This window comes from Secundilactobacillus folii, from assembly GCF_009720675.1.
GTDB classification, from domain to species: Bacteria; Bacillota; Bacilli; order Lactobacillales; family Lactobacillaceae; genus Secundilactobacillus; species Secundilactobacillus folii.
On sequence record NZ_WNJO01000003.1, the window covers coordinates 57,672 to 115,342 of the forward strand.

Below are 57,671 nucleotides of genomic sequence, written 5' to 3' on the forward strand. Positions count from 1 at the left end.
AGCCGCATCTCCAAGATTTGTAGTGTCAACCGACTTATTCTGAGTGCTTAAAGCTGTTTCATCAGCATTATTGATCGAATCATTCTTTACAGACTTAGTCTCGGCAGTGGCTACTAGTGAAGCACTACTCTTCGCTGTGACTGTACCCTGTGTGGATACGTTTGAAGCGACCTTAACACCCACAGCAGACGAATCCTTTTCGCTAGCTGTGCCTGTACCCATACTACTCGATGAAACTGTAGTTTGGGAGCTAGTTCCACTGGTCGAAGTCGGTTCTGATACACTTGTTTGTTTTGATGTTGAAGACCTTAAAGTGGCGGTTTGGGTCTGTTTTGCAGTCTGCAACGTTGAACTTTCATTTTGTGGTTCATCGGTCGTATCATTATTACCATTGGTAGTAGTTGTGTCTGCGGATGCTGAAATTGAAAAACCGCTGAGACCTAATGTCGCAGTAATAATCCCAGCCACCAGCCACTGTTTGCCCGACTTATAGAGCTTATAATGAATTTCTCTGTTTTGATTTTCCATGACCCTTTGATTTAATCGACTCATTTGAATTCCCCCAATTATTATTGATTTAAACAATCAATATCCTACTGGATTCAACCTTCATGAAAACCTAGCACTATGCGGTATCTAGAATTAAGTGCACCTATGATCTTTCACGCTTATGCTACCGCCTGTTTTAGTGAAATTCAATCAAAACAGTTAAGATCTAAATTATTAGGAGTTCAAAGCTGGCTTTGTCTTAAAACCAATTACTTTTTATATACTATAATATTGGTGGCTTCAGTAAAGTCCACCGTTTCTGCGTTTCGCACGTCTTTTATACCCAAAAAATTATTAAGGGTATTCATCAAGCAAACAAAACCGTCTTACTATCTCATACAATAACAAAACACCGATAAGCTGAAAACCTATCGGCGTTTTATTTATAAATTCTGCCTAAAATTGTCATTCTCCATCCCGCTTAACACTCGCCCGATACTTTGTCGGCGCAACTCCGGTGTACTTCTTAAACGAAGTTGAGAAATAATAAATGTTTTGAAAACCAACGTTCAGCGCGATATCTTCCACTGACGAGTCGGTGTTTAGCAACCATCTAGCTGCTTCTTCCATCCGGTATTGCATCAGGAATTCTGCTGGTGACAAGCCAATCGTTTGCCGCAGGACCCGAACCAGATAGTTCGGTCGTTGGTTGAAGTGTTCACTGAGCGTAGAGGCAGTAATTTTCTTGTTGAAGTTTTTCTTTAAATACTGCTGGATTGCCAATGACAACTGCGTTAATTCATTCTTTGCATTATCCTGAGCCTGTAAGCAAGCCAACAGCTTAATATACGTTTGCTGAGCCTCAAAGAACTGCTTAGAATCACAGTTTAGCTCCTTTGATACCAATTGATCCACCAAGGGATACACTAAACCAGTGTTATTGATTGGTCTGTGCTGCATCAAAAACAACGTCTGAATGGGTACTGGCGGGTGCAGCATGATCGTCTTCATTGCGTTCTTAGCTGGCGTCAACGACGACTGAACGTGCCAGTCTCCTGCCACGTAACCGTAGATCCAGTCTAGTTCAACCGACTCCTTTTTTGCCCACCACATGTATTTGTGATGCCCCGGGGTCATAATGTAAAGATCGTTTTCGTTAACGGTTTGTTCGTCACCGTCCTGAACCATCGTGAGCTGCCCTTTACGGACAAATACAAACACGAAGTATTCTAAATGAACTTGGTTCATCTTACTGCCATCAGGTTCAAGTTCAACCCGGCGACCTTCAATAAAAGTCGGTAGTGGCAGGCAAGATAGCGAAAGATATGCAGTTTGTGCCATGGTCGTTCCTCCTAACAACATTCGCTATCATTTATATAATCCAGCTTAATCATATCACAAAGATGCCGATAGCCTATCATGTCATATTTCTATTCCTAATTCTATTTTAACAATATCACATGCGTTATAACAACAAAAAGTGTTATTAACTCCAATAAATAATGGGATTAATAACACTTTTTCAGTTTAGTCTTGTTTTATAAATTTCCTAATAAAGTCTTGTACAGCCTTGTTATCACTTGGCTTACCGATGGTAATTCGCAACCAATTTTGGCCTAACCCGGTCCGAATTAAGTAGCCTTGATTTAATAAATAATCGCTTAATTCAGACGCATTATTTATATTAATAAACAAAAAGTTAGCCTGCGAGGGATAAAAACGAATCTTCATTTCGGTTAGGAATTCCTGCCACTTGTTGCGTTCCACCGCTACTTTTTTGACAATATCCTTCACAAAGGCCTGATCACTATAGGCCGCCGTCGCCGCAATTTCGGCAAACGTGCTGAGATTATACGGTAGACGAACTGTCTGTAAGATACTTGCCAACTCTGTTGAAACAACGGCGAAACCAACTCGGAAGTTAGCTAGCCCGTAAACCTTTGAAAAGGTTCGCAGCACAACCAAGTTACTGTATTTTGCTACCAAATCAACTACTGATGGTGATGCCTCTTCCGTCACAAAATCAATGTAGGCTTCGTCAACAACCAGGTAGACGCTGGTCGGAATCTTTGCCAACAGCGCTTCAATCGCTTGCGACGTCAGGTAAGCGCCGGTGGGATTATTGGGATTGCACAGCCAGATCATCGCGGTTTTCGGCGTGACTGCTGCAGCCATTTGCTTTAAGTCTGTCGCGCCCTGCTCATCGACTGGGACATCCACCAGTTTAGCCCCTTCAATTTCTGCGTGCAGGGCATATTCAGAAAAGGTCGGCTTGGTCAAAATGACTTCATCACCAGCAGAAAGCAGTGTCCGTGATAAAAGCTCAATAATTTCATCAAGACCATCACCAAAAACTAAGCTTTCTGGTAGGACTCCTAACCCTTTTGCTACGGCTGTTCTTAAGCTGGAAACATCACTGTCCGGATAGCGGTTAGCACCCGATACGCCCCAGTCCATAATTGCTTGCGCCACTTTGGGAGACGTCCCCCAAGCATTCTCATTAGCTGAGAGCCTGACTAGTTTCATCAGTCCGCGTTCCTTTTTCAGAGCACTCAACGTTTTTTCAGGCACGTAAGGCTTTAGGCTTTTAACTGTTTGCTTGACCATTCGCACGCCCCCTACAAATCTTTGATATCGCGACGCTCTTTAGTTTTACTCATCAAGCCTTCACGTTCTGCCAATTCGCGCTTGACTTGATCAACGCTAATACCGCGGTCAACCATCAGCACTAAGACGTGATAAGCCAGGTCAGCGACTTCATAAACGAATTCATCATCGCTGTCGTTTTTGGCAGCAACAACGACTTCCGTGGATTCCTCGCCCACCTTTTTCAGAATTTTATCCAAGCCTTTGGTAAATAAATAATCAGTGTACGACCCCTCTTTAGGGTTATTTTTACGGTCTAAAATTAATTGGTAAAGTTCATCGAGATCTTGCATGTTTTAGCCTCCATAATTCAGTCAAGTTCAATACTGCGATAGAAACAGCTGGTGTGCCCAGTGTGGCAGGCTGGTCCAGCGGGATTCACGCGAAAGAGTAACGTATCTTCGTCACAGTCGATCTGCACAGCGACGATATCTTGCGTGTTGCCGCTAGTGGCACCCTTATGCCACAGCTCCTGTCGACTTCGCGACCAAAACCAGGTCTGTTTACTGGCCAAGCTGCGAGCATAACTCTCTTCATTGACGTACGCCATCATCAACACCTGATTGGTTTGATCATCGACGACAATCGTTGGCACAAGTCCATTTGGGTATTTAGCAAAATCTGGTTTTAACGTCATCGCACGGTCACCCCCGCCTTCTTCAAAGTCTGTTTAACGTCAGGTATGGTAAGCTCGCCAAAGTGAAATACCGAAGCGGCCAGCGCAGCATCAACGTCTGTTTGGTCAAATACGGTGGTGAAATCAGCCACTTTGCCACAACCACCAGAAGCAATGATTGGTACGTTAACCGCTGCTGTCAGTGCTTGATACAGCGGAATATCAAAGCCGCTCTTCGTACCATCCTTATCCATGCTAGTCACCAGCAGTTCGCCGGCACCAGCAGCAACGCCGTCCTTAGCCCACTGAATCACGTCTAGGTCAGTTGCCTGACGGCCGCCATTCACGTAAACCACGTAGCGTTGCGAGGCTGAATCCCATTTGCTATCGATGGCTAAAACGATGCACTGAGCGCCAAACTTTTCCGCCCCTGCCGTGATCAGCTTAGGGTCTTGAACGGCAGCGGAATTGACCGCCACTTTATCCGCACCAGCCTTTAATAACCGTTGCATATCATCTACGCTATGGATGCCGCCACCAACTGTCAGTGGCATGAAGACTTGACTTGCGACCTGCTCGATGGTGTCCACGATTGCACGGCGTTTTTCATTGGTTGCTGTGATGTCTAGGAACACCAGCTCGTCAGCACCTTGCTGTTCGTAGGCAGCAGCGATTTCCACAGGGTCGCCTACGTCAGTTAAATTAACAAAATTAACGCCTTTTTTAACGCGGCCGTGATCCACATCTAGACAGGGAATAATCCGCTTAGCTAACATTTTCGGCCACCTCCGCTAATGTTCTTAATGGTAAATCGCCAGTCGCCATTGCCCGGCCAACGATGGCAGCCTTCAAACCTGCATTTGCCAGGCCTTTCAAATCAGCTACCGTGGTTACACCACCAGAAGCAATCACTTCCGTTTCGGGAAAGGCCGCTTGTAAATCGCTCAGTAACTGGATATTTGGACCGCTTAACGTGCCATCTTTGCTGATGTCAGTGACGATAAAGTTCACCACACCAATGGCCACCATGGAGGCCATCAAAGTCTGCATGTCGACGTTACTCTCCTTTAGCCAGCCAGCAATGGCAACCTTCCCCTCCTTACCATCAATGCCAACGACGATCTGATCATTACCAAACTGCTTGATGGCCGCTTGGACCAGCTTTGGGTCAGTCAACGCCACCGAACCCAGAATCACCCGGTTAACGCCACTGGTGAGATAACTGTTGATCTGTGCTAAGGTTCGAATACCGCCGCCAACTTCCACTTTTAGATTAGTGGCGGCACAAATTTGCTGAATCAGTTTTCGGTTGACTGGGCGGCCACTTTTAGCGCCGTCTAGATCAACTAAGTGCATCCGTTTCAATCCAGCCGCTTCAATGGCTTCTGCCTGTGCCACCGGATCAGCAGAAATCAGCGTTGTTTGCTGAAAATCGCCCTGATATAGCCGGACGCTTTGTTGATCTTTAAGATCGATTGCGGGAATAATTTCCATTTTCTACCAACTCCTTAAATGCCGCTAGACGGCTGAGCCCAACGCGACCGCTCTTTTCCGGGTGGAACTGCATGCCGATCACGTTGCGGTCACGGACAATGCTCGGAATTTTCACTTGGTAATCGGCCTGAGCCAAAATGTATTTTGCCGCCGTTTTCACGTAAAACGAATGAACAAAATAGGTGGACTGCTGATCAAAATCCTTGGTCATCGGGTCAGTCTGCGTAACCTGATTTTGATTCCATCCCATATGCGGTACTTTCACACCCAAGTTATCTGGAATCGCCACCACTTCACCTGGAATCAGGCCAAGACCAGGCGTTTCACCGAACTCAAAGCTGCGGTCAAACAGTAGCTGCATGCCCAAACAAATCCCTAATATCGGCGTTTGCTGCTGAGCAACTTGCTTGAGTACCGGCACCAACTGGCGTTCATTCAAAGCATCAACGGCTTTTTTGAACGCACCGACACCAGGCAGTACAACGCCATCCGCGTGCAAGATCGCACTAGGATCTGCCGATAAGGTGTTTTGAATCTGCAGGTAATCCATCGCCTTTTTCACGTTCCGGGTATTCCCGGTATCATAATCAACAATGACGATCATTAAATCACTCCCTTGGTGGAAGGCACCCCTTTAATTTCTGGATTCAGTGTCACGGCAGCCCGGAGCGCACGACCCAGCGCCTTGAACAGGGTTTCGACCTTGTGGTGGGTATTGCGGCCGTACAAAACTTCCGCGTGTAAGTTCATTTCGGCGTTAAAAGCGAACGCCTGAAAAAAATCTTCAGTTACTTCCGTGTCGTAATCGCCCAGCTTTGGATTAGTGAGTTCAGCGTTAAAAACCAAGTAGCTGCGTCCTGATAAATCAATCACGACCCGGCTCAACGTTTCGTCCAAAGGGATCAATGCTGACCCGAAACGTTCGATCCCAACTTTATCACCCAAAGCCTGCTTTAACGCCATCCCTAAAGCAATTCCCACATCTTCAGTGGTGTGGTGCGGATCAACGTTCAAGTCACCCTTTGCTCTGACGACTAGGCCAAAGCGACCGTGACGGGCAAAGGCATTCAGCATGTGGTCGAAAAAACCGATACCAGTATCAATGTCGATCGTTTCGTAATTATCTAAGTTCAGGCTCAACTTGATCTGGGTTTCATTGGTATTGCGCGTAATCGTTGCTTCTCTCATGCCATTGCCCCCTTAGTTGAACCGTGCTTCAACGGCACGGGCGTGTGCTTCCAAGCCTTCAACACGAGCCAGTGTCGTGATCGCTTTTTCTTCCTTCTTGAGTGCTGACTTAGAATACGAAACAAATTGAATTCGTTTAACGAAGTCGGAAACACCTAGTGGCGAGAAGAACCGAGCGGTACCGCCAGTTGGCAAGATGTGGTTAGGACCAGCAACGTAGTCACCCACTGGTTCAGAAGCGTTGTAGCCGAGAAATACCGAGCCGGCATTTTTAATTTGATTGAGGTACTGAACAGCATCCGCCAGTTCGATCTCCAAGTGTTCTGGAGAAATTGCGTTCATCACGGTAAAGGCGTCATCAAGGTTGTCCACGACAGCGATGAAGCCCTTATTGGCAACTGAAGCACTGGCAATTTCACGCCGCGGCAAAGTTTTTACCTGACGGTCGATCTCATCACTGACGGCCTGCGCAAACTGCTCACTTGGTGTAACCATCATCGGCCGAGCCAGCTTATCGTGTTCCGCCTGTGACAACAGGTCGGCAGCGACATTCTTAGCATCCGCACTATCATCAGCAATCACGCCGATTTCTGAAGGACCAGCAATCATATCAATATCGACCTGACCAAAGACCTGTTTCTTGGCAATCGCCACGAAGATGTTTCCAGGACCGGTGATCTTATCGACCCGTGGGATGCTTTCAGTGCCGTATGCTAGGGCGGCAATGGCTTGTGCCCCACCGACTTGGTAGACTTCATCGATACCAGCAATCTTAGCAGTGGCTAAAACGGCTTGGCCAATGCCGTCCTTTTGCGGTGGTGTCACCATTACGATTTTGCCAACTCCCGCTAGTTTTGCCGGAATCACGTTCATTAAAATGGATGATGGGTAAGCAGCAGTCCCACCCGGAACGTACAGACCAACCGCTGCTAACGGCATAATCTTTTCACCCCTGACAACACCGGGCTGTTCGGCGTCGACAAAGCCGTTTTGAATTTCCTTTTGGTGGTAACTAATGATGTTAGCTTTCGCTAGGTTCAACGCATCGATCAGATCATCATCCGCAGCTTCAAAAGCGGCATCAATATCAGCTTGTGGCACGCGTAGGTTATCCTGCTCCACCTTATCAAATTTACGGCTGTAGGCCTTCAAAGCTTCGTCACCGTTTTTAATGACGTTACTAATAATGTCAGAAACGGTAGCTTCAACATCTGGCTGGTTAGCCTGCTGGTCAGTTTGACGGTCAACTTGTTCAAGTAATTGGTCTAAAGTCTGGTTTTTTAAAATTTTCATTATGCATTCACTCCTAATTTGGTTTGTGCGTTCTTCAAGTTACTGATCAAGGTTCGAATTTCAGTTTGGTACTGTTTTACCGCTAGCCGGTTAACGACCAGCTTGGTACTGACTGGTTGCAGTTCGGCATATACGTGCAGGTTATTTTCACGAAGCGTCGTGCCGGTCTCAGTAATATCCACAATTGCATCAGCCAGGCCAATTAACGGTGCCAGTTCAACGGATCCTTCAATGCGGATAATTTCAACGTCTTCACCGATACTTTGAAAATAACGCTTGGTGATGTTCGGGTACTTAGTCGCAATGATCTTTCGGCGAACTTGCTGCGGATCGAACTGACTGGTGGAAGCTAGGACGAAACGGCATCTGCCAACCCCTAAGTCGAGCATCGCATACTGGGTATTGTTCTGTTCTTCCAGGATGTCACTACCAACGATCCCCAGATGGACTGAACCGTTGTTGAGGTAGGTCAAAACGTCCGGCCCCTTCACGAGAATCGTTTCGTAAACCGGATCCTCATCGAAAATCAACCGGCGTCCCTTGTTACGAATACCGCTGCAGTCGATGCCGCTAGCTTCCAGCAACGGCACCACCTGCTCTTCCACACGTCCCTTTGTCAACGCAATTTTAATGGCCATTTAAGCACCCGCTTTCGTTAAATCTAATAACTGTTTATTAGTACTGACCGCAATCCGTTGGGCCTCTCCCAAACTATCAGCCAGACACAGCGTACTGTTTGGCGTGGCAGCTAGTTTGGCTTCCGCAGCCTGCCACTGACTGGGCTGAAAATAGATCAGCGTCTGCGGCGGCGAACTTGGCGTCGGTGCCCGGTCAGCTAACGCGTCAACATCGAATGCTAAACCAACTGCCGGTTCCTTCACCTGCTGGAAACTCGTCAGCAGATCATCGTAGCGACCGCCACTAAACAAGTAGTCCGAAGCGTTTTGGGTATATCCCCGAAAGGCCATCCCCGTGTAGTACTGCTGGGGTGAAGGAATGCTCAAGTCGAGAACGACTTTTTGGTTGGGAGCTAAACGATTGATAAATGCATTTGTGGCGATCAGATCATCAATCACTGGCTGCAATTTAGGAATCTTTGGCAACCGCTGAACCACTGCCATCACGGTGTCAAAATCACCAAACAGCCATGGCCATTCCTCTAAGAAACTGCCGAAGTCTGTATCAGCCATCAACTGGGCAATGTGGTTATAAGTGGTGAGGTCCTTATCAAACAGCGCTTGTTTCAAAGCACTGTCGGTAGTCTCAGAGACTGGCAACGCTGCTAGCACAGTGTTCACAAACCGAGCGTCACTCAACTCCAACGTCATTTCATCAACGCCGGTCGCTGAACAGCCAGCAAGCGCAATCGTTAAGCACTCCCACTCGCCCTTCAAACTACCGTAGCCCACCAACTCGATGCCCGCTTGCGTCAGTTGATTGTAACTGCCGGAAAGCTGCTTCTTAACTCTAAATACATCGCCGCTGTAATACCATTTCGCCGGTAACTCAACGCCAGTGGTACTCATCATCCGCGCAACGGGCAACGTTAGGTCTGGTCGCAGCACCAGTGCCTCCCCCTGTTCGTCTAATAATTGGTAGGGTCGATAATTATCAAGATTCAGCGGCTTAAACACGTCCGCGTATTCAAGAATTGGCGTTGTTAATTTCGCAAAACCGCGCCGTTTAAAGATCGCCATCAGCTGTGCGGAAATGGTCTCCTTGACGGCGGCACGGGGGCCAAATTCATCCCGGGTGCCACTTGGCAAATTTCGATTTTTGATCATTAGCTGCTCCTTTCTAACAAAAAAAGCCCTCGCAAACTAACTTGATAGTTTGCGAGGGCGATATGATCGCGGTTCCACCTCAAATGCATCGACACCTCACGATGCCGACCTTACGTTGCCAATAACTAGTCGTCAGTCCACACTGAGAACAGTTACGGTAACCCTGATAACGCTAAACATGCGGAGCGGCCTACTTAGTTCAGCCGATCAGTTCATAGAGGTGTTTCACTGGTCCAACCACCCGGTTTCCATCATCCCGAGCTCGCTTCACGTTAGATCCCAGTTACTTATTCTAATCACAACTTTTTGTCATTAAGTTTTAATGTATGCTTATAAGTTACCACCAAATTTTAATTTGTCAATACTTTATTTGGCCTTTTCTTTACTATCAGTTACTAATTGGTCGTGAGACCCAAAGTCCAGCAGGTCTTGAATCGTTTGCCGAAACTTTAAAAAATCATCTGAAGTTCGCTGACGTGGATAAGGCAGCGGATTAGTGACAATTTGCTTAATCTGACCTGGTCGCGGCGTCATCACAATGATCCGTTGCGACAAATAGACGGCTTCATCGATATCATGGGTGACTAAAATCATCGTCGTCTTGGTTTGTTGCCAAACCCGGTAGATCACATTTTGAATGTCTGCACGGGTAAAGGCATCTAAGGCACCCATTGGTTCATCCAGCAACAAGAGTTCTGGGTGCATGATGATCGACCGTGCTAGGGCCGCTCGTTGTGCCATCCCACCGGAAACCTGGTGCGGAAATGCCGATTCAAAGCCTTGCAGACCCATGAGCGCAATGTAGCGATCAACCAATTGTTTGTCAAAATGCCGGCCTTGCGTCACCCGTAGACCAGCCGCAATATTGTCGCGAATCGTCTCCCACGGAAATAGACTGCCGTGTTGAAAAACGTAGCCGCGTGATGCGTCTGGTTTTGTGACGAGCTCATCCTTGACTTTAACGGTGCCGCCTTCCGGACGATCCAAACCAGAAATCAGCCGTAGCAGCGTCGTTTTGCCGCAACCAGAAGGTCCAATCAGTGAAACAAATTCACTCTGTTGAACATCAAAATTAATGTTTTGTAAAACGTTGACCTGGGCACCATTATTATCGGTCAGCACTCGGTTGACGTTATTGACTTCAAGTAAACTCATAATCTACCTCCTAATTGCCATTCTCGCGCCAGCGCAACAGCCGTGCTTGAACCTTGCTGAAAATGGCAAAGATAATTGAGAACAGCAACGCCATGATCACGATGGCAGCGTAAACCTGCGTGTAGTTGCCGACCCCTTTGGCCCAGTTGATATACCAACCAAGCCCGACTTTGGCGCCAATCATTTCCGAAATCACCAGCATTGTAAACGAGAGACCCATCGCAGTGAAGATTCCGATAAAAATACTTGGTAAAGCACCAGGAATCACAATTTTTCGAACAATTTGAGCCTCACTAAACCCAAGGGTCTTCGCTGATTCAAAGTAATCCTTGGAAATGCCTTGAACACCGCCAATTGTCATGAAGGCGACGGGAAACCAAACGGAAAAGGCAATTAGGAAGATCTCCGCCAAGTAACTAGTTGGAAAGATCACCATTGTCAATGGCATCCACGCAGCAGCTGGAATAATACCAATGACCTTCAAATACGGGAAAGCCCAGTAATTAAACTGCCGGTAGCGACCCATCAAGAGACCTAAAACAACACCGATCAACGTCCCAACAACAAAGCTGATCGCCCATAGCCCTAATGAGGACAAGGTCGACTCCCAGAGTAACTTGGCATCTTCGTGGATCTGCTGAAGAATCTGCGCAAAACTGACGAAAAATGGCAGTTCCATAATGGCAAATTTTTCGGTGATCAGATCCTGCACGATCAGCAGAATCCCAATCGAGCTATTCAGTTGCGCAAAGTGACCGCTGTAACTTCGGACGCCACCATGCGTCACCTGACCAACCACGTACACAATGACTAGGTAGGCAATATAGGCGATCAAAAACCAGTGGTAATACGTATTATCCACGGTTTCTCGAGTAGCTAACAGTGCGTTTTCAAGGTAGGCCACAACGAGCGTTACCACACTGAAGACGTTCCAGCCGACCGACCATTTCTTCCAATACTTCCGCTCACGCTCATGTTGCTGGAGCAATTTTCGTTCCTGTTTACCTGACGCTTGCATACGCGTTCCCCTTTTTCTTTTAAATTTAATTCAAGCGTCTTCTAACGCCTTGATCATTCACTCATCCGGCTGTCTCGCAGACTGGACCTTACTGCGTAAAACTGGTTAGACCGTTCTGATTAGTGGCGAGGCTAACTGCCCGATCACTTGGGTCAAATTCCCACCAGCATAGACAGTGAGTACCTAATGCAAAGTGTGGCGCCCATTGCTGGTACAACAGTCTAACCAGTCTAAACGACGACAATTTTACAGATCCCAAATCAACAGCCGTAACCTCCAACCGGGATTTTCAATCATCTAACGCCAGCTCCTAATTCATCTTCGGATTCCAATAAGCCTGCTTCAAAAGTTGCTTGTTGTTGGTATTCTTCTTCAGATAACCAGCTTCTTTAAGCTGTTGAATGTAGTAACTCAAGTCCGACTTACCCTTCTTCAGATTCAAATGGAAGCGTTCAGTGCGTAAAATTTCTGAAACGTTTTTAACATTGATGAACTTCGTCTTAGAAACGTAGCCTTTGCTCAGTTCGATCTTAGCCGTTTGTTCTGGGTGCTTGTTGATCCATTCAGCCGCTTCTTGATAGGACTTAACAATGGCCTTAGCCTTCGGTGTGTCGTTATTGATCAACTTGTTTGAAATGTACAGATAGCAGCATGAGCCCTGTTTCTTCATGCCCATGGCAGCCTGTTTAGCATTTCCTGAAGCATTGTTATTATCAATAATGGTCTTAAAGCCATTTTGCTTTTGAGCCTGGTACGCGTATGGATCAACGGTCCCAATGGCGTCAACCTCACCCTTTTGAGCAGCTTTAGCTAACAGATCAGTACTGTAAACCTTCCAAGTCACGTCCTTTTTGGGGTCGATACCAGCATGCTGCAAAGCAATTGAAGTCACGTACTGCGGGGTTGAGCCTTGAGCTGGAATGCCGATGGTCTTACCCCTTAGATCCTTAACGTTATTGATCTTTGAATTCTTCGGTACGAGTAACTTAATGCAGCCTTGGTGAATACCACCGGCCGCTTTGATTTGAGCACCATTTTGAATTGCTGGCAGATATTGGAAATCACCGTTTTGGGCGTCGTACTTACCACTGGCAAATCCGGCCTCCAGATCACTGATATCACGTGGGTTAGCTACCAACTTAGCCTTGATACCGTTTTGCTTAAAAAAGCCCTTTTCGTACGCGATGTAGTTTGGTGCATTACATACGGAGCCATCTTTGGCAGGTACGGTGATCGAACCGTATTTATAAGTGCTGGTCCCCTTATTTGCCGAATTACTGCCACAGCCCGCTAAAACACCAACTAAGGCGAAGACGCCGACCAAACTAAAAAATAACCTTCTAAACTTCATAACCCAAAACCTCCCTCAATATAAAAGACCGTCCCGTATAAAAATACAAGGACGACCTAGTCGCGTTACCACCTTTAAATCGAGTAAACCTCACGATTTACTCCTCAGAGAGTACTTCAATTATCATTAAAATACCCCTGCGCTATAACGGGCGAACCCGTCGCTGGCTAATCGTTCACCAGTGAATGACTCCAAGACCATCTTCAGCACAGCTTGCAGTCCAGCTTTCACCTAACCTGGCTCTCTTTGCAGCAATTTGTGCCTACTCATCTTGTCTTCGTCAACTAACTGTAAATACACATTAAATTATAATTAGAATAGTTGAGGTGTCAATAGTTTTACTAACTTTTCCTCAATAAATCTGAGCCATTAAAGTGTGGTAGCCATGACCAACTTCCTTGATGCTATGGGCGTCGCTGCCATAAACCAGTGGAATTCCAAGCGCCTTGGCCTGCTGCAAAATATTAAAATCTGGATAGGTTTCGTTACAAAATTCTTTGTAAAGTCCGGCCGCGTTATAGTCCAATTCCTTTCCCTGAGTCTGAATCGTCTTTAGCAACGTTGAAATCACACTTTGGGTAGTGGCGCTATAGTCATGAGGCAGTCCAAAGTAATCCTGAAACTTCTTGATCAGTGTGATATGCCCGATTCGCTTTGGTGTATAATCCCCAAGATCAGCCTTTGCCGCTGTGATTAAGGCCTCAAAATACTGCTGATAGAGTTGCTGTCCGCCTTGAGCGTGTGTCAGCAAGCCCTTCTTAAAGTCCTGTAAAGTATCATCCACGCACCAAAAATGGTTATCTCGTCCCTGCATAAAATGAACGGAGAGGACATTATCAGTCGTTTGCGGCCCGTATTCGTTCATAAATTCTCGTGTCCATGCGACGTGATGGGGCAAAAAATCGAGCTCAAAGCCAACGTTGATTTGAATTTGTGAACTGTATTTCTGCTGCATTTGCCGACATTTCTTGAAGTAGGCTGGTAAGTCTGTCATCGACATGGAAGCGGTGGTAAGTCCCGTTTCCAGTCCCGCGTATTCCCGTTTAAAATCGGGTGGTAAAGGTGCGTGTTCCGTAATGCTGTAGGCTTGAAAGCCCATCCGAATTGCTTTTTGAATCATCAACTCCACGTCCTCACCACTACCATGGGGACAAAACTCCGTATGTGAATGCCCATCTTTTTTTAACATGACTACCTCCTGAGGGACTAAATTGCCCTTTACTGACCAGTGACACCTCTGAACATCATTGCTATAATAAAGCTGATTATCTCATTATCTTATCATTCTTGGAAGGACCGACGGCATGCCAGAAAATACAAGCATGACAGTTGCTAACTCGATTCCAGCCAATGGTGGCATCATTAACCAGACAAAAGTTGCTGACAGGATTATTGTGGATCTAAGATACGCCACAACTGACAGCTTTACTGCCCAAAACATTCATGGACAACAACGCTGACCAGTATAGCTCCGCTCAGTTGATCCAAATAACTATCGTTGAGTAGCTTACAAATACAGAACGTTATTTTTAGGAGGTATTATTTTGGGATTAAAACAGCCTTTCTTAGATCCTATCAGTGACGAAACCACCCGTGGCCCTCGTAACCTGATCACAGATGTTCCTGGTGTCACCGTGGGACAAAAAACGGTCAATAGCGGGTCTCACCACACGGGAATCACTGTGATCCAACCGACTCAAGACAACCTTTTTCGCAGTAAGTTACCAGCAGCCGCTCACGTAATCAATGGTTTCGGTAAAAGTACCGGTCTCGTTCAGATCAATGAGTTAGGTACGCTGGAAACACCGGTCGTCCTGACCAATACCTTTGCGGTAGGAATCGCTGAAACCGCCCTGGTAAAAGAAATGATGGCACAAAATTCTGACATTGGTGATACCACTGGCACGGTTAATCCGGTGGTCATGGAATGTAACGATGGTGATATCAATGACATCCGCGACGTGTTCCTCACTGAAAACGATTTCCGTCAAACTTTAAACGACACTCACACTGACTTTCAAGAGGGGACAGTGGGGGCCGGCGTCGGCATGAGCTGCTATGATTTGAAGGGTGGTATCGGTTCTGCTAGCCGAGTGATCACTATTGATGGCAAACCTTTTACCATGGGCGCTTTAGTCCTCTCAAACTACGGTTTCATGCGCGACCTCAACATTTATAACATCCCAGTCGGCAAAAAACTAGCTGCATTTAACGCCGAAAAAAAGGATCAAGAACACGGTAGCATCATTACGATCTTAGCAACTGATATTCCCTTTAATTCACGACAACTGACCCGGATAGCTAAGCGAGCAAGCGTTGGCATTACTCGAACCGGCGCCTTCATTGGCAATGGCAGTGGCGAAATTGTCCTGGCGTTTTCGACTGGCAATCGCATTTCGCATTACCCAAAGTCGGAGCTGACGATGCAAGCAGCCATCAGCGATGACCAGATCGATCGTTATTTCAGAATGACGGTGGCCGTGGTCGAAGAAGCGGTACTCAGTGTGCTAACCCACGCTACCACTGTCACTGACCGCAAAGGAAAACCGCGTCAAAGCCTCGCTGACGCGCTGACAGCTTACCTGGCAGTTCATGATGATAGCGACCTTAAAAAGCTTAAAGCGCAGCTCGGTCTTTAATTGATCTCAACCGCCCAACGACGGGCATCATAGGCCTGCTTAAACCTTGCCAGACTAAGCCAGTAGCGGCCGTCGATGGGATCTGAAACGTGCAGCAATTGACCAAAATAGCCATCAACAAGCACTGCATGGTTATTACTTAGAGCGGTACCAAATGAATATTGGCCCCATTTGGGGGTCTCAAAGCCCACTGTGACGTATGCCAGCACGGGCTTTTTTTGTTGCAAAGACTGCTGCAGTGCCTCAGCTTTTGTGCCTGATAAGTCCCGTACAACAGCGTATTGACTGGCCCACTTAACTAGGGGAGCTGGAAAGATCGCTTCAAAGTGACCCGGAACGTCTTGATCTGGTTCGCCGCCAAAACCGTGGTAAGGATTGTAGTCGCTGGCCCGTGGCATTTGTTTGAGAAACGTCAAGTAGTCTAGGTCAAGTGCGTGACCTTGTAAATGCAGGCCGGTCAGTAATGCTGCCGGCTCACAGCCATTGGGCATCCCCCACCAAATTTGATTAATATTTTCAGCGTTTAAGCTGAACGGCTCATCGCCATTTTTCATAGCGTCTTGCCAAAGCAGTGGATCCAGCGTGACGCTATTCTTAAGAATAAAGGTGTCATTTCCGACCTGAAAATAGTGTTCTCCGTGCTCATCAACAAATTCGTGCTGAACCGTCACCAACGCCATTTTTGATTTTTGCTGCAGCTGATTCCCATTTGAATCAACCAACTCTGCGTTATTTTGAATGACCATTCCGTTAGCTGATTGGGGTTGATCAAGCGCTACTGTTGTCGTTATCCTTCCTGCCATGAATTGACCTCATCCACCACTGCTTGCGCCATTTTTTTGGACTGGTCATTAAATAACTTAGGCAAATGATCGAGATCGAAATACTGGACGCGAACCGTTTCATCCGTTTGGTGATCCAGCGGTTGTCCTCCCGTCTGCTTAACCAAGTACAAAGCCGTGATCAACTGCGTCTGGTCGCCGTTTGGATAGGTATAAAAATCCTTATCAAACAACTGAAGCAATTTCAGGGGTTCAACTTCAATGCCCGCGTCCTCCAGGTACTCTCGCTTACAAGTTTCTTCAAACGAAGCGCCAAATTCCATGTAACCACCGGGAAAACTCCAGTCACCAGTGTCAGCACGCTCCTGTAACAACAGGCGGTTATCATCATCTAGTAACGCCCCCGCAGCCGTATTTAAAATCATCGGCCGGTGACCGACTAGTGCTCTCATTTCGTGAATATAATCTGCCATTTGAACCATCCTTTCAGCTCTGAAATTTGGTTCTATTATACCCCTTGTTTTTCCCCTTCAATGACCGTTGTAAAAATATATCCAAACCCGCGAACTGTTTGAAGGTACTGCGGTCGTTTGGCATCTGCTTCAATCAGTTTTCGTAACTTGCTGATGTGGGAGTCAATGGCCCGCAAAGTAGAATCCCTTCTATTCCGCCAGACCCCTTCGGCAATTTGCACCCGGGTAAGGACCACGTTTTCGTGTTGCATAAAAAAGACGAGTAACCGAAAATCGACCGGTCCCATCGTGAGTTGGCGCCCAGCCACCGTCACCATGTAATGTTTGAAATCGACTTTAAGTTGACCGAGATTTAAGATTCCCTGACGCTCAGCTTGGGGTTGATAATACCGCCAAATTTTTTGCTGAATCCTGGCAAACAGTTCGCGGTTAGGCATTTCTAATGACAGTAGTTCATCGAAGTGGAAACGGTCGAAGATGTCGTAGACCATTGCCGACGTTAGTTTCTGGTGATGAATCGCTAGCAACGGCCCAGTGAATTGCTGGCGCATTAAGATCAGTGTGTCAGGCCGATTACCAAGGCCATTGAAATGATCTAAATCTAAAATGATCAGTGTCTGGCCGTCGCGGTTTAATAAGAAGTCTGGCAGGTAGGTCGGACTGCTGATGACTTGCCAGTCCACCATGATCTGCTTGAGTCGCTTCAATAGATTAGCATTATCACTGATCAACAAGATGCTTCTTTCCATGGGGCTTCCTCTTTTCATTTTGGTTGTTACAATAGTTATCCCACGTTTGTTTAGCCAGCAAAACCCATTTTACATAAACTTTACACGACCTATACATTAACTTTACTCGAGCGATTTATACTGACCTTGTACTTAGAAATCAGACTTTCTGAGTCATAAAACTTTTAAAGGGGAAATATGCTCATGCACAAAAAAACATTACTTTCCACATTAGTTGCCTTTAGTCTTGCGGGTTTACTTTTAGGGGGCTGCAGCTCCAACTCAAGTAAGAAGTCAAGCAGTTCGAGCGAACCTAAGGCCGCTAAAGTCACCAAGATCACAGCCGTTGGTTCCACCGCTCTGCAACCTTTAGTTGAGCAAGCCGCTCAAGATTACCAAGCTTCAAACAAGAACGTTAACCTGACAGTTCAAGGTGGCGGTTCTGGTACTGGCCTGAGCCAAGTTCAACAGGGCGCCGTTCAAATTGGAAATTCTGATATTTTTGCTGAACAATCATCTGGTATCAAGGCTAGTCAATTAGTCGACCATAAAGTGGCCGTTGTTGGAATGACACCAGTTGTTAATCCTCAAACTGGTGTAACGAACGTTTCGATGGCGCAATTACGAGACATCTTTACGGGAAAGATCACCAACTGGAAGCAAGTTGGTGGTAAAGACCAAAAGATCTCAGTTATCAACCGGGCTCAGGGTTCAGGAACCCGTGCAACTTTCGAAGCCGCTGTACTGGAAGGCAAGAAGGCCGTTACTTCACAGGAACAAGATTCAAACGGGACGGTACAAAAGCTAGTTTCCAGCACACCGGGTGCAATCAGTTACCTTGCCTTTTCATACGTCAACAATAAGGTCAAGGCCTTATCGATCAACAACGTTAAACCAACTGATAGCAACGTTACTGACAACAAATGGACGATCTGGTCATACGAACATATGTATACCAAAGGTCAACCAAACAAGGCAACCCAAGGTTTCTTAAAGTACATGAATTCTAATAAGGTTCAAGGCAGCTTAGTTAACAAGCTTGGCTACATCAGTATTCACGATATGAAGGTAACCAAGAACGCTAAGAACGTCGTTTCCAAATAATGCATTTAACGAACTAAATCAAAGTTACAACTACCCCAGCAGATAAGCGGAAAATCAGGTCATCTTAATGGTCATCTGGTTTTCCGTTTATCTATGCGGCCACCAGCAAGGACTTCAACATTCTTGTTGGCATTGAAATATTTAATTAACCAAATAAGGAGTTGGCTGAACATTAACCTTTGAAGATGAAGCTTTTTAGAAAACTGATCAATTTGAATCGGGCTCAGCCCCGACCATCGCAACCAAAAACTGCACGTCACCAACTTGCCCTGAAAGCTCGTAAACCGAAAGAAGGCCGATCTTCTACTGGTCTAAAACTAGCCAAAACAGAGCTGACAGTGCAACGTTAACATTCACGACAAGTCCTAATCATTAAGCCTAGTATCCATCCATGTCACACTAGACGACAACCGAGAATTTGAATTTCAAATGGATACTGAACTTTTGAATTAGGACCTGGCTAAGATGCCAAAAAGAACCGGTGGCTAGCCGGAAATTAAGGCTTCTGACCAATCCAAATAGCTCGAACCAAGGGCGAATAACATCATCGATAGTCAGAAGCGATACAATCTGCAACTTTTTAAAGTTACCAGTAGCAGAATCTCTCATGGACGATATTCAATCTAAGCTCAAGTCACCATCCAAAGCTTCACGGGAAGATATCTTTGGTCGCGTCATTAGTTACACCTGCATCGCGGCCATTATCCTTCTGGTCGTTAGCATCTTATACTTCATTGCTTCACGTGGCTTAGCCACTTTTACCAGTAACCACGTTAACCTCATCAGCTTTTTAACGGGTCAAGAATGGAATCCTGGTGCTCTTGACGCTCATGGACACCCGCAAGTTGGAGCACTACCAATGATCGTTACTTCATTTAGTGTGACGGTTTTGTCGGCGCTAGTTGCGACGCCGTTTGCAATCGCTGTCGCCCTGTTTATGACTGATATTGCGCCTAAGAACGGTGCTAAGTTTCTCCAGCCCGTTATCGAGTTACTGGTCGGTATTCCTTCTGTGGTCTATGGTTTTATCGGTCTAACCGTTGTTGTACCAATCATCCGTCAAATCTTCGGTGGCACTGGCTCAGGAATCTTGGCGGGAACGATCGTCTTGTTTGTCATGGTGCTACCGACGATTACCTCCCTGTCAGTAGATGCCCTCCGTTCAATCCCATCTTATTTCCGTTCAGCGTCATTAGCACTGGGTGCCACGCGGTTTCAAACCATTTATAAAGTCCTATTAAGGGCGGCGATGCCCCGGTTACTAACGGCCGTCATCTTTGGAATGGCACGGGCGTTCGGCGAAGCTTTAGCCGTTCAAATGGTCATTGGTAACGCCGTTTTAATGCCTCACAACCTCATTACCCCCACCTCAACCTTAACCAGTCAATTAACCACTAATATTGGCAATACGATCATGGGCACGTTACCAAATAATGCACTCTGGTCATTAGCACTGATCTTGCTGTTAATGTCCCTAGTCTTTAACCTCTTGATTCGCTACATCGGAAAGCGAGGTGCAATTAAATCATGACCCCCAATCAAACCGATAAATTGGCAACCCAACTGATCAACTTTTTGGTTGCGGTTGTCGTCTTGATCCTCCTATTTTTACTGGGTGATATCATCCTTAGTGGCTTCCCACACATCAGCTGGCATTTCTTAACCTCACCATCCAGCTCCTTTAGCGCCGGTGGCGGTATTCGCGACCAGCTGTTCAATTCCCTCTACCTGTTGATTCTCACCCTGATTATTTCATTTCCATTAGCCCTTGGTTCGGCAATTTATCTTTCCGAATACGCCGGCGACAATTGGTTCACTGGTTTGATTCGGACCGCCATCGAAGTCTTAAGTTCGCTGCCCTCAGTGGTTGTTGGACTCTTCGGTTACCTATTATTCGTGATTGAATTTCACTTAGGCTTTTCGATTCTATCCGGTGCGATTGCCCTGACTTTTTTTAATCTACCCCTGCTGGTTCGAAGTATTGAAGGTTCACTTCACGCTGTACCGGACAGTCAGCGAGAAGCAGGCATCGCACTTGGACTCTCTAATTGGCGCACAATACGTGGCGTGATCTTACCCGCCGCCCTTCCCGGTATTTTGACCGGGATCATCCTGAGCGCTGGTCGGGTATTTGGTGAAGCAGCGGCTTTAATTTACACCGCGGGCCAAAGCGCTCCAATCTTAGATTATACAAATTGGAATCCAATGGCTACCGACAGTTTCTTAAACCCAATGCGCCCAGCTGAAACGCTTGCCGTTCACATTTGGAAGGTCAATACGGAGGGGGTCACCCCCGATGCCGTCAGCATTTCCGCTGGTGCCTCCGCAGTGCTCATTATCGTGATTCTCATCTTTAACTTTGGCGCCCGTGCGATTGGTAACCACATGTTTAAAAAAATGACGGGAGGAAAGTGATCCGCATGCAAGCTTACGATTTAAGTCAAAACCACATTGTTATGCCACCAGAGGAAATTGCGCTGTCGACCAATCAACTCCAAGTTTTTTACGGCAGTAATCAAACCCAATCGATGACTGACGCAAGCCTTAGTTTCCCCCGCTTTCAAATTACGGCTCTAATTGGTGCTTCTGGATCGGGCAAATCCACTTACCTGCGCTCTTTGAATCGAATGAACGATCGCATCGCCAGGGTCGAAGGCGAAATTATGTACCGCAACACCAACATCAATAGTCGTCAAGTGAACGTCTACGAAGTCCGCAAGCACATCGGCATGGTCTTCCAAAAGCCTAATCCTTTCGCTAAATCAATAACTGATAATATCACGTTTGCTTTAAAGGCAGCAGGCATCACAGATAAAAAGGAACTTCGCGAACGGGTCGAGACGAGTCTTAAGGAGGCCGCCCTTTGGGATGAGGTCAAAGACGATCTCAATACCAGTGCGCTGTCTCTATCAGGCGGTCAACAGCAACGTTTGTGCATTGCAAGAGCAATCGCAATGAAGCCAGATATTTTATTGTTGGATGAACCCGCCAGCGCCTTGGACCCCATTTCAACTGCAAAATTAGAAATGACGTTGAAAGAACTCGTCAAAAACTACACGATTATTATCGTCACGCACAACATGCAACAGGCATCTCGAATTAGCACTTACACGGCCTTTTTCCACTTAGGTCACGTGATTGAGTATGATAAAACGACCGCTATTTTCCAAACACCAACCATGCAGGCAACCCGAGATTACGTCACTGGACACTTTGGCTAAAAGGAAGTGAAATCATGACCGCAATTCTACTAACGAAAAACGTTCATTTGTCATACGGTAAGAAAGAAGCCCTTCACGGCATTGATCTTGATTTTGATGAACATGGCATTACCGCGTTAATCGGACCATCCGGCTGCGGCAAATCAACCTTTTTACGCTGCCTGAACCGCATGAACGATTTAATCCCACGAACAACGGTGACTGGCACCTTTAACTTTAAGGGGCAAGACATCTACGCACCGACGACCAACCTAGTTGAATTACGAAAACAAATCGGAATGGTCTTTCAGCAACCCAACCCCTTCCCGTTCTCCGTTTATGAAAACGTCACTTATGGTCTTCGTTTGACCGGCCATAAAGATCGTCAATTTCTTGATGAACAAGTTGAGCGATCATTAAAGCAGGCTGCCGTGTGGGATGAGGTCAAAGATGATCTTAATAAGAGCGCCCTATCATTTTCCGGTGGCCAGCAACAACGAATCTGCATCGCTCGTTTACTGGCGGTTCAGCCAGATATTATTCTACTAGATGAACCAACTAGCGCCTTAGATCCAATTTCAAGTGCCCAAATTGAAACCACGCTATTAGCATTGAAAAATGAATATACCATCATCATCGTCACACATAATTTACAGCAGGCCTCTCGGATTGCTGATAAAACAGCCTTTATGCTGAATGGTAATCTCGTTGAATTTGACCTGACCAGCAAAATGTTTACCCAGCCCGAGCAGCAAGACACCAGCGATTATCTCAATGGCAAATTTGGTTAGGAGCGATACCCTCATGAAAAATATCTTTACTGCTGAACTTAAAAAACTCTACGAAACATTTACCCAGATGGGAACCGAAGTCAGTGAACAAATTGAACGGGCTACCCAGTCTTACATCGACCATGATAAGGCGGCGGCTCAATCGTTGATCGACCGCGATAATACGATCAACAGCAACGAAGTTAACCTAGAAAAACAAGCCCTGACTCTCATGACTTTACAGCAACCTGTGGCCGACGAATTCCGCAATGTGATCACGATTTTAAAAGCCAGTTCTGATCTGGAACGCATTGCTGATCATGCTACCGGTATCGCGCTAGAGACAATTCGGGTTAAGGGATCCCACCGTAATCAAGACGTTGAGGCTAAGATTGCTGACTTAACCGTTGTTATTCGGCAAATGTTGGCGGAGGCGTTGAAGGCTTTCCATAATATCGATATGTCAAAAGCACAGAGCGTTTCGGAACAAGATCAACAAGTTGATGCTAAGTTTGACGAGATTCGTCAGACAATCACCGCCACGATTCAGGAGGATCCCAACGTCGCTGAAGCTGGTACCAGTTACTTAATGGTGACAAAACTGCTGGAAAGGATTGGCGATCGAATCGTCAATCTAGTCGAAGAAATGGTCTATAACCAAACTGGTGAGATTGTTGAATTAAATCAGGGACGGTTACATCCGGGTGAAAGCTAAATCTTAAAGTTTAATTTATTAGTGAACAATCTTTGCAACCATGCATGATTCAGGTTAATCAACGCTGGAATTTAAAAAGTATTTCAATAAAGTCCTTGCTATTTGAAGGATTACCCTGTATAGTATCAACTAATGTATTTAATACTTCGAAATTTTGGTACGACGTTCGTGAGAATGACTTCCCCGATTTCAAAAGTTTCAGATACACAAATATATTGCGCTATGCGCTCGGAGGTTTCATTCTTATGGAACAAGGTACTGTTAAATGGTTCAACGGCGACAAAGGTTACGGTTTTATTACTCTTGAAAACGGCTCAGACGTTTTCGTACACTTCTCAGCTATCAATGCTGATGGTTACAAGACCCTTGAAGAAGGCCAACACGTAACCTTAGACGTTGAACAAGGCGACCGCGGCCCACAAGCAGCCAACGTTACTGTTGCTTAATTAACTCTAAGCAATTTAAAAAGCTCACCAACTTTTGTTGGTGAGCTTTTTTGTGCTGCCATTTCAACTTAAGTTAACCGAATTGCATCAATCATGATCCGAGCACCATTCAGCATTGCTCGTTTATCAAACGTCATGCCTGGAACGTGCAGCCCTGGTGTCAAATCACAACCGAGACCCAGCATGGTGGTTTCTTTAGCGACACCATCGTAAGTGTAAAAGTGAAAATCATCGCCGCCCTGAGTAGGAACGGGATCAACTAACCCATCCGTGCCTAGGACATTCGTGATCGCCTGGCTCATGTTTTTCATCGCTACTTTACTTGGAATGGCTGCTGGTGATAAGTCGTTTTCGTCCATTGTGATCTTAATATCACCACCTTGAACCGCATCAATAGCGGCAAAGGCTTTAGCTTGCATCTGGTCCATTAAGTCGTTCGTCTTCGTGCGTAAATCAACCGCCAAGGTCCCCTTATCCGGCACGATGTTAGATGATTCACCGGCTTGAAACATGGTCGTGATGATCGAGTATGGCGTGTCGGTATCCAGCTTGATTTGCTTAAAGCGCTCGTTGAGATCGGTGAAAGCGTCGATGACGTTAGCACCTAACCAAGGCCGACCAGCGTGAGCAGTTTTCCCGGTAATAGTCATGAAGTACGTTCGTGTTGCAATATCTGGAATAATGGCCTCAGCCTGATCCATGCTGAGTTCGTCCTTAGCGCAGACGTGCAACCCATACAGGTAGTCCAACTTCGGCAGCTTACCGGTCTTGATAACAGCTTCAGCGCCAGTCACCGTTTCTTCCGCCGGCTGGAAGATAATCTTCAGCGTTCCCCTGAAAGCATCCGGATTGGCCGCAAAGTATTTCGCAACCTGGAGCACGATTGACATGTGCGAATCGTGGCCGCAAGAGTGGTGAACACCAACCTTGCCCTGATACTCCTGCTTCAAGGCGTCAATATCACTGCGAACGCCGATCAACGGCCGTGAACCATCGCCAATCGTTGCAATCAGTCCCGGAAAATCATCGAAACGTTCGTACGAAACTCCCATTTCATCAAGCCGTTTAGCTAGGTAATTGGTGGTGACAGTTTCTTTAAATGCCGTTTCACCGTGAGCATGAAGGTAATTGTAATCTTGATAAATTTCTTCGGTATTTAACTCAATTGTCTCTTGCATCAGCTACTCTTCCCTTCATTTATTTGACATGTACGCATTTTTAAGCGAGATCCCTTGTGAGGCCGCATAATTAACGCCCTTCAGCTGCGGATTGTTTAACCGCACCGTTTGGCCTTGATTAAGTGGTGCCACCGCCTGGTCATTCATTAACGTCTGGTTGGCTTGCTTAAAATCGTTGTAGCGCGCCATCGCGGCGTTTGAATCACGTCCGTTGGCGAGTTTATAATCCGTATCATACTGTGAACTCGAATAGTTACCCGCATTGTTAACGTTGTTGGTGGTCGAAAGCTGATAAAATTCACTCAGGTCAGGGTAACTAGCAATCCAGTTAGTAAAGCCGAGGTCATAGCCCTTCTTCTTTTGCATGGTCGTAATCGCTTGTACCTTTGGCTGAGCTTCAATATTAACCTTTAATCCCTTTAGGTACTTCTGGGTCGAAGCCTGAATGAATTCCGCTGAATTCTTAAACGTATCAACATCGTAACAAACTAGATTTAAGGTCATTTTCGATATTTTCAATTGTCGCATGCCTTTTTGCCAGTATTTGGCCGCTAATTTCGGGTTATAGGCTACTGACTGTTTCACGCTGGAATCCTTGGCGAAATCAACACCAGTCCTAGGATTTTTTGTGATGCCCTGTGGCGCCATTCCATAAGGCGCCTTTGCACCATTCTTCAACACGTTGTTAACCAGTTGCTGACGGTTGATGCTGAGCGAAATGGCCTTACGGATATTTGGATTACGTAGTACCCTAGTTTGGTAGTTAAACGCTAGATAATCGGTCTCACCACTTGGGTAACTCTGATAACCTTTATTGTCCTTTTCCTGTGACGCTTGTTGCCCCGAAAGTGTAATGTTATCTAACTTACCCGATTGATAAAGTGACAAAGCTGTTTGGGGCGACTTAGTCACCTGAAAATTAATCGTCTTTAATTTAACGTTCTTGCTGTCCCAATAATTAGGATTCTTTTTCAACGTCCACGAACCAGAACTTGTGGTCCAGTTTTTAACGACGAACGGTCCGTCATAAACAACTCTTGTGGACGAGGTTCCATAGGCTTTGCCATACTTTTGAACGATTTTTTGATCCTGAGGTAAAAAGGGAATGCCGGCACAAAGGTATTTAAAGTACGGCGTTGCCTGTGCTAGATCAACTTGGAAGGTAGTCTTATTGATGGCTTTAACTCCCAGCTGGTTCACTGCTAACTTGCCCTTTTCAATCTGGGAAGCATTCTTAATTGGTAGAAACTGGTAAGCATTCGCAGCTTTAGTGGCCGGGTTGACTGCCTGACGCCAGGCGAAGACAAAATCTTGCGCAGTGATCGGATCACCATTACTCCACTTGAGATTTTGGCGCAGCTTGAATGTGTACCGCTTGCCGTTATTCGTTGGCTTGACTAGCTTTTTTGCAATTCCGGGTTCCACGACCGTGCTGTTCTTCAGTCGATACAAACCTTCCTGAGTGTTATTAACAGTTTCCAGTGCCCCCACATCCGTAATCATGGTGGAGTTAAGTGACTCAATATCGGCGGGCTCCATGAGGTTAACGTCCTGCTTAACTGCGGTATTCTTTGACCCGCACCCCGTTAAGACCAGTGCCAATGATAATCCGACAACGCCAGTCACGTACACGCTTAATTTTTTCATTTTTAATTTCCCCTTCTAAGTCCAAGTGTCAGTCGTCGTTTAGAACCGATGATGCAGACTATGGACCTGATGGGGTGTGCTGACTGTCTCTTGTGCAATGACGGTTTGGTTAAATACAGTTAGTGTTGTACGTTGTTGATTACCTTGAAAACTCTGCATCATCGTGAATCCCTCCTCAAAATTAAAAAGCCCTCTCAAAGAATTTCATCTTTGAGAGGGCGACTAAGTATCGCTGTTCCACCTCTGATTCGCAATAATCTCACGATCATTGCCTCAGTCAGTTTGTAACAAACTGACCTGATAACGGGAAGCCCCGGGGAATCTGCCCTGTGCGACAAATTCCAGCTCATAGGTGTGGTTCGACTCGTTTACATTCTTTCAGCCGTGCGAATGTTCTCTTATTTATGAGAGCCTACTTAATCTAATCATTGCTTTTTAATTTATGGTTCTAAATTACACTGTCTGAAAATGTTTGTCAACCGAGGATTTCAAAATTAGATAAGTTAGCAGGAGGCTTTCCATTTTCTGTGGGGTTAAAGACGACTCCAAACGAATCGCCTCAGAACAGTTGCTATGACCTTTTACTGTTTAACAAAAAATAACCTTTTATCAGCTGCACAATGCAATAAATTAAATTTTAATCTTTTCAGCTGTTCTTCGAAGAACTGAGAAATCTCTGTGTATTTCGCATTGATTCACCTGGTAAAATCTTGAGTGGCTGGATAATAAAAAATGAAGAGCCATCGCCCTGCATCCGTTAACCATGATTAAACTAAATCACGTTGCGTTCAAATGGATCATCACTGATACCCTTTGCCAAGATATCACGTGACCATTGCTTTGCCGAGAATAATGAGTGGTCGCGGTAGTTACCGCAACTGGTAATGTCCGTTCCTGGAACGTCTTTCCACTCAATGTCGTTGGCAATTTCATCCAGTGAACTCTTGAGCGCCTTAGCGACTTCAGTGGTCGTTGGCGTGCCCCAGGTGATCAAATGGAAGCCAGTCCGGCATCCAAATGGTGAGCAGTCGATGACGCCATCAAGGCGGTCACGCAGTAAACCTGCTAATAGGTGTTCAATCGTGTGCAGCCCTGCAGTTGGGATGGCATTTTCATTTGGTTGAACCAAACGAAGGTCGAAATTGGAAATTTCATCACCCTTACCGCCCTTTTCAACGGTAATTAAACGAACGTATGGTGCTTTAACTTTAGTATGATCAAGTTGAAAACTTTCTACTTTAGCCATGAAAATCCTCCTTGTAATCAGTTAGTACATCGGTTATTATAACTCAAAATCATCTGAGACGTCATTGATATAATTCTGGACGGCGGTCAGCAAACACTGGCATGAAACCGCGGGCCTTATCGGTGGCAGCAATATCAATCGTTGTGGTCTGCAACCCCTCCTGATCATCGAGACGCAAAACTTCATTTCCAAGTGGATCAATCACAACTGAGTTACCGCCAAAATGATTATCAGGGTCGGAGCCAACCCGGTTGACCGCCACAACATAGCTCTGGTTCTCAATCGCTCGCGCAGCTAATAGTTTTCGCCACTGCGCGATCCGCGGAGTCGGCCACTCTGCTGGGACAAAAATCACCCGGCTGTCCGTCAAGCTCAAAGTCCGCAGCCATTCTGGGAAGCGAATGTCATAGCAAATAACACTGGTGGCAGGAACTGATTTGACTTCAAAGCGGTCCTTGGCGTTCCCCGAAGTTAAGTAATCATCCTCGTGCATCAAGCCAAACAGGTGCACTTTATCGTAACTAGCAATAATCTGACCGTCAGCGTTAGCCACATAGGTCGTGTTATAAAAGTGCCCATGTCGTTCAGTAGCTACCGAACCGCCATGGATCATCAGGTGGTACTTTTCAGCCAAGCTCGACAGGACGTGTTGAGTCTGAGCACCATTGACATCAGCAATATCTGCCAGTCGTGTCAAGTCGTAGCCGGTGTTCCACATTTCTGGAAAGACAACAATATCAGCGTGCTCATCCGCAGCTTGGGCCACAAACGGTTCAAGACGTGAGAAATTCTCTGCAGGCTGACCAAAGGCAACGTTCATTTGTGCAAGCGAAATCGTTAGTTTCATAGAGTCCCCTCCGTTTATGCACAAGTATAATTTCTGGTTTTTAGAATGTAAAGGATATTTATTTTCGGATCTTGAAAGGAATGTGAACAACTATCTTAAACTGGCACAGTCAGCCAGCAGCGTGCATTTGCCAACCAACAGGTGAATCTTAGTGATGTGACACCCGTCTATAAATGCACAGAATTAGTCGATAAGCTTGCGAAATAACTCGAATTCAGCCACAATATAACCATTATTAAAAACGAAAGAGGTTAATTCAATATGAATTCGTTCACCGTCTACCTAGTCCGTCATGGCAGTACCATGCTCAATGCGTTTAATCGCATGCAGGGATGGATCGATTCAGATCTGTCTGATGAGGGCATTAAGCAAGCTAAAACCGCTGCCGAAAAGCTTCAGGGTATCAACTTTGACCGCGCTTTTTCATCCGATTTAGGCCGAGCCGTCAAGACGCGAAATATTATCTTGGAGGAGCTCCACCAAAACCCCATGGAGCTCGGTTCGTTCCCCGAATTTCGAGAAGTTAACTTTGGCTTCTTTGAGGGCTTAAACTCTGATGACATCTGGGCTGGGATCGCAGCACCGTATGGAAAACACAGTCAAGGAGACCTGCTGGCCATCAATGGCATGCAAACGGTTCGTGATGCAATGAAGGAAAGCGACCCCTCCCACACTGCTGAAAGTTACGAAGAGGTCTTAGTGCGCCTGAGGGAGGGGTTCCAAGCGCTGCGTGAGGACTGTCAACCAGGCGAAAAGGTGCTGGTAGTGAGCCATGGCACCTTGATTCGGACGTTAGCCGACTATTTGGGCGTTGATACGACCAATAATTATCCTGCCAACGGTGGCGTGAGTGAGCTCAACGTTGAAGCTGATCAGGTCACGTTTGAAGCCTATAACCAATAGCATTTTTATGAACATTTAACGGATTCTGTCACGATGACAGGATTCTTTTCCCTTTCACTTGTAAACGGTTACACTCTTCGTTAGACTATACATAGCGTTCCAGAAAATAATGAGGTGGGGAAAAAGCCATGACAAAAATTTTAGCAATCAACGCAGGAAGTTCAACTCTTAAGTGGAAACTATTTTCAATGCCTGATGAGACCGTTATCGCATCAGGCTTGGTCGATCGCTTAAATCTACCTGGGTCGATTTTTACGGTCAAACAGCCAGGCGCTGAGGAATTTCAGGAGACAAAGGATAATATTGATTATCACTTGGCGGCTGCCATGGTTCTTTCACATCTAAAAGAAGCCGGCATCGTCCATCACCTGCACGAAATTACGGGGATTGGTCACCGAATCGTGGCTGGTGGCGAAACGTTCACGGATTCAACAGTGGTGACTGATCAGGTATTGCAACAAATTCGCGATTTGGCGCAGTATGCACCGTTGCATAATCCGATTGAAGCTGAATACATTCACATTTTCCAGGAATTATTACCTGATGCGCATCAGGTCGCGGTCTTTGATACGTCGCTTTACACCAAGATGCCAAAGATCAACGCTCTCTACCCAATTCCTTACGAATACTATCAACAATACGGTGCTCGTAAGTATGGGGCACATGGTACCAGTCACCGTTACGTTGCTAATCGGGCTGCAGAAATCTTAGGCAAACCGCTGTCTGAATTAAAGATGATCACCCTGCATCTAGGCTCGGGTTCATCCGTTTCCGCCTTTAACCACGGCAAGGTCATCGATACTTCAATGGGCTTTACCCCGTTAGCGGGCGTGATGATGGGCACCCGGTCTGGCGACATCGACCCGTCGCTAGTAGCCTTCTTAGCTGAAAAAATGAGTGTCAATATGGACGAAATGATCACCATTTTAAACAATAAATCTGGTTTGCTGGGGGTTTCTCAACTCTCCCCAGACCAACGCGATTTGGAAGAAGCTGAAGCTAAAAATCCGCAGGCTAAATTAGCCCTGGACATGTTTGCGAACCGAGTTGTCCGCTACATTGGTACCTACGTCGCGGAACTGAACGGCCTAGACGCCTTGGTATTCACAGCTGGTTCCGGTGAGAACGGAATTGGGATGCGGCAGCGAATTGCTGATCAGCTCAGCTACTTTGGCGTTAGGATCGATCAAGACCGCAATAACGTTCGGGGTAAGGAACGCATTATCAGTCCTGATGACGCCCCCGTCACCGTCATGGTGGTACCAACAAACGAAGAATTAATGATTGCGCGTGATGTCCAGCGTTTAACCCAGCATCACAATGTACTTTAACGGATAAATTAGAAAAATTTAAACCAATAACCTAAAAGAACTGTTCGCCGTTTTCTGGCGGACTTTTCTGTTTTTACAGGGTTTGGGGGGGTTGAAATTAGGATGAAAAGTTGGCATACTTGATTTCCAGACTTTCTTGGAGGAATACGCATGCGAAAACGTCATATTCAGCTGCTGGTTGGCATAGTTATGCTGGCTGCGGTATTTTTAATGGGCTTTGGGGTCCATCAACTCAACGTAAAATCGAGTGATGATAAAGCCGTGGCCATGAAAACGATGTCATCTAGTTCCAGCACACAGATTCATTCAACCAATCAAAAACAAAACATTCCCACCATCTTTATTCACGGAGTTGGCGGTAAATTAATTTCTGAACGACCCATGGTGGCGGAAGCCGTGAAAGCTAAAAAAGCCAGTTGGGGATTAACGGTCTACGTCCGTGCTAACGGCCAAATTAATATTCATGGCACTCTAAAAAATAAAAACAATCCAATTATTCTAGTTCAATTTAACAATAACGTTGCCGGAGAAGAACAGGATGCTAAGTGGCTCAAGGCGGTTTTGGCTGAGCTCAAAACTAAGTATGAGGTTGAAAACTATAATCTAGTTGGTCACTCAATGGGTGCCTACGCGGCCGTTTACTACGCGGAGTATTTCAGCCAAGCAGGCAATCAGCCCCAAATGAACAAACTGATCACAATTGCTGGACCGTTCGATGGTATCCTAGCTCGGCGACGTTATCATTGGGAACACCGGGTGCCCAGGTGGGAACTGAAACTTTGGGATGACTCGGAAAATTTGAACCATGTCGGCACCAATGGCAAACCTGCCATTATTCATCCTGAATATCGAACGCTACTTCAGAAGCGTAACCAGTTTCCGCAGCAGGTAGCCGTTCTTAACTTATTTGGCAACGTTGGCAGCGGCCATAACTCTGATGGGACGGTTTCAACAGCATCTGCTCGGTCGTTAAGATACTTGGTGACTGGGCGGGCAAAATCCTATCAGGAAGAAGAAATAACCGGCCAGAATGCATCTCATTTTGCGCTACATCAAGATAACAAAGCAGTCCGCCAATGGATCTTAAGGTTCTTGTGGCAGGACAAAACACCTTAAATTGAAATCTGACCGGCAAGACGTACTTAGATCAAAGACGAAGCTGAAACAAAAGTAAATGATTTGTGACAAAGCACCCTATTTTGACAACAAACTAGGGTGTTATTTTGTTTGCTCAACACCTAGAATAAGAATCAATTCATACAGATACCCAGATTTGAAATGAACTGCTCACCAGCAAATAAGACGTATCTGGTATGAAAATCTTTTATAGGATTACCAATGAATCGGGCAATCAGGTAATCACCCTTTAAGGAGAAAATGAAAATGACTGATAAAAAATTTTACGACATCGCTTTAGATCAAAGCGATAAACAAGCAATTGCTGACCGCGCCGAAATTCGTGAACTACTGGAATACGAACGCTGGGCACGTGACAACAACCACTATGACCTTGAAGCTGCCTGCTACAGTGATGATGCTATAATTCATGTCTCCTGGTATGACGGGCCTGCTAAAGGTTATTTCGAATCTGTTGCAAAAGCTAATGGTGGCGGTGCCAAGCACAAGATTTTCTACACAACTGTCTGGCTCAATGGCGACAAAGCAATTGCTGAAATGTCGGTCATGATGCTTTCCCCACGAATCGAAGTGGACGGACAGAAACTGGATTTGCATTCATACGCCCGAATCTTCACCCGCTTGGAAAAACAAAACGGCGTGTGGAAGATTCTGAGCGGTGACTGCATCTACGAACGCGACGAACTGGTACCGGTCGTTCCTGGCCTGCCAATCAACATTGACACCAAAGAACTGGCTTCCTATCGTGAGAGCTATCAAGGACTGTGCTACGTACTTGCGCGAACTGGAATGGAAGGTAGTAATGACGAGGCTGGTGACGACAAACCAGAAACTGTTGAAAAATTATACAACGATGCCAGCGAATGGATCTTCTCGTAACCGATGACTCTGGACAGCTGGCAGCTGGCATGTAACACTTAAGTTAGAAGAAAGACTTTGAAGCTGAACCATTCTAATATTTATTTGAGGAGTTTCCAAATGCCAAAACTAAATGTGCCACTCATTGCTCAACGACCGGAGTTACCCACTGGCTGCGAAATTACAGCGGTGACCATGATGCTGCAGTACCTGGGCGCTAGAGTGTCGAAAGTCCAATTAGCACGTGAAATGCCCCACAGTGATCAAGACCCAGAAGCAGGCTTCGTGGGTGATCCTTTCACTGATGACGGCAACACCGTTTATCCACCTGCACTGGTTGGTCTAATCACTAAGTATGCTGGTAGCGCTACTGATTTAACTGGCGCTGACTTGGTCACGTTGAAACGACAAATCGATCAGGGTCACCCCGTGGTCATCTGGGTGGGAGAATTCGATGGCTTTCACACCCACGCACTGACGTTGATTGGCTACGATGAGACTCACGTTCTGGTGAATGACTGCTGGACAGAAAAAATGGAAAGATTAAGTAATGAGCGCTTTGCGAGGATTCGTCAACGCCTTGGTAACCGCGCAATTACCGTATAAAAAAAGGACCTTTGGGACCTGCCTGACTAGGCTCAGGTAAGTGCCTTAGGTTCTTTTTACACCTTAATTGGATCAGCATTGGGATCGGCTAAGTAAGCACGACCGGTATTTTTCACAACCACTAAAGTTGCTAGATCCTGATTTAATTTCTGTCTAAATTGACTCATTATATCAGCGTTTGACCGCTCCTTTTGGCCGCTTTGATACAAATTTTGAACAAAATCATCATAAGCATCTTCAATGACTTCTCTGACACTGCGCACATTGGAGTAACTTGGCGGATTATTGCCTTTTTTGTGGAAATCCTTTTGACTCGCGACGTCCCGCTCCAAAGTGGCTGGAGGAAATGCCAATGCGTCAAGTACTTGGTCGAAACTCGGCAAATCATACTTGTCGATAATTTCGTCAGATTCCAGTTCAGGTAGAGACATGTAACGATCACTTCCTCTGATCAGATTAAATTGATAGTTAATGTTGAGTCTCACAGAATCTCATTTACGCAATCCGAACCGCAAGCCGAGCATCCTCAATTCCAAAAACCGTCCGCTGACAGAAGCGATTCATGACCGTTTTGAGAAATACAGCGACGATTTCGGCCAACTGTCCCTTGTCACGACCACTCATCACCGGTTGTCGATAACGAATCGTTAAAATGGCACGGTGATGTTGGTGGTCCGCACGAACGGCAGCCAACTTCGCCACACCTTTCTGTCGACTTGAAGTATAGGGTACGTCAGTTAGCCACTCATCCGTCCAAGGACTCTGTGAAAGCAACAGTTCGTTGATTGCAGACTCCAGCTGATGGCCAGATGTGGTATGACGCTGATTATGACGGTCGAGCCAATCAATGTAGACTGGCAGCTGAAAGATAAGTGTTGTTGCGATAAGATTCCCCTACTTTCTAAAAACTCACATTGGTTGACAGTATACTTCAGTATTTTAGTAAAATTCAACCTTATCAGTAGAAAATACACATCTTTAACTTAAAATTAATTTGACTGTAAAATAAATGAATTTATAAATTCTAAATTTAAGTGGTCGTGACAAATCTTGGCTTGAAAAACGCCTTAAATTTAAAGGGGAAGGTGCTGAAATCGCCTTCCCCTTTGAGTGCTATTTACATTTTCGCCACCGGTTAATCGTTCGCACGGCGATAGGCCAAGAGCTGCTGACTGATCGACTTTGTTTGTTCATAAACTTGACTGTAAATTTGATGAAGCTGCGCGTACTTTTCCGCGTTCTCTGGATTTGGAACGTATGATTTACCAAAGTGAACAAACTTCTCCGCACACTCTTGGAAATCTTTAAACCAGCCGAGACCGACAGCAGCAATCATCGCGGCACCCATTCCAGGCCCCTGTTCGTTAGTTAGGCTGACCACTTTTTTATTGAAAATATCAGCCTGAATTTGCAACCATAGCGGGCTCTTAGCCCCGCCCCCGATCGCAACGACGGTATCAAATTCCTTGTGGTTTTGATCATAGATATCCATGATATCTCTAAACGAAAAGATAATGCCTTCCATGACGGCACGGACAAAATCATGCTTCTTGTGGGTGCCGTCAACGCCAGTAAAGCTCCCGCGAATGTCCGCATCAGCATACGGCGCCCGTTCGCCAACGATGTAGGGCGTATAAAGTAACCCGTTAGCGCCAACTGGTGAATCACCGGCACTGGCAACCATCTCGTCAAACGATTGCTCCTGAGCAAATGTTCGTTTGAACCAGTTTAAAGAATAACCAGCAGCCAGCGTCACGCCCATTGAATAATAGGAAGCTGGAATCGCGTGATCTTCGAATTGCAACACGCCGTGGTAGTCCACGTTAGGATCTTCCTCGTATTTCAAAACGACCCCCGACGTGCCGATACTTGACAACACCATGTTAGGCGAAAGAATGCCGGCACCAACAGCTCCAGCCGCGTTATCCGCAGCACCACCAAAGACTTCAGTGTGGGTGTCTAGGCCAGAAAAGATCGCATAACTATCAGAAATGTGCCCGGCAGAATCCACTGACTGCATGAGTGGTGGGCACATGGAAATCGGAATATCAAATGCATTACAGATTTCTTGACTCCACTGCCCATTTTTCACGTCGAGTAAAACGGTCCCAGTTGCATCCGAGTAATCCATCGCGAGCTGACCAGTCATGCGATAACGGACATAATCTTTTGGCAATAAAAAGGTCTTGGCCTTTGACCAGATATTTGGCTCATTTTCTTTGACCCAGAGCATCTTGGGCAGGGTAAAGCCCTCTAGTGGCCGGTTTTTTGTGATGTCGATAAACTTATTACCGAGTTTAGCTTCAATTTCTTTACGCTGCTTGGTCGTCCGCGTGTCATTCCACAAGATAGCAGGGCGTAAAACTTGGTTGTTTTCGTCGAGCAGAACCAGCCCATGCATTTGCCCGGAAAAACTGATCCCTGAAATTTCAGCGGGCTTGATATGATCATCCAAAATCAGCCGCACAATGGCAACCGTTGTGCCAGAGATCCAGTCTTCGGGATTTTGTTCACTGTATTCCGGACGTGACTGGATCAGTGGGTAATCAAAGCTTTGCTGAGCGACGATCTCGCCACTGCGATCCATTGCGGAGACCTTAACAGCACTGGTACCTAAGTCCACGCCTAGTACGTATTCACTCATAACTTTATCTCCTTTTTGCCTATTATATCAGCAAAAAAGCAGTCAGCAGACAAACGGTCCACTGGCTGCTTCTTTAAACGACATTATTTACCTAAAACGTTTACGATGTAGTGGTTGATAATATCTTTGATTTGCTCCAAGTGATCTGAGGATGTTGCAGCACGCAGATCTGCTTGGGTCTTGTCTAATGTGTAATCTTCAAGCGTCTTGAAGGTTGCTTTGCCAGACTCTATGTCGGCTCCGATACCTGACTTGTATGAACTGTAACGGTCGGCAACGATCTTGTCCAAAACGCCGTCTTCCTTCATCTTCAAGGCAACGCGCAGGCCTGCAGCAAAGCTATCCATTCCAACGATGTGGCCATAGAATAAATCGTTAGCTTCAAATGATGAACGACGAGGCTTAGCATCGAAGTTTAAGCCACCACGAGGGCCAATGCCGCCTTCTTGAACCACTTCATACATTGCAGCAGTGGTTTCGTACAAGTTTGAAGGATATTCATCAATATCCCAGCCAATCAGCTTGTCACCTTGGTTAGCATCCAATGAACCTAACAGACCAGCTTCACGAGCTACACGGATCTCATGTTGATAAGTGTGGCCAGCTAAGTTAGCGTGGTTGCCTTCCAGGTTCAGCTTGAAGTCTTTATCCAAACCATACGTCTTCATGAAGGCAATGGTTGTAGCTGCATCAAAGTCATATTGATGAGTTGTTGGTTCCTTAGGCTTTGGCTCGAGTAACATTTGAGCATCGAAACCAATTTCGTTCGCGTAATCCTTAGCCATGTGGAACAGTTTTGCAGCGTGTTCTTGTTCCAGCTTCATGTTGGTGTTCCAGAGTGATTCGTAACCTTCACGGCCACCCCAGAAGACGTAGTTCTCTGAGCCGACCCGCTTACCAATTTCAAGACTGTGCTTTAATTGGGCAGCTGAGTAAGCAAAGATATCAGCGTATGGAGAAGTCCCAGCACCGGCAACGAAACGAGGGTTCGTAAACAGATTCGAAGTGTTCCAAAGAACTTTCATTCCAGAAGTCTTTTGGTATTCAACAATCTTGTCAACGACCTTGTCCAAGTTCTTGTTGGTTTCACGAAGGGTGTCACCTTCAGGAGCTAAGTCACGATCATGAAAGGCTAAGAAGTCAACACCAAGCTTACGATAGAATTCAAAGGCGTAGTCAACCTTGGCTAACGCATTATCCATTGGATCGGTGTACTTGTCATATGGACGCATGGCAGTCCCGTCACCGAATGGGTCAACCAAACGTTGGTCAAAGGTGTGCCAGTAAGCAACTGAGAAACGAAGCCAGTCGCGCATCTTTTTGCCGCCAATCACTTCGTCTGGGTTATAGTAGTGGAATTGCGCACCTGAACCTAAATCTTTATTCCCAGCATATTCAATATTTTTCATGTTCCATAAATCTTCAGCCATTAAAACAGCCTCCTAAAATTTATTTAATTGGTTTTAATTAGTTTGTTCAAACAACCAACTCACAAAATATAGTATAGCGCTTACATTTTAAAATTCAAGTGGTTGATAGTAAATACTTCGCAGGATTTTCCTAAATCACTGTTATATCAGGTCCTAAAGAAGCTGAAATAATTTCACCGGAAAGCGAGAACTTTTAGAGTTTGCTTAAAAATCAACACTTTGTGAAACTATCATGATAGCAACCCTGTTTCGTATGCTGTATCAGCGAACAGTTAGCATAACAATCGCGTCTTTTAAAATAAAATATCAGGCTATGGCTGCTACATAGTGATACTAAAAATGAGCTCCCTGAAATTCAGAGAACCCACTTTTAAGTTGCTAGACTATGTGATTTAAACGAAATTTGGACACGCTCATTTTTTCCTAAAGTCATTAAACGTTAGCCTGAGCCGCAAAATTCAGCTTAAAGTCCTCCATATCAAGAACCTGACGCGTGACTAGAGCACAGCCACCTAGTAGAGTCGCATAGTGCGAATTCTTGGTCAATTTAATGGGAATCGAAATCGACGGCACCATTGCCTGATAAGCGGTTTCAATTCTGCTAGTTAATTCTGGCAAGGATTCAATCAGGGGCGAATTTAGGAAGACCGCATCTGGATCAAAACTATTAGTGGTATTAACAATGATTTTGGCCATGTTTTCTACGAAGGTTGCTATCGCTCGCGAAGTCACTTCATCACCTTGCTGATAGAGTTCCACGACGTCTTGTCGATTCAACGGAATGTTGTCCTTAGCTTCACTGATCTGATTGATTATGGCATCTTCGGAACAGTAGTCCTCAACTTTCTTTGTATTATTGTCCGCACCCGCGCCAACTTGCAGAGAACGGCCAATTTCTCCAGCTTCGCCGTGGGTCCCGCGATAGAGACTCTGATTAATAATCAGTCCAGCACCGATCCCACGGTGAACACTGATGGTCAATATATTGTTGAGGTGTTCATTGCTGGCGTTGAAATCACGTTCATAAACCACGGCCGCATTAGCTTCATTTTCCAGCAATACCGGCACTTGATACTTTTCGGTAAATCGTTTTGCCAAGTCAACATCGTCCATAATCAAAAACGGTGAATAAGTGACCTGATTGCGATCAACAGTCCCGTGAATCGCAAAACTAATGCCTAGTAGGCCGTGACTGGTGTTCCCCATTTTAGCTGCTTTTTCGATCTGTTCATCAATCAAGGGCAAGATCTGGTTTAAGGTGAGGTTTTTAACGTTGACCTGACTATACGAAAGAATATCACCCGACAAATTATTTTGCATAATGTGCAAATGGCGATAACCAAAATCAAAGTTTAAGGTGTAACCGTAACGGCGATTGATTGCCAACAGAACCGGCTTACGGCCACCAACGTTTGAAGCCTCCCCTTCCCCTAATTCCTCGACGTAGCCTAATTCCTTTAAATCCTTGTAAAGAGATGAAACCGTCGATTTATTGAGGGCCAGGTTACGTGAAATTTCGATCCGTGAGATTGGCTGATGATTAAAGACCTGTGCCAGCACAGATTGAATATTTTGTTGGTGTAGCTGCATTCGATTCCGTATTGCATTTGCCAACTTAACGCCCCTCCGTTCCAATATTATTCATAAAATCATTGTACACTAATCCTCCACAAGCTACCAAGTATAATTCTGATAATTGTTCGCTTTCAGCCCTGACATCATTAAGCTGCGAAAAACCAGTCTGAGGTGGACATCCGATAGGAAAAGCCAAGTTCATTTTAAGCGACTAGATACCGTTCAAGAATAAGGAATTACCCGAACAATCAGGTTTCTTACCACGACAGAATTTAATAACTCACATAAGATTTTGGGCGATTCCTCTAAAACTTTTTATTTTGTGGCAGATTCGCCCACTCTTTTACGCTAGCTATTGCACGACACACGTGCTTTCGGGTATGCTGAAGAGAAACAAACCAATTCAGTTTTAACAGTTTAGAAAATAAGGAGTTTCACAAGCATGAAAATCGCAGAATTTGGGATCGAAAACTGGCTTAACCAGTGGGAGAAGTCAGCAAAATATGATATTTCACAAAGCACCATTAAATCAATGAGTGTGGCGGAGTTACTGAAAGTTAACGGTGATAATGAACAGGCGTTAACGGAACAACTGCTGAACACACAAATGAACTACGGCTGGATTGAGGGTTCGCCCGAATTCAAACAGCTTGTTAGTCAGATGTATCACCACGTCAAACCGAATCAAGTCTTACAGACCAACGGCGCCACGGGTGCGAACTACTTAGCGCTCTACTCAATGATTGAACCCGGCGACCACGTGATCAGTGAATACCCAAGTTATCAGCAGCTTTACGACATTCCCCGATCTCTGGGGGCTGACGTTGACCTTTGGCGGATCCACGAGAGTGACCACTGGCGACCTGACATTGACGAGCTTAAAAAATTGATTCGGCCAAACACCAAAATGATCTGCCTGAATAACGCGAACAATCCGACTGGTACTTTACTGGACTACGAGTTCATGCAACAGGTCGTTGATATCGCTGCCTCAGTTGGTGCTTACGTGCTCGTCGATGAAGTTTACCTACCTCTGGATCATCCTGAGGCCTTCACTTCCATCATCGACATGTACGACCGCGGCATCGTTACCAATTCTCTGTCCAAAAGTTTCTCCTTCCCCGGCGTCCGCATTGGCTGGGTAATCGCCAACGATGAAGTAACTGACATCTTTCGTAAATACCGCGATTACACCATGATCTGTGGTGGTGTCTGGAACGATATCCTAGCCGTCTACATTCTTCAGCATCAAGATCAAGTCCTCGCACACAACCAAAAACTGGTGCTCCATGATCTGGAAATCTTTAAAAACTGGGTCGACCAAGAGCCACGGGTCAGTGTCATTTTGCCCCAAGCAGTTTCAACCTCTTGTATCAAATTGGACATTCCGGAAAGCACTGAAAGCTTTTGCTTACGCTTACTAAAAGAGACCGGTGTTTTACTCGTCCCTGGCGAACGTTTTGACTTGCCAGGATACGCCCGCTTAGGGTATTGTACAGATGAAACAACTTTAAAAACTGGACTCAAGAAATTATCTGCATTTTTACGTCAATTCGATTAATAACACGGAGGCTAAGAAAATGGCAGCAAATGAAGCGCTATTGATTATTGATTATACAAATGATTTTGTTCATGATAAGGGTGCCCTGACCTGTGGCGGACCTGGACAGGCGTTGGAGTCAACCATTATTGACCTTGCCAACCAGTTTGTTGCAAACGGTAGCTGGGTCATTTTACCGACCGACGTTCACACACCAAATGATCCCTACCACCCCGAAACCAAGCTGTTTCCGCCGCATAATGTGCGTGGCACTTGGGGACGTGAGTTCTACGGTGAACTGAAGCCTTGGTTTGAAGCCCACCAAAAAGATGATAAAGTATATATGTATGACAAGACCCGCTACAGTGCATTTGCCGGGACTGACCTTGACCTTCGTTTACGCGAACGCCACGTCGACACTCTGCACTTGGTGGGGGTCTGCACCGACATTTGCGTGCTGCATACCGCAGTCGATGCGTATAATTTAAACTATAACGTGATCGTCCATAAAGATGGCGTTGCGGCCTTAACGCCTGCCGGTCAAACTTGGGCACTAGACCATTTTGAACACGTTTTGGGCGACCAAGTTGTTTAGAAAAGAGTCGGTGATATGCAACCGTATTTTAACAAAGTCACACAGGCTGGTTACGACCGTATCGTAGCTGAAATTGAGGCGTTGAAGAAGGATCGACCGGCGAAAATCGAGGCTTTATCCGCTGCTCGCGCACTTGGTGATCTATCCGAAAATGCTGAATATTCTTCAGCTAAACGCGATTTACGCCATCTGGAAAGTCGCTTACGCTACCTCGACAAACAACTTCGTTACGCCAAAGTTTACGAGCCCAGCGACAACGGTATCATTGAAATTGGAAAGTTTGTGTCCCTGCAGTTTCTCGATGATCGATCCGAGGAGACCTTTGAGTTAGTGGGTAATCCGGAAGCCGATATTGGTACCAATAAAATCTCGTTATCGTCACCGATCGGCAAAGCTTTAATTGACCACACTGCTGGTGATACGGTCACCATCCAATCGCCAAACGGTAGTTATCAGGTTAAAATTATGAACGTCAAAAAATCGGATCAGTAGTTTCATCCGACTTAAAAAGCAGCGACAAGTTTCTTCAACTTATCGCTGCTTTTTGTGTCCACCAAGATTGGTCGAGTTGCACTTCCGACCACTCTATAATTGAGAAATCGTCTTCATCAACGCTTAAATCTTTGCTAAGGCCTGGGCTAAATCCGCAATCAAGTCATCAGCATTTTCAATACCAACGGATATCCGAATCAAATCTGGCGTGATCCCCGTTTGCTTCAACTGCTCCTCGTTTAACTGGGCGTGTGTGGTTGAGGCTGGATGAATGATTAAGGAATGCGCGTCGCCAACGTTTGCTAATAATGAGAAAAGATCAAGGTTTTCAATCAACTGCTTACCCGCTGCCTCACCACCTTTCAAACCAAGTGTGAAGATTGAACCGGTGCCCTTTGGAAAGTACTTTTGAGCCAGTTCATGATAGGGACTGTCTGGAAGACTAGGATAGTTGACCCAGGCAACTTTGGGATTTTTCACGAGGTAGTCCACAATTTTTTCGGTATTTGCTACGTGTCGCTCTACCCGCAGCGAAAGTGATTCCAAGCCTTGAATGAGCAGGAACGAATTAAACGGACTGATGGCCGCACCTGTGTCCCGTAACGTCTGGGCACGAACCTTAGTTGTAAATGCAGCTGGTTTTAAATCATTCCAGACGATACCGTTATAAGTTGGGTCAGGCTTTGTGAAATCAGGGTATTTCCCACTGGCTGCATAATCGAATTGACCGTTTTCAACGATCACACCACCCATAGTTGTGCCGTGACCGCCAATGAATTTAGTTGCGGAATGAACAACAACGTCAACCCCAAAATCTAAGGGCTGGATCAAGTACGGTGTCCCAAAAGTGTTGTCGGCAATCAGAATAATCCCATTGTCGTGGGCAATTTTAGCGACCGCTTCAATATCGATAATGTTAATGCCTGGGTTACCGATCGTTTCGATGTATAGCGCCTTCGTATGCTCATCAATCGCATCGGCAAAATTCTGCGGGTCATCTGGGTCAACAAAGGTCGTTGTGATTCCCAATTTGGGCAGCGTCACGCTAAATAGATCATAGGTACCACCGTACAAGGTGCTGGCTGACACAATGTTGTCGCCAACACTGGCGACGTTTTGAACGGCTGCCGTCACCGCTGCTGCACCGGTGGCCAAGGCAACACCAGCCGTCCCGTTTTCTAGGGCAGCCACCCGTTTTTCAACCACTGCCGTTGTGGGATTAGTCAGTCGAGTGTAAATATTGCCAGGATCGGTCAAGGCAAACCGACCGGCAGCTTGAGCAGCATCCTTAAACACGTACGAAGTCGTTTGGTAAATTGGGACTGCTCGTGCACCCGTTTCATCAACGACTTGTCCTGCGTGAACCTGTTTCGTTTCAAAATGCAACTGATTATTTTCCGTCATCATTCAAGATCTCCTTCATCCAATTAGTGAGTTATAGTCTCCGAAATCCAAAAAAAGAGTTCGCCCCACACCAGCTTACTAGCTAGTATGGGACGAACGCTTCGTGTTACCACCCATTTTCACAGCGAATTCTCACTCACTGCCTCAACGACACCGATTGATGTCTGGGATCGTAACGCATCCTTGCGAGTCAGTTGCGTGAACAGCTAACCTTCAATCTGGGCTCATTCACCGTCTCTGGTCCTTCCTGTCTCTCACCAAGTACAGGTCGCTTTGTAAGACTTCAACAGCTACTATTCCCATCCGAATTTCGTTTTCTAATTGTCTTTTAATATATTCCGTTAAACGGCATCTGTCAACCACTATTTTAATGTTTGCAGCTACCAAACAAAATTACTTGATCTGCAAATGTTTTAATAGTTCATAAGAAATCTTCATGCCATCCTTGAAAGCCGAAACCGTTATGTTCTCATTGGGGGCATGATTATTCTGATCAAAATTGGCGTATGGAATTGTAAAAGCTGGGACTTTTAAAATATCTGACCAGATATAATTCGGGACGGTTCCGGGCATTGAAGGTTCAATTAAAGCTGAACCAGTGGCTGCTTTAATCGCGGCAGCTATGGCGGGAATCTTCGAATCAGAGCTAGCCGTCTTAGATGGCGGGGTGACCACCGGATAACTGATGGATAACGACTTTTCAGCGATCTCAGGTGCCAGTAGCTGATTGATCTCTCTGATTATCGTTTGAGGATCCTGATCAGCAACCAAGCGACAGTCACCCTTAATGGTCACGGTATGGGGAATAATGGTCTTAAGACCATCACCAGTATAACCACTTTCAATTCCCGAAATGTTGAACGTTGGTTCAAACATCAGTTTACGATAAAAGACCCGTTTTTCTTTTGGCAATGTAAAAGTCCCGGTTTGCTGCTGAAATGCCATTGGATCATAGGGTAACTGATCGATCCACTGAACTTCTTGTGCCGTTGGCTCGAGAATGCCATCGTAGAAATGCGGTATTTTAACCCTGTTGGTGTTGGCATCATACAGTCGATTCAGTACCGCCATTAACTTTAACACAGGATTTTCCATAATATTTCCTAAATTCCCAGAATGATTATCCTTCGAGCCAGTCTGGACAGTGATTTCAAATCCTAATGCACCGCGGTTACCAAGCCGCAACACGTGATCTCCAGACTGGTTGATCGAACCATCGACAATAATCGCACAGCAAACATCCGCCAGGTCAGTATTTGCCAATTGTTTAACGATCACTGGTAAGTTCTGACTGCCCTGCTCTTCTTCGCCATCAATCAGCAGTTTAATCGTAAACGGGAAACGACCATGCAACTGCTTATAAGTGTAAAGGCCAAAGATCTGTGCCAGTAATTGACCCTTATTGTCACCCGTACCACGGCCGAACAAACGGCCGTCTCTTTCCGTCAGCACATAGGGATCAGTGTGCCACAGCTTTCGATCGCCTGGCATCATCGCATCATAATGGCCATAGAGCAGTACTGATTGCGCCGTTTGAAATCCCATCGTTGCCACAATAATGGGCGATCCCTTTGTGGTATGAACTTCGACCTTCGCATCCAACAAAGTTTTGAGTAGCTCAGTTAAATAACTGACCGTCTCAGGAATTCCTTCGTTCGTTGCACTGATTGACTTAAACGCAACCATTTTTCTTAGGTGATTCTGGAATTCAATTAAGTGTTCATCAATAAACTGGTCTTCCTTCGACACTTTAATCATCTCGATTTAGTTAATTGTTTAACTTAAAATGTTAGTTCATTCTTATTGAGTTGTACAGCTTGCAATCAAGTTTTATATCAAAAAAACGAGACCCACTTAACTGTCATCACGTAGGTCTCGCCTTTGTATTTAACACCTTTTTAAAATTAAGTCAGCCAATTTTTCCAAGTAACCTGGCTTAAATATTCACGCCGTTGGATCGACCTTTTTCTCAACCCAACCCAATACGGCATCGAGAATAATCGCCATTAAAGCTGTCGGCAGGGCACCGGCTAAGATGATGGCACTCCCATTGGTTGCGTTTGTTCCTCGGATAATGATATCCCCAAGGCCACCCGCGCCCACGAAGGTACCAATGGCTGTAATTCCAATCGCTAAGACGACGGCATTTCGTAAACCTGCCATAATCACGGACAGGGATAACGGAATTTCTACCAGCCGCAGTAACTGCGTCTTGGTCATTCCCATACCGGTACCAGCGTCCAACAAACTTGGATCCACATTCCGCATCCCAGTATCCGTATTTTTAATGATGGGTAACAGCGAATATAAGAACACCGTTACGATCACCGTGTTCACGCCAAGTCCGAGGCCAATCATAATGATCGACAGCATCGCTAGTGAGGGAATCGTTTGGATCACGTTGGCAATGCCGATAACCACGCCGCTCAGCTTACTATGATGAGCGATGTAGATGCCAATTGGGATCCCCACAATAGCGGCAATGAGCACGCCATACACAGAGATCAAGAAATGACGGTTAAATTGTGCCAGCACATAACTACCATTATGAGCATAGTAATAAATCAATTGTTCCCAAAGATTCATGTGGGCCATTAATCGTCACTCCCTTCAAAATAATGGTGCTGTTCAAGAAATTGTTTGGCAACGACTTCCGGTTCCATTAGATCATTATCGACTTTGTAATTCAGTTGTTGCATCGTCTTCAAACTGATCTTGCCGTTCAACTTATTAATAACCGGTCTCAATTCCGGATGTTTTTTAAGTACTTTGTCCGTCGCGACAGCACTGGCATCATACGGTGGGAAGAAATGCTTATTGTCCTTTAGCATCTTTAAATGATAACTGTTGACCCGGCCGTCAGTTGAATAACCAAGAATGGCATCCATTTTATCGGCTGCAACAGCGTCGTATACCAGCCCAATTTGCATTGGATGAACTTGTCCAAACTTATACCCGTAAACCTTTTGAAAGCCATCGTAGCCATCACCTTTTCGGTTTAGCCAAATTTGATCAATCCCAACATTCATATTCTTGGCAATTGGCTTCATATCACTGACAGTATTAAGATGATCTTTCTTAGCCGTTTTTTGGGTCACCATCCACACGTAGGTGTCGGAGAATCCATAACTTGGGAAATAGGTCATATGGTATTTCTTAGCAAAGGCTGTTTTAACTGTTCGAGTCGCCCGAGCTGAATTTCGATCCGCGGTTTTACCCAAAATCGTGGTTAAATCCGTTCCAACGTAACGAATCGCTGAAATATCAGCTTGATCATTTTTGAGGGCGTTAAATGAAACGGTACCAGAACCTAAATTATTAATAATCGTCGTGTGTAACTTGGTATCATGTTCAATCATATCTTGAAGCATATAAGACATAATCTGCTGCTCAGTTGTATTTTGCGACGCGATCCTAATCGTATCGCTGCCAGATCCTGCTAGACCTGGAAATCCACAGCCGGCTAATCCAATGACGCACAATAAGGAGAAGCCCAACATGATCAGCCATCTTTTGATGTTTTTCACGTCCTCTCCCCCTATCCCTGTGACGTTTTCGGCGTGATGGCAACTTCCAGTTTGCCAAGCAGCCAGTCAACGATCAGCGCTAGTATAATAACCGGAATCGACCCACCGAGAATCAAATCGGTTCGATACAAATTCAGTCCATTAAAGATAAAGTCACCCAGGCCTCCAGCACCAATGTACGATGCCAGCGCGGCCCATGCAATGACGTAGGTCGCTGACAAACGAATGCCGGACATAATCACCGGGCCAGCCAGCGGCACTTCAACTTTAATGATCGACTGCCAATTGGTCATACCCATTCCCTTAGCGGCATCTTTTAAGGATGGATCAACATCGTTCATTCCAATGTAGGTATTCCGCAATATCGGCAGCAGCGAATAAATGAACAAGGCAACAATCGCTGGCTTCACTCCAATACCAAATATCGGAATCATGAACGCTAGGAGCGCTAATGCCGGAATGGTCTGTAGCATACTGGCGATAGAAACCACCACGCTGGCCACTCTGTTCTTGACTCGCGTTAGTAACACGCCAACCGGGACGGCAACCAGAACCCCCAACCCTAACGAGATTCCTGAGATGTAAATATGTTGCCAGGTCTTACCCAGTAATGACCAGCCATAAACGGCCAAAAAGTGCATCATTGGGCAGCACCTCCTTGTTGCGAGCTATCGGCCTTACTCTCACTCTTATCATCATCGCCCCATAACGCATCATAGACAATGTCAACTAGGGCAGCACGGGTAACGATACCCACCAGCCGGTGTTCAGAATCAACAACTGGCACGTTCTTAAAGCCCCGTTTCAAAATCCGTTCGACGGTATCTCGAACCAGTGAATCAGACTGCACGTAAAAAACATCGTCGTGCATGACGTCGCCAACACTAGTCGCTGTCTGGAAGTTATAGTCGATATCTTCAATGTCGATGTAACCCTTCAAATAATTAGCATCATCGGTGACCAGCAGTGAATCGACTCGCCGATCATGCATCGTTTTCAAAGCTTCCTTAAGCAGCTTGTCTGGGGTGATCGATGCTGCATTTGTCAGCATCACTTGACCAACGGTGGTGATACTTGGCCGAGCCTGAATCAGACGATCTTTCCCAATTAAGTTTTCTACGAATTCATTGGCGGGGTGGCGTAAAATCTCATCAGGCGAAGCAACCTGCATGATCTTACCATCGTCCATCACGACAATTTTAGTGGCCAGGCTCAGCGCCTCATCCATATCATGGGTCACGAAAACCACCGTTTTACCTAACCTGGTCTGAAGATCCTTGATAAGATCTTGCAGGGATTCACGGGTGATTGGGTCAAGCGCGCCATAAGGTTCATCCATTAAAATCAGGTCTTGATCAGCGGCTAGGGCACGCACCACACCAATCCGTTGTTGCTGCCCACCGGAAAGCTCTGATGGGTAACGGTCAAGAAATTCTTCTGGCAGTTCAACAAGCTTAATCATTTCCTTTGCTCGTTCATCCATTTTCTTTTGCGGCCATTTAAGTAATTTTGGCACGATCGTGATATTTTGACGGATCGTCATGTGTGGCATCAAGCCAATGTTTTGAATCACGTAGCCGATTTTTCGGCGCAGTTTAACGGGATCCAATTCTGAAATATCTTTACCATTTAATTTAATTGTTCCGGAGGTTTGTTGCAGCATACGGTTGATCATCCGCATGGTCGTCGTCTTACCTGAACCAGACGTCCCGATAAGGCACACAAACTCCCCCTTTTCGATTTCAAGGCTAAAATCATCAACGGCTACTTTACCGCCGCTATATGTCTTGTTGAGATGTTCCATTGATAAAAAAGCGATCTTCATCCCATCCTCTCTATATCTATCTTGAACAAGTGTCTATCAAGTTATATTTTCATTGTAACACGTTTGTTTTGGCAACTTAATTGACAAACCCACACTGTTTGTTTTGATTTAGGTGTCCACTCAAGCAATGTCAACAAGGGCAAGCAAGTGGAATCTGTATTTTAAATGGTTGGTATTGATTAAAGCGAAAATTACCAAAATCGATGATACTAAGTTTAGCTTGAGCGCAAAGTAACTTCAAATCGCACAAGGTCGGGGTCAATCACATTCACCCACTATCTAGCAAATCAGCAATCATTGACAATAAAGGGCACCAATTACAATGTTCGCTGCCTTTTATTTCCCAACATTTCTCAGTTAACTACTAAATAAATTCTATAAACAATGGCCCTAAACCCTTATTTCACAAGGCTAATAGCTTCTATGCTACGTTTCAAAATATTACATGCAGCAGATTTATTTAATGGCATAGTAATTACCGCTTAACATAACTGAAACATTCGGCGTGTATTCTATTCACCAGTTAGTAACAAACAAGGGGATTATAAATTAAATGTCAAAAGGAAAAATAAAAATTAAAATAGCTTCATTTTTGTTAATCTTTGGTTTTGCCTTTGGAATGGCGACCGATGTCACTGCCAATTTTAGCGCTCAATCTCAAGTAACGACTGCTCAAGCTTCTTCAAAAGTTTCTGCCAGCCAAGCAAAGAAAATTGCTAAGATCAACGCCAACCTTTCAAAGAATCAGAAGGCTGCTAAAAAGTGGATCGCTAAACATGAATCGGGTTACAGTTACACGGCTCGCAACGGAAACTGTTATGGTCGTTATCAATTATTGAAATCATATTTACACGGTGATCTTAGTCCGGTTAACCAAGAAAAGACTGCTAACAAGTACGTCAGTGGTCGTTATGGTACTTGGACTAAAGCTAAGAAGTTCTGGCAGAATCACCACTGGTACTAAAATAACAGTCTATAATTAGTAAAAGCTCAGGCGGTTGGCCTGGGCTTTTTTATTTGGTCTTATTAAGTTTATCAACTTTTTTTGATAACTTGGAAACCTCTCTGGAAAGCTGCTTGATTTGTTTTGTTAAGGCTTCGTTTTGCTGGGCTTGAAGTGACTCCTGACCTGTCCGATCGGTGAAGAAGTCGGTGATCGTACTGGTTAACAAACCAATAAAACCAACACCACCAAGCATTAAAACAGTTGCAATTACTTTCCCCCACGCGGTATGCGGGGAATCATCACCATAACCGACTGTCGTTGCGGTCGTAATGGCCCACCACATTGATTCCGATAGCGACTGATGTTCTACGATTGAAAAAAATAGGGCACTAAAACAAATGATAACCACACTGATTGTAAACAAATAAATGAAGCCGGTATCGTAAGTAAAACGATGAAAGTCCCGGGTCCATTTACCCGAGATACCTAACCGCCAGAAAATGTGGTGAACCCGGACCATTGTTACAAGTCGACTCAGCCGAAACAGCGAAAATGCCGGGTGCATGGGCAAAATACCGATGAGATCAAAGGCATTTTCAATCAAAAACCACTTTCGGTTCTTCGCGGTCGCAAAGCGCACTAGATAGTCTAACAAAAAAATGATCCAGAGAGCTTGAAATATGAAGTTGCCAACTGAACCGATATTGACGTTCAGCATTAATAAGATAGCTAGTGTAGCGGAGGCAACTGCCAGTATAGCCACAATGATATGGTAAATAACCAGCCATTTTGCCTGCTGTGTCTTCGTCATTTGCATCATGAATTACTCTTTTCCCCAGAACCGTAAATTGCTTTCAACGCTTCAATATCGCCCTGAGACAATTTGGTGACCCCTTGATCAACCGGATACATGACAGACTGGCGTGATGTACTGTGGTCCAGTCCAAGCGCATGCCCTAGTTCATGAATGGCTACGGATTGTTTGATTGCCAGACGCGGATAGTAAACGTTAAGTCCGGCGCGGGCATGGTTGGCAGTGTACGCTCCCCAACCGGTCTGCTGCGTAATTTGCGGTCCCCCGTGCCCGGATTCGATCATCACGGATGAATTATTACTTCCAGAAGTCTTTTTTGAGTAAACGAAAAATGTAACTGAATTTTGTTTGGAAGTGCCCTCACCTGCAATCAGCTTCACCAGGCCAGTCTGATTGTAAACGTTAACGGCGTTTTCAAATACAGCTTGTGCACTGGCAGGGACATTACTATCAAAATGGTAATAGTACGTGCGTGATAGATTCTGTCCCTGAACGATTGATTCAATGGGCGTCTCATCAGCAGAGGTTTCGCTTTTAACTGTCCGGTGGGTAGTCGTTTTTAACATTGGATCGACCGTCTTAACAACGTTAGAAACAGCGGCACGCAAATCAACCGGCGACGGCTTGTTGTCAACTGACATGGGAATAAAAATAATGGCAAGGGCAAGGGTCCCCCAACCAATTAAACCACGAAATCGCAAAAGTACACCTCCCATTCAAAGATAATCATTAAACATAGATTAATGAGTTTGATGGGAAAGGTCAATTGTTAAGGTTGTGATGATAGAAAAATTTAAAAAAGGTGTGGAAAAACGCGGTTAAAGGCCGGCGTATAAGGCTACTTCGGCGGAATTTACGGTGGGCCGTAACGTGAATTATGCCGAAGTGGCCTTATACGTTGCGGAGCCTGATTATGCTACATAACAGTCAAGACCACCTCAGTCAATCCCAAATTCAATCCTAAAATTTCCGAGTCAAACCACTTGTAAAACAATGTAAAACTGGGTAGACTACGGCTACTTAATAAGGGAAGGCAAATGTTCCACTACTTCGATTGGGCCGTAGCTTCACCCATTGCCTGCCTCCCAAAACTGGGTAGCTTGCGGCCCACTATTGGTTGTCGGAAACTTGTTTAACATTTGATTCCCTCCTCGTAATAAATAGCGTTCACACCAGATGGCATACTGATGTGGACGTTTTTTTATGTGACGAATTATCACTCGAGCGCAACTTTTGACCTTTTATTTGTGAGACAAGAACTAAAGATATCAAATTTTACCAAAAGAAGTTTCTTTGGTTACAGAATACCTAAAATGATTGACCATTGTTTACATGAACGATTATTATAGAGTTTACTGAGAATATAATTGACAGGACTAATTAAAAAAACATAAAAGACGGGGAAATGACCTGAATTCTAATTTCAAATCACCTACACTTAAACAACGTCACCCTGCTACGGAGGCTATAAATTATAATGAGTAAAGATTTAAAAATATTAATTGTTGAAGATGACGAGGCACTTGCTCAAAGCCTCGAGCGGTTCTTATCAGAAATTGCTGAAACAACTGTCAGTAACGATGGTTTGGAAGGTCAAATGCTGGGTAAAGAGGGCATCTTTGACCTTACTGTTCTCGATCTCATGCTGCCACAGGTCGGTGGTTATGACATCTTAAAATACTGGCGAACCGAGTGTAAGTTAGACATGCCTGTACTGATTTTAACCGCCAAAGATACCCTAGATGATAAGGTTCGCGGCTTCGAACTGGGCGCAGACGATTACCTAACCAAGCCGTTCCACCGTGAGGAATTATTGATGCGGGTGAAGGCCTTGCTGCGTCGTGCTGGCAGTCTCGGTTCCGATAACCAGTTGACCGTGGCTGGTTTTACCGCCAATCTCAACAACCGAACCGTTTCTTTAAACGATAAAAATCTGTCATTGAATGGGAAGGAATACGACCTTTTGATCTACTTTCTGCAAAATCCTGACACGATTATTACTAAGGACCAAATTTTCGACCGTCTATGGGGCTTTGATTCTGATACCGCCCTTTCAGTGGTTGAAGTCTACATGAGTAATTTGCGTAAAAAAATTAAAACGGCTGACGCTCAGCAGCCAATTCGAACGTTAAGAAACGTTGGTTATATGCTCGAAACGGAGGCTTAATGTGAAACCTAAAACTCCTGAGAAACGGCAGCAACGACAGCTTTTTTGGAAGGAACTGGTCACCTTTGCGCTGTTGTTTGCCGCCCTTGGTCTAGTCGTTTACTTCCTTTTTGCTAAATCCGTTTACCGCGATATTAACGAAGGCTTTGAGGGTCAGAAAATTCGGATTCTTCAAAATGCCCCCCAACCGCAAATCAATCATCTAACTGGTCGCGCAGCACAGGATGCTAAAAATAAAAATCCCTCCAGAGGCGGCCCCTTCCGCACTAACATTGTCGTCTTTAATAAAAAGGGCAAAGTCGTTAACGATGCTATGTTGGGTGAGGATAACTTTAATCTATTAAAGAAAACCAAACTGGTCAAAAGCCACTTAAACCGGATCACAGAAACCACACTCACAGTGGACGGTGTTACCAGCCATTTCAAAACCTTGCTGATCAAGGTCCCAGCGACGAATCCAAACCCGATGTACTCTGGCCGCTACGTTTTGATCATGGAAAACGTTGACGCCGACTTATTAGCACTGTCAAGCTTCAGGAGAGCTCTGATTACAACTCTGATCATCTTCTGGGCGCTGGCAATTGCGATTGCTTACCTCTTGTCCAAGTCGAGTATGAAACCAATCATCAATTCGTGGCGTAAACAACGGGACTTCTCAGCCAATGCGGCTCATGAACTGCGCACCCCGTTAACCGTCATTCAAAACCAATTAGAATATCTGCTGACTAAGCCAAAAGCCCGGGTCATGGACGAAATCGACGAGGTTTCAACTGCGCTAGATGAAGTTCGTCATATGCAGACGTTGACTAACCGTCTCTTAATGCTAGCGCGTTCGGATTCAAACGTGATCCAACTGAACAAAACTGACGTTGACCTAGCTCCTTGGCTAACAAACATCTTAAAACCCTATTCTGATATTGCTATGAGCCAGCACAAATCTTTCCAGTCCACCATCGACTTAAAGGGCCATGGCACGCTAGACCCCGATTTAATTCATCAAGTGCTGACAATTTTGTTGGATAATGCGATCAAATACACGCCGGAACACGGAACCGTCAGTGTGAAAGCAACGAAGGTCCGTGATAATCTGCAGCTTGAAGTGGCAGATACGGGGGCGGGCGTCCCCGATGATGAAAAGGGCAAGATTTTCGACCGTTTTTATCGTACCGACAAATCACGCAATTCAAAGACTGGCGGTAACGGTCTAGGACTTGCCATTGCCCAATGGATCGTCAGCCAACACCACGGTAAAATTCTCGTTCGTGATCATCATCCTCACGGAGCTGTATTTGTCGTCAGCTTACCACTTTAAGGTCAATCTAAGTTTTATCCGATATAGTGGGCTCAAATTACGAGTAGAGGAAGACGAACCATGATGGATAAAACCACTGACTATTTGTCGATCGTGGTGCCGGTTTACAATGAAGCAGCCGGGATCACTGAAACCATTGACGTCCTAGAAAATTACATTGCTAATCGTTTAGAAGACTATGAGATCCTTTTTGTAGATGACGGCTCAACGGATAACAGCGTCCGATTGATTCAACAGGCAATGGATCGAAACGAAAACATTAAGCTCATTGAACTCTCCCGCAACTTCGGTCACCAAGTTGCGATTACAGCAGGACTGCGGTACGCATCCGGTGATGCAGTCGTGATCATGGCAGCAGACCTTCAAGATCCTCCTGCTGTGATCCCCGACATGATTGAAAAATGGCACGCTGGCAACCAGGTGGTTTATGGGCAGCGCGTTTCACGGGACGGCGAAAACCTATTTCACCGCTTCTTTTCGGCTCTTTTCTACCGCGTTTTTCGGGCGATCACCCACATTCACGTGCCGCTGGATGCAGGTGATTTTCGGTTGCTGGATCAACGAGTCGTGAGAATTCTCAGACAAATGAATGAACCTGATCCGTTTTTACGCGGCATGGTTAGCTGGGTTGGCTTCAAACAAACTAGTGTCCGATATGAGCGCCAGGCGAGAACCGCGAAAAATTCAAACCGTCGTGGACATCTGTTGCATTTAGCAATGGATGGCATCACAGCTTTTTCAGCAGTGCCGTTAAAAATTGCTACTTGGATAGGTAGCCTAGCAATGATTTTTGGTTTGGTTTATCTGGGTATCGAAGCCTTCATTGGCCTAACAACTTTAAAGGTACTTGTTTTTAGCTTGTATTTTCTAGTTAGCGCCGTACTGGTTAGCCTTGGCATCATTGGCAGTTATTTATTCCGAGTTCTTAACGCTACTAAACATCGACCACTTTACATCGTGGCGAGTACCCACGGCTTTTCAAATCCTGAACGACGCTCAATTGTTAGATTCCAAACAAATCACGTTCAGTCGCGTGAACAGTCATAATCGGCAATACCAAACTTTTAGTTGACGACGCTTGAGATATAGCGAAGTAGCGATTAACGAATCGACTTCTTCATACGCAAAAGAATCGAGAAGTAATCCTTTAGGGGATGGCTTCTCGATTCTTTGTTGTGTATAAATCATTAATATTTTAGCGCCAATTAAAGCCAAATAGCATTAGTCCCGTAACTGATTCACTGTGCATTTAGCCAAATGGTCGTTTAAAATTCCAACTGCTTCAAGTAGTGATTGGATAATCGTTGGGCCAACAAACTTGAACCCTGCTTTTTTGAGGGCTTTACTAACTTTTTGAGACAGCGGCGTCTGGGCTGGTAGATCTGTTTGGTGCTCATAACGATTAACAATTGGTTGACCATCGACGAAAGCCCACAAGAAGTCATTCAGTGTTTGACCCTTAGCGTGCCACTCATTTAACACCTGCGCGTTATGAATCGTATCAGCGATTTTGAGCCGGTTTCGAATGATACCCTGGTCGTGTAACAAACGAGCCACATCAGCGGCATCATAGTGTGCCACCCTTTCAACATCAAAGTTATCAAAAGCCTGCTTAAAGTTCTGACGTTTACGTAGCACGGTTTGCCAGCTTAGCCCAGCCTGCATCATTTCCAGTGTCATCAGTTCAAACGTTTCGCGTTCATCATAAGTGGGGGTCCCCCACTCGTAATCGTGGTAATGCTGCATCAACTCGTCGGCATCCGTAGCCCAATCACACCGCATTTCTCCATCTCCTGTTAGTTTATGAAACTTGTTTAGTCCGTAAAAGTTGGTTCAAATACTCATGGCTGGCCAGCATTTCGGCACAGTCATTTTGGTTAGCCAGATCAATTTCATAAATGTTAGTTGCCTTTCGGTTCACGACCTGCATGACTCGATACCAGTCGACACGACCCTTACCAAGTTGCAAACTGTCGTGGTGATCACCCATCGAATCAACCAGGTGGTAATGGACAGTCTGTAGTGCTAACCGCTTAACGCTATCGACTAATTTGTCGTTATTACCGTGCAGGACAATGAAGCCGTGGCTAATATCATAGCATAGACGGTAGTGATGTGCCATGACCGCTTGTTCAACCTCGGGATTACCAAAGTCGAAGATGGGTGAGGTTGAATTTTCAATCATCACGTGATCACCGCCACGTTTTTGGAAGTAATCCAACCGGTCAAGGACGACTTGGCGTGCGGTCTCCAAATTGCCAAAGGCAGCAACTACTTCGCGGGCATCGGAATAGGCGCCGTGAATCAGAACCTGAACGTCCAGCTTAATCGCTAATTCAATCAAAGCATCAGCGGTGCCCATCATGAACTGATAGCCATCGGGATCCTTCAACGCTGAAACCCCAACCTCATTATGATGGTGATCATAAGCCATCGGGTGATGAATCACAATATTATGCACACCAGCACCTCGGACGTACTTGATCATCTCTTCTAAATGAGCCAGCCCATTTTTCGTCATGTCATGGGCGTCTGTGTAAAATTCAAAAACGTTTGGTTGATACTGCAGCCGGTCGTTGATCTGTTCCAGCGACGTACTTGCTTTCAAACCTAAACTTGGCATCATCCTATCACCTCATTTCGTTAACCAGTTATAACACCAAACAGCTAATTTAACGATAAATTCAGCTTGGGTTCTCATAATCATAAGAAAGAATTAACACTTCTACTAAAATTAAGCTATTTTACCCGACCCACATAAAACTTGACAATTTGAAGTTAAAGTAGTGGACTTCACTTTACATAGATGAAATAATGTTGCCGAATATAACAACTAAAAGAAGGTGTCATCATGATTCGAAACCTGTTGCTACATTTGTTTTTGGCCACATTAAATGCAATAATTTTCTGCTTGCCATTTGGTTTCACCACTGCCAAGGCTGTTCAAGAGACGCCCTTTGGCCCTTACCGTTTCCCGACACCCACGGCAACTGTCCATATCACCGGCACCACTTATTACCAGACTGTCTGGCGGAAAGCCATCACCGCTTGGAATCGGACTGGAGCGTTCACGTTTAAGATTGCAACCCAACCAAAAGTCCAGGCTAAGACTTGGAGTAACACGACAACTCAGCTGAGCGTGGCTGGCCAGACGCAGCTTTTTAATAGCGGCGATGAGATCACGTCAGCCATTACCCAGCTGAATTCCGGCGTCTTTAAGTACTACCACTATAGTGAAGCCTCCCGGGTCATCGTGGCTGAACATGAATTAGGCCATGTGATCGGTCTTGAACACAACCCGTCGCCTCACAGTGTGATGTACTTTCAAAACCGCTACGTCCCGATTCAAGACGTCGATATTCAAAGCGTTCGCGACCATTATGCATTACCATTACTGCCAATTAGCGGCAACAACATTTCAAAATTAAACAATTCGTCCATTCACATCATTTGCAATATGAACGGCAAGCGCAATTTAAACGATCAGATAACAACGATTTTGAACTAACCAAACCTTCATATATTTTATGGCTGAGGTTTTCTAAATATCATTCTACTGAATATTATCAATCAGTAAAACCGACAATTGCGCCCGTTGGCGAATTGTCGGTTTTCTTTGGTATTTCTGATTTGAAGGCCAGTGGGAGTTTTGGACTGTGCTGAACTGGGCTGCTCAACGCAACGACCTATGTGTAAAGGCACTTCGGCACAATTCACGGCCAAGTGCGCCGCAAATTCTGCCGAAGTCCCCTTACA

At 45.4% G+C, this 57,671-nt stretch carries 61 protein-coding genes and 2 other annotated features (1 of these 63 only partly in view); of the genes, 22 read left to right on the forward strand and 39 right to left on the reverse strand.

Annotated features, from left to right (window positions below; genetic code table 11):
* From GM612_RS03300 to hisJ, 16 genes are all read right to left on the reverse strand, one after another.
* On the reverse strand, positions 1-552 hold the 5' end (the start) of the coding sequence (locus tag GM612_RS03300; RefSeq protein ID WP_155430969.1) for a mucin-binding protein. The gene continues 1,656 nt to the left of window position 1, outside the view; only the first 552 of its 2,208 coding nucleotides appear in the window; it begins with the start codon at positions 550-552; its stop codon lies beyond the left edge, outside the window.
* A gap of 402 nt (positions 553-954) precedes the next feature.
* Positions 955-1,830, reverse strand: coding sequence for an AraC family transcriptional regulator (locus GM612_RS03305; RefSeq protein WP_173021206.1), 876 nt, complete (start codon positions 1,828-1,830; stop codon positions 955-957).
* Positions 1,831-2,016: 186 nt separating this feature from the next.
* The gene (gene hisC / locus GM612_RS03310) at positions 2,017-3,096 is read right to left on the reverse strand and encodes a histidinol-phosphate transaminase (protein ID WP_155430971.1); all 1,080 of its coding nucleotides are present in this window, start codon (positions 3,094-3,096) and stop codon (positions 2,017-2,019) included.
* An 11-nt stretch (positions 3,097-3,107) separates the two neighbouring features.
* Positions 3,108-3,428: a phosphoribosyl-ATP diphosphatase gene (gene hisE / locus GM612_RS03315; RefSeq protein ID WP_155430972.1), complete on the reverse strand. Its 321-nt coding sequence runs from the start codon at positions 3,426-3,428 to the stop codon at positions 3,108-3,110.
* Positions 3,429-3,445: 17 nt separating this feature from the next.
* The gene (hisI, locus tag GM612_RS03320) at positions 3,446-3,772 is read right to left on the reverse strand and encodes a phosphoribosyl-AMP cyclohydrolase (protein WP_155430973.1); all 327 of its coding nucleotides are present in this window, start codon (positions 3,770-3,772) and stop codon (positions 3,446-3,448) included.
* Positions 3,769-4,527: an imidazole glycerol phosphate synthase subunit HisF gene (gene hisF, locus GM612_RS03325; RefSeq protein ID WP_155430974.1), complete on the reverse strand. Its 759-nt coding sequence runs from the start codon at positions 4,525-4,527 to the stop codon at positions 3,769-3,771. Before hisF ends, hisI begins: the two co-directional genes overlap by 4 nt.
* Complete coding sequence (gene hisA / locus GM612_RS03330) at positions 4,517-5,245, reverse strand: 1-(5-phosphoribosyl)-5-[(5-phosphoribosylamino)methylideneamino]imidazole-4-carboxamide isomerase (protein ID WP_155430975.1); 729 nt, start codon at positions 5,243-5,245, stop codon at positions 4,517-4,519. The genes hisF and hisA overlap by 11 nt, the downstream gene beginning before the upstream one ends.
* The gene (gene hisH / locus GM612_RS03335) at positions 5,217-5,849 is read right to left on the reverse strand and encodes an imidazole glycerol phosphate synthase subunit HisH (RefSeq protein ID WP_155430976.1); all 633 of its coding nucleotides are present in this window, start codon (positions 5,847-5,849) and stop codon (positions 5,217-5,219) included. The genes hisA and hisH overlap by 29 nt, the downstream gene beginning before the upstream one ends.
* The gene (gene hisB / locus GM612_RS03340; protein ID WP_155430977.1) at positions 5,849-6,433 is read right to left on the reverse strand and encodes an imidazoleglycerol-phosphate dehydratase HisB; all 585 of its coding nucleotides are present in this window, start codon (positions 6,431-6,433) and stop codon (positions 5,849-5,851) included. The genes hisH and hisB overlap by 1 nt, the downstream gene beginning before the upstream one ends.
* Before the next feature lie 12 nt (positions 6,434-6,445).
* Positions 6,446-7,726, reverse strand: a complete 1,281-nt coding sequence (gene hisD, locus GM612_RS03345; RefSeq protein WP_155430978.1) for a histidinol dehydrogenase — start codon at positions 7,724-7,726, stop codon at positions 6,446-6,448.
* Entirely contained in the window at positions 7,726-8,364 is a 639-nt protein-coding gene (gene hisG, locus GM612_RS03350) for an ATP phosphoribosyltransferase (RefSeq protein ID WP_155430979.1), read from the reverse strand. The genes hisD and hisG overlap by 1 nt, the downstream gene beginning before the upstream one ends.
* Positions 8,365-9,507, reverse strand: coding sequence for an ATP phosphoribosyltransferase regulatory subunit (locus tag GM612_RS03355; protein WP_343031790.1), 1,143 nt, complete (start codon positions 9,505-9,507; stop codon positions 8,365-8,367).
* A gap of 53 nt (positions 9,508-9,560) precedes the next feature.
* Positions 9,561-9,819, reverse strand: a binding site (T-box leader).
* A gap of 57 nt (positions 9,820-9,876) precedes the next feature.
* Positions 9,877-10,665, reverse strand: a complete 789-nt coding sequence (locus tag GM612_RS03360; protein WP_155430981.1) for an ABC transporter ATP-binding protein — start codon at positions 10,663-10,665, stop codon at positions 9,877-9,879.
* A 10-nt stretch (positions 10,666-10,675) separates the two neighbouring features.
* Positions 10,676-11,683 (reverse strand): ABC transporter permease, encoded by a 1,008-nt coding sequence (locus GM612_RS03365; RefSeq protein WP_155430982.1) that lies wholly within the window; start codon positions 11,681-11,683, stop codon positions 10,676-10,678.
* Positions 11,684-11,993: 310 nt separating this feature from the next.
* Positions 11,994-13,034, reverse strand: coding sequence for an ABC transporter substrate-binding protein (locus tag GM612_RS03370; RefSeq protein ID WP_155430983.1), 1,041 nt, complete (start codon positions 13,032-13,034; stop codon positions 11,994-11,996).
* A 44-nt stretch (positions 13,035-13,078) separates the two neighbouring features.
* Positions 13,079-13,321, reverse strand: a binding site (T-box leader).
* A gap of 65 nt (positions 13,322-13,386) precedes the next feature.
* Positions 13,387-14,223, reverse strand: coding sequence for a histidinol-phosphatase HisJ (hisJ, locus tag GM612_RS03375; RefSeq protein WP_155430984.1), 837 nt, complete (start codon positions 14,221-14,223; stop codon positions 13,387-13,389).
* A gap of 115 nt (positions 14,224-14,338) precedes the next feature.
* Between hisJ and GM612_RS03380 the strand changes: the two genes are divergently transcribed.
* Together GM612_RS03380 and GM612_RS03385 are read left to right on the forward strand one after the other, a co-directional pair.
* Positions 14,339-14,494, forward strand: coding sequence for a hypothetical protein (locus tag GM612_RS03380; RefSeq protein ID WP_155430985.1), 156 nt, complete (start codon positions 14,339-14,341; stop codon positions 14,492-14,494).
* An 84-nt stretch (positions 14,495-14,578) separates the two neighbouring features.
* Positions 14,579-15,673 (forward strand): DmpA family aminopeptidase, encoded by a 1,095-nt coding sequence (locus GM612_RS03385; protein ID WP_155430986.1) that lies wholly within the window; start codon positions 14,579-14,581, stop codon positions 15,671-15,673.
* Here the strand turns inward: GM612_RS03385 and GM612_RS03390 are convergent.
* From GM612_RS03390 to GM612_RS03400, 3 genes are read right to left on the reverse strand one after another with little or no spacing between them, the layout of a single operon-like run.
* Positions 15,670-16,476 carry a C39 family peptidase gene (locus tag GM612_RS03390; protein ID WP_246147525.1) on the reverse strand — a complete coding sequence of 269 codons (807 nt, stop codon included), beginning with the start codon at positions 16,474-16,476 and terminating at the stop codon, positions 15,670-15,672. The two genes, GM612_RS03385 and GM612_RS03390, sit on opposite strands and share 4 nt — an antisense overlap.
* The gene (locus tag GM612_RS03395) at positions 16,461-16,928 is read right to left on the reverse strand and encodes an NUDIX hydrolase (RefSeq protein WP_155430987.1); all 468 of its coding nucleotides are present in this window, start codon (positions 16,926-16,928) and stop codon (positions 16,461-16,463) included. Before GM612_RS03395 ends, GM612_RS03390 begins: the two co-directional genes overlap by 16 nt.
* A 35-nt stretch (positions 16,929-16,963) precedes the next feature.
* Complete coding sequence (locus tag GM612_RS03400) at positions 16,964-17,677, reverse strand: response regulator transcription factor (protein WP_173021207.1); 714 nt, start codon at positions 17,675-17,677, stop codon at positions 16,964-16,966.
* Between the two features lie 183 nt (positions 17,678-17,860).
* Here GM612_RS03400 and GM612_RS03405 point away from each other — a divergent pair, with 183 nt between their 5' ends.
* The 7 genes from GM612_RS03405 (at position 17,861) to GM612_RS03435 (ending at position 23,891) form a co-directional block, all read left to right on the forward strand.
* Positions 17,861-18,760 carry a phosphate ABC transporter substrate-binding protein PstS family protein gene (locus GM612_RS03405; protein ID WP_155430989.1) on the forward strand — a complete coding sequence of 300 codons (900 nt, stop codon included), beginning with the start codon at positions 17,861-17,863 and terminating at the stop codon, positions 18,758-18,760.
* Between the two features lie 607 nt (positions 18,761-19,367).
* Positions 19,368-20,291 (forward strand): phosphate ABC transporter permease subunit PstC, encoded by a 924-nt coding sequence (gene pstC, locus GM612_RS03410; protein WP_155430990.1) that lies wholly within the window; start codon positions 19,368-19,370, stop codon positions 20,289-20,291.
* A complete protein-coding gene (pstA, locus tag GM612_RS03415) occupies positions 20,288-21,175 on the forward strand; it encodes a phosphate ABC transporter permease PstA (protein WP_155430991.1) in 888 nt (295 codons plus the stop codon). The genes pstC and pstA overlap by 4 nt, the downstream gene beginning before the upstream one ends.
* 5 nt (positions 21,176-21,180) lie before the next feature.
* Positions 21,181-21,981, forward strand: a complete 801-nt coding sequence (gene pstB / locus GM612_RS03420) for a phosphate ABC transporter ATP-binding protein PstB (RefSeq protein ID WP_155430992.1) — start codon at positions 21,181-21,183, stop codon at positions 21,979-21,981.
* A 14-nt stretch (positions 21,982-21,995) separates the two neighbouring features.
* Positions 21,996-22,751 (forward strand): phosphate ABC transporter ATP-binding protein PstB, encoded by a 756-nt coding sequence (pstB, locus tag GM612_RS03425; RefSeq protein ID WP_155430993.1) that lies wholly within the window; start codon positions 21,996-21,998, stop codon positions 22,749-22,751.
* Between the two features lie 13 nt (positions 22,752-22,764).
* Entirely contained in the window at positions 22,765-23,445 is a 681-nt protein-coding gene (phoU, locus tag GM612_RS03430; protein WP_155430994.1) for a phosphate signaling complex protein PhoU, read from the forward strand.
* Between the two features lie 245 nt (positions 23,446-23,690).
* On the forward strand, positions 23,691-23,891 hold the full coding sequence (locus GM612_RS03435; protein WP_089089176.1) for a cold-shock protein: 201 nt from the start codon (positions 23,691-23,693) through the stop codon (positions 23,889-23,891).
* A gap of 68 nt (positions 23,892-23,959) precedes the next feature.
* On the opposite strand, the gene GM612_RS03440 is transcribed toward GM612_RS03435, so the two are convergent.
* From GM612_RS03440 to GM612_RS03455, 5 genes are all read right to left on the reverse strand, one after another.
* Positions 23,960-25,069 (reverse strand): amidohydrolase, encoded by a 1,110-nt coding sequence (locus GM612_RS03440; protein WP_155430995.1) that lies wholly within the window; start codon positions 25,067-25,069, stop codon positions 23,960-23,962.
* A 15-nt stretch (positions 25,070-25,084) separates the two neighbouring features.
* Positions 25,085-26,716: a peptide ABC transporter substrate-binding protein gene (locus tag GM612_RS03445; protein WP_155430996.1), complete on the reverse strand. Its 1,632-nt coding sequence runs from the start codon at positions 26,714-26,716 to the stop codon at positions 25,085-25,087.
* A 39-nt stretch (positions 26,717-26,755) separates the two neighbouring features.
* On the reverse strand, positions 26,756-26,878 hold the full coding sequence (locus GM612_RS12550) for a hypothetical protein (protein ID WP_281349188.1): 123 nt from the start codon (positions 26,876-26,878) through the stop codon (positions 26,756-26,758).
* 610 nt (positions 26,879-27,488) lie between these two features.
* A complete protein-coding gene (locus GM612_RS03450; protein ID WP_155430997.1) occupies positions 27,489-27,962 on the reverse strand; it encodes an S-ribosylhomocysteine lyase in 474 nt (157 codons plus the stop codon).
* 61 nt (positions 27,963-28,023) lie between these two features.
* Entirely contained in the window at positions 28,024-28,809 is a 786-nt protein-coding gene (locus GM612_RS03455; RefSeq protein ID WP_155430998.1) for a carbon-nitrogen family hydrolase, read from the reverse strand.
* Positions 28,810-29,070: 261 nt separating this feature from the next.
* Between GM612_RS03455 and GM612_RS03460 the strand changes: the two genes are divergently transcribed.
* The 5 genes from GM612_RS03460 (at position 29,071) to GM612_RS03480 (ending at position 33,644) form a co-directional block, all read left to right on the forward strand.
* Positions 29,071-29,712 (forward strand): histidine phosphatase family protein, encoded by a 642-nt coding sequence (locus tag GM612_RS03460; RefSeq protein ID WP_155430999.1) that lies wholly within the window; start codon positions 29,071-29,073, stop codon positions 29,710-29,712.
* 128 nt (positions 29,713-29,840) lie between these two features.
* A complete protein-coding gene (locus GM612_RS03465; RefSeq protein ID WP_155431000.1) occupies positions 29,841-31,043 on the forward strand; it encodes an acetate/propionate family kinase in 1,203 nt (400 codons plus the stop codon).
* 150 nt (positions 31,044-31,193) lie between these two features.
* Positions 31,194-32,159 carry an alpha/beta hydrolase gene (locus tag GM612_RS03470; protein ID WP_155431001.1) on the forward strand — a complete coding sequence of 322 codons (966 nt, stop codon included), beginning with the start codon at positions 31,194-31,196 and terminating at the stop codon, positions 32,157-32,159.
* Positions 32,160-32,426: 267 nt separating this feature from the next.
* Positions 32,427-33,059, forward strand: coding sequence for a nuclear transport factor 2 family protein (locus GM612_RS03475; protein WP_173021208.1), 633 nt, complete (start codon positions 32,427-32,429; stop codon positions 33,057-33,059).
* A gap of 99 nt (positions 33,060-33,158) precedes the next feature.
* Positions 33,159-33,644 (forward strand): C39 family peptidase, encoded by a 486-nt coding sequence (locus GM612_RS03480; RefSeq protein ID WP_155431003.1) that lies wholly within the window; start codon positions 33,159-33,161, stop codon positions 33,642-33,644.
* A 56-nt stretch (positions 33,645-33,700) separates the two neighbouring features.
* Here the strand turns inward: GM612_RS03480 and GM612_RS03485 are convergent, their stop codons facing one another.
* The 5 genes from GM612_RS03485 to GM612_RS03505 form a co-directional block, all read right to left on the reverse strand.
* Positions 33,701-34,075: a hypothetical protein gene (locus tag GM612_RS03485; protein ID WP_155431004.1), complete on the reverse strand. Its 375-nt coding sequence runs from the start codon at positions 34,073-34,075 to the stop codon at positions 33,701-33,703.
* A 64-nt stretch (positions 34,076-34,139) separates the two neighbouring features.
* Positions 34,140-34,418 (reverse strand): hypothetical protein, encoded by a 279-nt coding sequence (locus GM612_RS03490; RefSeq protein ID WP_173021209.1) that lies wholly within the window; start codon positions 34,416-34,418, stop codon positions 34,140-34,142.
* Positions 34,419-34,779: 361 nt separating this feature from the next.
* On the reverse strand, positions 34,780-36,288 hold the full coding sequence (gene xylB, locus GM612_RS03495; protein ID WP_155431006.1) for a xylulokinase: 1,509 nt from the start codon (positions 36,286-36,288) through the stop codon (positions 34,780-34,782).
* 83 nt (positions 36,289-36,371) lie between these two features.
* On the reverse strand, positions 36,372-37,718 hold the full coding sequence (gene xylA, locus GM612_RS03500; RefSeq protein WP_155431007.1) for a xylose isomerase: 1,347 nt from the start codon (positions 37,716-37,718) through the stop codon (positions 36,372-36,374).
* 432 nt (positions 37,719-38,150) lie between these two features.
* A complete protein-coding gene (locus tag GM612_RS03505; RefSeq protein ID WP_246147527.1) occupies positions 38,151-39,332 on the reverse strand; it encodes an ROK family transcriptional regulator in 1,182 nt (393 codons plus the stop codon).
* A 403-nt stretch (positions 39,333-39,735) separates the two neighbouring features.
* Between GM612_RS03505 and GM612_RS03510 the strand changes: the two genes are divergently transcribed.
* Genes GM612_RS03510 through greA form a run of 3 tightly spaced genes read left to right on the forward strand, consistent with a single transcriptional unit; the run spans position 39,736 to position 41,920 of the window.
* Positions 39,736-40,854, forward strand: a complete 1,119-nt coding sequence (locus GM612_RS03510) for an aminotransferase (protein ID WP_155431008.1) — start codon at positions 39,736-39,738, stop codon at positions 40,852-40,854.
* Between the two features lie 19 nt (positions 40,855-40,873).
* Positions 40,874-41,428, forward strand: coding sequence for a cysteine hydrolase family protein (locus tag GM612_RS03515; protein WP_155431009.1), 555 nt, complete (start codon positions 40,874-40,876; stop codon positions 41,426-41,428).
* A gap of 15 nt (positions 41,429-41,443) precedes the next feature.
* Complete coding sequence (greA, locus tag GM612_RS03520; protein WP_155431010.1) at positions 41,444-41,920, forward strand: transcription elongation factor GreA; 477 nt, start codon at positions 41,444-41,446, stop codon at positions 41,918-41,920.
* 123 nt (positions 41,921-42,043) lie between these two features.
* Here greA and GM612_RS03525 read toward each other — a convergent pair whose 3' ends face one another.
* The 6 genes from GM612_RS03525 to GM612_RS03550 form a co-directional block, all read right to left on the reverse strand.
* Positions 42,044-43,327, reverse strand: coding sequence for an O-acetylhomoserine aminocarboxypropyltransferase/cysteine synthase family protein (locus tag GM612_RS03525; RefSeq protein ID WP_155431011.1), 1,284 nt, complete (start codon positions 43,325-43,327; stop codon positions 42,044-42,046).
* Positions 43,328-43,717: 390 nt separating this feature from the next.
* Entirely contained in the window at positions 43,718-45,073 is a 1,356-nt protein-coding gene (locus GM612_RS03530; protein WP_173021210.1) for a M20/M25/M40 family metallo-hydrolase, read from the reverse strand.
* A gap of 195 nt (positions 45,074-45,268) precedes the next feature.
* Positions 45,269-45,919 carry an ABC transporter permease gene (locus GM612_RS03535; protein ID WP_155431013.1) on the reverse strand — a complete coding sequence of 217 codons (651 nt, stop codon included), beginning with the start codon at positions 45,917-45,919 and terminating at the stop codon, positions 45,269-45,271.
* Complete coding sequence (locus GM612_RS03540) at positions 45,919-46,851, reverse strand: osmoprotectant ABC transporter substrate-binding protein (protein WP_343031782.1); 933 nt, start codon at positions 46,849-46,851, stop codon at positions 45,919-45,921. Before GM612_RS03540 ends, GM612_RS03535 begins: the two co-directional genes overlap by 1 nt.
* 11 nt (positions 46,852-46,862) lie before the next feature.
* Complete coding sequence (locus GM612_RS03545; RefSeq protein ID WP_155431014.1) at positions 46,863-47,495, reverse strand: ABC transporter permease; 633 nt, start codon at positions 47,493-47,495, stop codon at positions 46,863-46,865.
* Positions 47,492-48,655 (reverse strand): betaine/proline/choline family ABC transporter ATP-binding protein, encoded by a 1,164-nt coding sequence (locus GM612_RS03550; protein WP_173021220.1) that lies wholly within the window; start codon positions 48,653-48,655, stop codon positions 47,492-47,494. The genes GM612_RS03545 and GM612_RS03550 overlap by 4 nt, the downstream gene beginning before the upstream one ends.
* 640 nt (positions 48,656-49,295) lie before the next feature.
* Here GM612_RS03550 and GM612_RS03555 point away from each other — a divergent pair.
* Complete coding sequence (locus GM612_RS03555) at positions 49,296-49,640, forward strand: aggregation-promoting factor C-terminal-like domain-containing protein (RefSeq protein WP_425500328.1); 345 nt, start codon at positions 49,296-49,298, stop codon at positions 49,638-49,640.
* 49 nt (positions 49,641-49,689) lie between these two features.
* Here GM612_RS03555 and GM612_RS03560 read toward each other — a convergent pair whose 3' ends face one another.
* Positions 49,690-50,442: an ion channel gene (locus tag GM612_RS03560; protein ID WP_246147529.1), complete on the reverse strand. Its 753-nt coding sequence runs from the start codon at positions 50,440-50,442 to the stop codon at positions 49,690-49,692.
* The gene (locus tag GM612_RS03565; protein ID WP_246147531.1) at positions 50,439-51,137 is read right to left on the reverse strand and encodes a matrixin family metalloprotease; all 699 of its coding nucleotides are present in this window, start codon (positions 51,135-51,137) and stop codon (positions 50,439-50,441) included. Before GM612_RS03565 ends, GM612_RS03560 begins: the two co-directional genes overlap by 4 nt.
* A 776-nt stretch (positions 51,138-51,913) precedes the next feature.
* Between GM612_RS03565 and GM612_RS03570 the strand changes: the two genes are divergently transcribed.
* The 3 genes from GM612_RS03570 to GM612_RS03580 are packed head-to-tail and all read left to right on the forward strand — an operon-like array spanning position 51,914 to position 54,962.
* On the forward strand, positions 51,914-52,603 hold the full coding sequence (locus GM612_RS03570; RefSeq protein ID WP_155431017.1) for a response regulator transcription factor: 690 nt from the start codon (positions 51,914-51,916) through the stop codon (positions 52,601-52,603).
* 1 nt (position 52,604) lies between these two features.
* Complete coding sequence (locus GM612_RS03575) at positions 52,605-53,915, forward strand: sensor histidine kinase (protein ID WP_343031783.1); 1,311 nt, start codon at positions 52,605-52,607, stop codon at positions 53,913-53,915.
* A gap of 60 nt (positions 53,916-53,975) precedes the next feature.
* Complete coding sequence (locus GM612_RS03580) at positions 53,976-54,962, forward strand: glycosyltransferase family 2 protein (RefSeq protein WP_425500326.1); 987 nt, start codon at positions 53,976-53,978, stop codon at positions 54,960-54,962.
* A 174-nt stretch (positions 54,963-55,136) separates the two neighbouring features.
* On the opposite strand, the gene GM612_RS03585 is transcribed toward GM612_RS03580, so the two are convergent.
* Positions 55,137-55,697, reverse strand: coding sequence for a DNA-3-methyladenine glycosylase I (locus GM612_RS03585; protein WP_155431019.1), 561 nt, complete (start codon positions 55,695-55,697; stop codon positions 55,137-55,139).
* 19 nt (positions 55,698-55,716) lie between these two features.
* Positions 55,717-56,541, reverse strand: a complete 825-nt coding sequence (locus tag GM612_RS03590; protein WP_155431020.1) for a TIM barrel protein — start codon at positions 56,539-56,541, stop codon at positions 55,717-55,719.
* A gap of 225 nt (positions 56,542-56,766) precedes the next feature.
* Here GM612_RS03590 and GM612_RS03595 point away from each other — a divergent pair, with 225 nt between their 5' ends.
* Positions 56,767-57,423 carry a matrixin family metalloprotease gene (locus tag GM612_RS03595; RefSeq protein ID WP_155431021.1) on the forward strand — a complete coding sequence of 219 codons (657 nt, stop codon included), beginning with the start codon at positions 56,767-56,769 and terminating at the stop codon, positions 57,421-57,423.
* Positions 57,424-57,671 lie beyond the last annotated feature (248 nt).

Bases quoted from the DNA above. Each gene is read 5' to 3' on its own strand.
- GM612_RS03360 (WP_155430981.1), bottom strand. From the start codon at position 10,665: ATGAGTTTACTTGAAGTCAATAACGTCAACCGAGTGCTGACCGATAAT.
- xylB (WP_155431006.1), bottom strand. From the start codon at position 36,288: ATGAGTGAATACGTACTAGGCGTGGACTTAGGTACCAGTGCTGTTAAG.
- GM612_RS03585 (WP_155431019.1), bottom strand. From the start codon at position 55,697: ATGCGGTGTGATTGGGCTACGGATGCCGACGAGTTGATGCAGCATTAC.
- GM612_RS12550 (WP_281349188.1), bottom strand. From the start codon at position 26,878: ATGATGCAGAGTTTTCAAGGTAATCAACAACGTACAACACTAACTGTA.
- GM612_RS03590 (WP_155431020.1), bottom strand. From the start codon at position 56,541: ATGATGCCAAGTTTAGGTTTGAAAGCAAGTACGTCGCTGGAACAGATC.
- GM612_RS03595 (WP_155431021.1), top strand. From the start codon at position 56,767: ATGATTCGAAACCTGTTGCTACATTTGTTTTTGGCCACATTAAATGCA.
- hisE (WP_155430972.1), bottom strand. From the start codon at position 3,428: ATGCAAGATCTCGATGAACTTTACCAATTAATTTTAGACCGTAAAAAT.
- phoU (WP_155430994.1), top strand. From the start codon at position 22,765: ATGAAAAATATCTTTACTGCTGAACTTAAAAAACTCTACGAAACATTT.
- hisC (WP_155430971.1), bottom strand. From the start codon at position 3,096: ATGGTCAAGCAAACAGTTAAAAGCCTAAAGCCTTACGTGCCTGAAAAA.
- hisG (WP_155430979.1), bottom strand. From the start codon at position 8,364: ATGGCCATTAAAATTGCGTTGACAAAGGGACGTGTGGAAGAGCAGGTG.
- GM612_RS03380 (WP_155430985.1), top strand. From the start codon at position 14,339: ATGCCAGAAAATACAAGCATGACAGTTGCTAACTCGATTCCAGCCAAT.
- GM612_RS03440 (WP_155430995.1), bottom strand. From the start codon at position 25,069: ATGCAAGAGACAATTGAGTTAAATACCGAAGAAATTTATCAAGATTAC.
- GM612_RS03395 (WP_155430987.1), bottom strand. From the start codon at position 16,928: ATGGCAGATTATATTCACGAAATGAGAGCACTAGTCGGTCACCGGCCG.
- GM612_RS03450 (WP_155430997.1), bottom strand. From the start codon at position 27,962: ATGGCTAAAGTAGAAAGTTTTCAACTTGATCATACTAAAGTTAAAGCA.
- GM612_RS03485 (WP_155431004.1), bottom strand. From the start codon at position 34,075: ATGTCTCTACCTGAACTGGAATCTGACGAAATTATCGACAAGTATGAT.
- GM612_RS03550 (WP_173021220.1), bottom strand. From the start codon at position 48,655: ATGGAACATCTCAACAAGACATATAGCGGCGGTAAAGTAGCCGTTGAT.
- GM612_RS03570 (WP_155431017.1), top strand. From the start codon at position 51,914: ATGAGTAAAGATTTAAAAATATTAATTGTTGAAGATGACGAGGCACTT.
- xylA (WP_155431007.1), bottom strand. From the start codon at position 37,718: ATGGCTGAAGATTTATGGAACATGAAAAATATTGAATATGCTGGGAAT.
- hisA (WP_155430975.1), bottom strand. From the start codon at position 5,245: ATGGAAATTATTCCCGCAATCGATCTTAAAGATCAACAAAGCGTCCGG.
- GM612_RS03480 (WP_155431003.1), top strand. From the start codon at position 33,159: ATGCCAAAACTAAATGTGCCACTCATTGCTCAACGACCGGAGTTACCC.
- GM612_RS03370 (WP_155430983.1), bottom strand. From the start codon at position 13,034: ATGAAGTTTAGAAGGTTATTTTTTAGTTTGGTCGGCGTCTTCGCCTTA.
- GM612_RS03560 (WP_246147529.1), bottom strand. From the start codon at position 50,442: ATGATGCAAATGACGAAGACACAGCAGGCAAAATGGCTGGTTATTTAC.
- GM612_RS03515 (WP_155431009.1), top strand. From the start codon at position 40,874: ATGGCAGCAAATGAAGCGCTATTGATTATTGATTATACAAATGATTTT.
- GM612_RS03580 (WP_425500326.1), top strand. From the start codon at position 53,976: ATGATGGATAAAACCACTGACTATTTGTCGATCGTGGTGCCGGTTTAC.
- pstB (WP_155430993.1), top strand. From the start codon at position 21,996: ATGACCGCAATTCTACTAACGAAAAACGTTCATTTGTCATACGGTAAG.
- GM612_RS03390 (WP_246147525.1), bottom strand. From the start codon at position 16,476: ATGGCAGGAAGGATAACGACAACAGTAGCGCTTGATCAACCCCAATCA.
- GM612_RS03455 (WP_155430998.1), bottom strand. From the start codon at position 28,809: ATGAAACTAACGATTTCGCTTGCACAAATGAACGTTGCCTTTGGTCAG.
- GM612_RS03535 (WP_155431013.1), bottom strand. From the start codon at position 45,919: ATGGCCCACATGAATCTTTGGGAACAATTGATTTATTACTATGCTCAT.
- hisB (WP_155430977.1), bottom strand. From the start codon at position 6,433: ATGAGAGAAGCAACGATTACGCGCAATACCAATGAAACCCAGATCAAG.
- GM612_RS03555 (WP_425500328.1), top strand. From the start codon at position 49,296: ATGGCGACCGATGTCACTGCCAATTTTAGCGCTCAATCTCAAGTAACG.
- GM612_RS03445 (WP_155430996.1), bottom strand. From the start codon at position 26,716: ATGAAAAAATTAAGCGTGTACGTGACTGGCGTTGTCGGATTATCATTG.
- GM612_RS03510 (WP_155431008.1), top strand. From the start codon at position 39,736: ATGAAAATCGCAGAATTTGGGATCGAAAACTGGCTTAACCAGTGGGAG.
- GM612_RS03365 (WP_155430982.1), bottom strand. From the start codon at position 11,683: ATGCAAGCGTCAGGTAAACAGGAACGAAAATTGCTCCAGCAACATGAG.
- GM612_RS03305 (WP_173021206.1), bottom strand. From the start codon at position 1,830: ATGGCACAAACTGCATATCTTTCGCTATCTTGCCTGCCACTACCGACT.
- GM612_RS03435 (WP_089089176.1), top strand. From the start codon at position 23,691: ATGGAACAAGGTACTGTTAAATGGTTCAACGGCGACAAAGGTTACGGT.
- GM612_RS03400 (WP_173021207.1), bottom strand. From the start codon at position 17,677: ATGGAAAGAAGCATCTTGTTGATCAGTGATAATGCTAATCTATTGAAG.
- GM612_RS03475 (WP_173021208.1), top strand. From the start codon at position 32,427: ATGACTGATAAAAAATTTTACGACATCGCTTTAGATCAAAGCGATAAA.
- GM612_RS03525 (WP_155431011.1), bottom strand. From the start codon at position 43,327: ATGATGACGGAAAATAATCAGTTGCATTTTGAAACGAAACAGGTTCAC.
- GM612_RS03465 (WP_155431000.1), top strand. From the start codon at position 29,841: ATGACAAAAATTTTAGCAATCAACGCAGGAAGTTCAACTCTTAAGTGG.
- hisH (WP_155430976.1), bottom strand. From the start codon at position 5,849: ATGATCGTCATTGTTGATTATGATACCGGGAATACCCGGAACGTGAAA.
- greA (WP_155431010.1), top strand. From the start codon at position 41,444: ATGCAACCGTATTTTAACAAAGTCACACAGGCTGGTTACGACCGTATC.
- GM612_RS03405 (WP_155430989.1), top strand. From the start codon at position 17,861: ATGCACAAAAAAACATTACTTTCCACATTAGTTGCCTTTAGTCTTGCG.
- hisD (WP_155430978.1), bottom strand. From the start codon at position 7,726: ATGAAAATTTTAAAAAACCAGACTTTAGACCAATTACTTGAACAAGTT.
- pstC (WP_155430990.1), top strand. From the start codon at position 19,368: ATGGACGATATTCAATCTAAGCTCAAGTCACCATCCAAAGCTTCACGG.
- hisJ (WP_155430984.1), bottom strand. From the start codon at position 14,223: ATGTTAAAAAAAGATGGGCATTCACATACGGAGTTTTGTCCCCATGGT.
- GM612_RS03470 (WP_155431001.1), top strand. From the start codon at position 31,194: ATGCGAAAACGTCATATTCAGCTGCTGGTTGGCATAGTTATGCTGGCT.
- hisF (WP_155430974.1), bottom strand. From the start codon at position 4,527: ATGTTAGCTAAGCGGATTATTCCCTGTCTAGATGTGGATCACGGCCGC.
- GM612_RS03460 (WP_155430999.1), top strand. From the start codon at position 29,071: ATGAATTCGTTCACCGTCTACCTAGTCCGTCATGGCAGTACCATGCTC.
- GM612_RS03545 (WP_155431014.1), bottom strand. From the start codon at position 47,495: ATGATGCACTTTTTGGCCGTTTATGGCTGGTCATTACTGGGTAAGACC.
- pstA (WP_155430991.1), top strand. From the start codon at position 20,288: ATGACCCCCAATCAAACCGATAAATTGGCAACCCAACTGATCAACTTT.
- hisI (WP_155430973.1), bottom strand. From the start codon at position 3,772: ATGACGTTAAAACCAGATTTTGCTAAATACCCAAATGGACTTGTGCCA.
- pstB (WP_155430992.1), top strand. From the start codon at position 21,181: ATGCAAGCTTACGATTTAAGTCAAAACCACATTGTTATGCCACCAGAG.